General features: G+C 61.0%; 58 protein-coding genes and 1 pseudogene (1 of these 59 running past the window's edge). 27 read left to right on the plus strand and 32 right to left on the minus strand.

Features of this window, described 5'->3' with window-relative positions; all coding sequences use genetic code 11:
* Window positions 1-593 precede the first annotated feature (593 nt).
* From CXY70_RS04715 to CXY70_RS04720, 3 genes are all read left to right on the plus strand, one after another.
* Window positions 594-932: a hypothetical protein gene (locus CXY70_RS04715; protein WP_104191238.1), complete on the plus strand. Its 339-nt coding sequence runs from the start codon at window positions 594-596 to the stop codon at window positions 930-932.
* 201 nt (window positions 933-1,133) lie between these two features.
* Entirely contained in the window at window positions 1,134-1,556 is a 423-nt protein-coding gene (locus tag CXY70_RS17495) for a hypothetical protein (RefSeq protein WP_146066054.1), read from the plus strand.
* 258 nt (window positions 1,557-1,814) lie between these two features.
* Entirely contained in the window at window positions 1,815-2,024 is a 210-nt protein-coding gene (locus CXY70_RS04720; protein ID WP_104191239.1) for a hypothetical protein, read from the plus strand.
* Between the two features lie 152 nt (window positions 2,025-2,176).
* Here the strand turns inward: CXY70_RS04720 and CXY70_RS04725 are convergent, their stop codons facing one another.
* Window positions 2,177-2,893, minus strand: coding sequence for a hypothetical protein (locus CXY70_RS04725; protein ID WP_104191240.1), 717 nt, complete (start codon window positions 2,891-2,893; stop codon window positions 2,177-2,179).
* A gap of 624 nt (window positions 2,894-3,517) precedes the next feature.
* Between CXY70_RS04725 and CXY70_RS18615 the strand changes: the two genes are divergently transcribed.
* From CXY70_RS18615 to CXY70_RS04735, 3 genes are all read left to right on the plus strand, one after another.
* Window positions 3,518-4,009: an RNA polymerase sigma factor gene (locus CXY70_RS18615; RefSeq protein WP_104191241.1), complete on the plus strand. Its 492-nt coding sequence runs from the start codon at window positions 3,518-3,520 to the stop codon at window positions 4,007-4,009.
* A gap of 428 nt (window positions 4,010-4,437) precedes the next feature.
* Window positions 4,438-4,806: a hypothetical protein gene (locus tag CXY70_RS17500; protein ID WP_146066055.1), complete on the plus strand. Its 369-nt coding sequence runs from the start codon at window positions 4,438-4,440 to the stop codon at window positions 4,804-4,806.
* Window positions 4,807-5,173: 367 nt separating this feature from the next.
* Window positions 5,174-5,371 (plus strand): hypothetical protein, encoded by a 198-nt coding sequence (locus CXY70_RS04735; RefSeq protein WP_104191242.1) that lies wholly within the window; start codon window positions 5,174-5,176, stop codon window positions 5,369-5,371.
* Between the two features lie 339 nt (window positions 5,372-5,710).
* Here CXY70_RS04735 and CXY70_RS04740 read toward each other — a convergent pair whose 3' ends face one another.
* Both CXY70_RS04740 and CXY70_RS04745 read right to left on the minus strand, forming a co-directional pair.
* On the minus strand, window positions 5,711-6,115 hold the full coding sequence (locus tag CXY70_RS04740) for a PIN domain-containing protein (RefSeq protein WP_104191243.1): 405 nt from the start codon (window positions 6,113-6,115) through the stop codon (window positions 5,711-5,713).
* Complete coding sequence (locus CXY70_RS04745) at window positions 6,100-6,351, minus strand: type II toxin-antitoxin system Phd/YefM family antitoxin (RefSeq protein ID WP_035880177.1); 252 nt, start codon at window positions 6,349-6,351, stop codon at window positions 6,100-6,102. The genes CXY70_RS04740 and CXY70_RS04745 overlap by 16 nt, the downstream gene beginning before the upstream one ends.
* A 243-nt stretch (window positions 6,352-6,594) precedes the next feature.
* On the opposite strand from CXY70_RS04745, the gene CXY70_RS04750 reads away from it, so the two are divergent.
* The gene (locus tag CXY70_RS04750) at window positions 6,595-7,188 is read left to right on the plus strand and encodes an RNA polymerase sigma factor (RefSeq protein ID WP_104191244.1); all 594 of its coding nucleotides are present in this window, start codon (window positions 6,595-6,597) and stop codon (window positions 7,186-7,188) included.
* A 713-nt stretch (window positions 7,189-7,901) separates the two neighbouring features.
* Here the strand turns inward: CXY70_RS04750 and CXY70_RS04760 are convergent.
* The 4 genes from CXY70_RS04760 to CXY70_RS04775 form a co-directional block, all read right to left on the minus strand.
* Complete coding sequence (locus CXY70_RS04760) at window positions 7,902-10,112, minus strand: FtsX-like permease family protein (RefSeq protein WP_158250909.1); 2,211 nt, start codon at window positions 10,110-10,112, stop codon at window positions 7,902-7,904.
* Window positions 10,113-10,120: 8 nt separating this feature from the next.
* Complete coding sequence (locus CXY70_RS04765) at window positions 10,121-10,804, minus strand: ABC transporter ATP-binding protein (protein WP_104191247.1); 684 nt, start codon at window positions 10,802-10,804, stop codon at window positions 10,121-10,123.
* Entirely contained in the window at window positions 10,801-11,328 is a 528-nt protein-coding gene (locus tag CXY70_RS04770) for a PadR family transcriptional regulator (RefSeq protein ID WP_104191248.1), read from the minus strand. Before CXY70_RS04770 ends, CXY70_RS04765 begins: the two co-directional genes overlap by 4 nt.
* A gap of 295 nt (window positions 11,329-11,623) precedes the next feature.
* Entirely contained in the window at window positions 11,624-11,992 is a 369-nt protein-coding gene (locus tag CXY70_RS04775) for a hypothetical protein (RefSeq protein WP_104191249.1), read from the minus strand.
* Between the two features lie 303 nt (window positions 11,993-12,295).
* Between CXY70_RS04775 and CXY70_RS04780 the strand changes: the two genes are divergently transcribed.
* The 3 genes from CXY70_RS04780 (at window position 12,296) to CXY70_RS17750 (ending at window position 13,503) form a co-directional block, all read left to right on the plus strand.
* Window positions 12,296-12,883 carry a hypothetical protein gene (locus tag CXY70_RS04780; RefSeq protein ID WP_146066056.1) on the plus strand — a complete coding sequence of 196 codons (588 nt, stop codon included), beginning with the start codon at window positions 12,296-12,298 and terminating at the stop codon, window positions 12,881-12,883.
* Window positions 12,884-12,989: 106 nt separating this feature from the next.
* Window positions 12,990-13,142, plus strand: a complete 153-nt coding sequence (locus CXY70_RS17745; RefSeq protein ID WP_158250910.1) for a hypothetical protein — start codon at window positions 12,990-12,992, stop codon at window positions 13,140-13,142.
* A gap of 211 nt (window positions 13,143-13,353) precedes the next feature.
* The gene (locus CXY70_RS17750; protein WP_158250911.1) at window positions 13,354-13,503 is read left to right on the plus strand and encodes a hypothetical protein; all 150 of its coding nucleotides are present in this window, start codon (window positions 13,354-13,356) and stop codon (window positions 13,501-13,503) included.
* Window positions 13,504-13,563: 60 nt separating this feature from the next.
* Here CXY70_RS17750 and CXY70_RS04785 read toward each other — a convergent pair whose 3' ends face one another.
* Together CXY70_RS04785 and CXY70_RS04790 are read right to left on the minus strand one after the other, a co-directional pair.
* Window positions 13,564-13,959, minus strand: coding sequence for a hypothetical protein (locus tag CXY70_RS04785; RefSeq protein WP_104191251.1), 396 nt, complete (start codon window positions 13,957-13,959; stop codon window positions 13,564-13,566).
* 122 nt (window positions 13,960-14,081) lie between these two features.
* Window positions 14,082-14,276 (minus strand): hypothetical protein, encoded by a 195-nt coding sequence (locus CXY70_RS04790; RefSeq protein WP_104191252.1) that lies wholly within the window; start codon window positions 14,274-14,276, stop codon window positions 14,082-14,084.
* A 306-nt stretch (window positions 14,277-14,582) separates the two neighbouring features.
* Between CXY70_RS04790 and istA the strand changes: the two genes are divergently transcribed.
* Both istA and istB read left to right on the plus strand, forming a co-directional pair.
* Window positions 14,583-15,833, plus strand: a complete 1,251-nt coding sequence (gene istA, locus CXY70_RS04795; protein WP_146066057.1) for an IS21 family transposase — start codon at window positions 14,583-14,585, stop codon at window positions 15,831-15,833.
* Complete coding sequence (gene istB / locus CXY70_RS04800) at window positions 15,833-16,615, plus strand: IS21-like element helper ATPase IstB (protein ID WP_104191253.1); 783 nt, start codon at window positions 15,833-15,835, stop codon at window positions 16,613-16,615. Before istA ends, istB begins: the two co-directional genes overlap by 1 nt.
* A 179-nt stretch (window positions 16,616-16,794) precedes the next feature.
* Here the strand turns inward: istB and CXY70_RS04805 are convergent, their stop codons facing one another.
* Window positions 16,795-17,127, minus strand: a complete 333-nt coding sequence (locus tag CXY70_RS04805; protein ID WP_104191254.1) for a hypothetical protein — start codon at window positions 17,125-17,127, stop codon at window positions 16,795-16,797.
* A gap of 216 nt (window positions 17,128-17,343) precedes the next feature.
* Between CXY70_RS04805 and CXY70_RS04810 the strand changes: the two genes are divergently transcribed.
* Window positions 17,344-17,949: a hypothetical protein gene (locus CXY70_RS04810; protein ID WP_146066058.1), complete on the plus strand. Its 606-nt coding sequence runs from the start codon at window positions 17,344-17,346 to the stop codon at window positions 17,947-17,949.
* A 273-nt stretch (window positions 17,950-18,222) separates the two neighbouring features.
* Entirely contained in the window at window positions 18,223-19,095 is an 873-nt protein-coding gene (locus tag CXY70_RS04815) for a hypothetical protein (RefSeq protein ID WP_146066059.1), read from the plus strand.
* 45 nt (window positions 19,096-19,140) lie between these two features.
* Here CXY70_RS04815 and CXY70_RS04820 read toward each other — a convergent pair whose 3' ends face one another.
* The 6 genes from CXY70_RS04820 to CXY70_RS04845 all read right to left on the minus strand — a co-directional run bounded on the left by CXY70_RS04820 (window position 19,141) and on the right by CXY70_RS04845 (window position 24,709).
* Entirely contained in the window at window positions 19,141-19,530 is a 390-nt protein-coding gene (locus CXY70_RS04820) for a GntR family transcriptional regulator (protein WP_104191362.1), read from the minus strand.
* On the minus strand, window positions 19,527-20,444 hold the full coding sequence (locus tag CXY70_RS04825) for a hypothetical protein (RefSeq protein WP_104191257.1): 918 nt from the start codon (window positions 20,442-20,444) through the stop codon (window positions 19,527-19,529). Before CXY70_RS04825 ends, CXY70_RS04820 begins: the two co-directional genes overlap by 4 nt.
* Window positions 20,445-21,640: 1,196 nt before the next feature.
* Entirely contained in the window at window positions 21,641-22,159 is a 519-nt protein-coding gene (locus CXY70_RS04830; protein ID WP_104191258.1) for a hypothetical protein, read from the minus strand.
* Window positions 22,160-22,181: 22 nt separating this feature from the next.
* A complete protein-coding gene (locus CXY70_RS04835; RefSeq protein ID WP_104191259.1) occupies window positions 22,182-22,748 on the minus strand; it encodes a hypothetical protein in 567 nt (188 codons plus the stop codon).
* A 422-nt stretch (window positions 22,749-23,170) separates the two neighbouring features.
* A complete protein-coding gene (locus CXY70_RS17510) occupies window positions 23,171-23,701 on the minus strand; it encodes a hypothetical protein (RefSeq protein ID WP_146066060.1) in 531 nt (176 codons plus the stop codon).
* A gap of 105 nt (window positions 23,702-23,806) precedes the next feature.
* Window positions 23,807-24,709: an EamA family transporter gene (locus tag CXY70_RS04845; RefSeq protein WP_233205744.1), complete on the minus strand. Its 903-nt coding sequence runs from the start codon at window positions 24,707-24,709 to the stop codon at window positions 23,807-23,809.
* A 44-nt stretch (window positions 24,710-24,753) separates the two neighbouring features.
* On the opposite strand from CXY70_RS04845, the gene CXY70_RS04850 reads away from it, so the two are divergent.
* Window positions 24,754-25,242 (plus strand): MarR family winged helix-turn-helix transcriptional regulator, encoded by a 489-nt coding sequence (locus CXY70_RS04850; RefSeq protein ID WP_104191262.1) that lies wholly within the window; start codon window positions 24,754-24,756, stop codon window positions 25,240-25,242.
* Between the two features lie 265 nt (window positions 25,243-25,507).
* Window positions 25,508-25,759 (plus strand): hypothetical protein, encoded by a 252-nt coding sequence (locus CXY70_RS04855; RefSeq protein ID WP_104191263.1) that lies wholly within the window; start codon window positions 25,508-25,510, stop codon window positions 25,757-25,759.
* A gap of 22 nt (window positions 25,760-25,781) precedes the next feature.
* On the opposite strand, the gene CXY70_RS04860 is transcribed toward CXY70_RS04855, so the two are convergent.
* Window positions 25,782-25,961 carry a hypothetical protein gene (locus tag CXY70_RS04860; protein ID WP_104191264.1) on the minus strand — a complete coding sequence of 60 codons (180 nt, stop codon included), beginning with the start codon at window positions 25,959-25,961 and terminating at the stop codon, window positions 25,782-25,784.
* A 938-nt stretch (window positions 25,962-26,899) separates the two neighbouring features.
* Between CXY70_RS04860 and CXY70_RS04865 the strand changes: the two genes are divergently transcribed.
* The 3 genes from CXY70_RS04865 (at window position 26,900) to CXY70_RS04880 (ending at window position 29,609) form a co-directional block, all read left to right on the plus strand.
* On the plus strand, window positions 26,900-27,589 hold the full coding sequence (locus tag CXY70_RS04865) for a CFI-box-CTERM domain-containing protein (protein WP_104191265.1): 690 nt from the start codon (window positions 26,900-26,902) through the stop codon (window positions 27,587-27,589).
* Between the two features lie 927 nt (window positions 27,590-28,516).
* Window positions 28,517-29,041 carry a hypothetical protein gene (locus CXY70_RS04875; protein WP_104191267.1) on the plus strand — a complete coding sequence of 175 codons (525 nt, stop codon included), beginning with the start codon at window positions 28,517-28,519 and terminating at the stop codon, window positions 29,039-29,041.
* 100 nt (window positions 29,042-29,141) lie between these two features.
* On the plus strand, window positions 29,142-29,609 hold the full coding sequence (locus CXY70_RS04880; RefSeq protein ID WP_104191268.1) for an SRPBCC family protein: 468 nt from the start codon (window positions 29,142-29,144) through the stop codon (window positions 29,607-29,609).
* Between the two features lie 110 nt (window positions 29,610-29,719).
* Here the strand turns inward: CXY70_RS04880 and CXY70_RS04885 are convergent, their stop codons facing one another.
* The 3 genes from CXY70_RS04885 to CXY70_RS04895 all read right to left on the minus strand — a co-directional run bounded on the left by CXY70_RS04885 (window position 29,720) and on the right by CXY70_RS04895 (window position 35,391).
* A complete protein-coding gene (locus CXY70_RS04885) occupies window positions 29,720-31,645 on the minus strand; it encodes an ABC transporter ATP-binding protein (RefSeq protein WP_104191269.1) in 1,926 nt (641 codons plus the stop codon).
* 821 nt (window positions 31,646-32,466) lie between these two features.
* Entirely contained in the window at window positions 32,467-33,120 is a 654-nt protein-coding gene (locus CXY70_RS18620; RefSeq protein ID WP_104191270.1) for a DUF2249 domain-containing protein, read from the minus strand.
* A 282-nt stretch (window positions 33,121-33,402) separates the two neighbouring features.
* On the minus strand, window positions 33,403-35,391 hold the full coding sequence (locus tag CXY70_RS04895) for an aconitate hydratase (RefSeq protein WP_104191271.1): 1,989 nt from the start codon (window positions 35,389-35,391) through the stop codon (window positions 33,403-33,405).
* A gap of 729 nt (window positions 35,392-36,120) precedes the next feature.
* Between CXY70_RS04895 and CXY70_RS18625 the strand changes: the two genes are divergently transcribed.
* Both CXY70_RS18625 and CXY70_RS17990 read left to right on the plus strand, forming a co-directional pair.
* A complete protein-coding gene (locus CXY70_RS18625) occupies window positions 36,121-36,333 on the plus strand; it encodes an FCD domain-containing protein (RefSeq protein WP_104191273.1) in 213 nt (70 codons plus the stop codon).
* Between the two features lie 307 nt (window positions 36,334-36,640).
* Window positions 36,641-36,784 (plus strand): GPGG-motif small membrane protein, encoded by a 144-nt coding sequence (locus tag CXY70_RS17990; protein WP_166806505.1) that lies wholly within the window; start codon window positions 36,641-36,643, stop codon window positions 36,782-36,784.
* 629 nt (window positions 36,785-37,413) lie between these two features.
* Here the strand turns inward: CXY70_RS17990 and CXY70_RS04915 are convergent.
* The gene (locus tag CXY70_RS04915) at window positions 37,414-39,891 is read right to left on the minus strand and encodes a molybdopterin oxidoreductase family protein (protein ID WP_104191363.1); all 2,478 of its coding nucleotides are present in this window, start codon (window positions 39,889-39,891) and stop codon (window positions 37,414-37,416) included.
* A gap of 851 nt (window positions 39,892-40,742) precedes the next feature.
* On the opposite strand from CXY70_RS04915, the gene CXY70_RS17515 reads away from it, so the two are divergent.
* The gene (locus tag CXY70_RS17515; RefSeq protein WP_146066061.1) at window positions 40,743-40,946 is read left to right on the plus strand and encodes a hypothetical protein; all 204 of its coding nucleotides are present in this window, start codon (window positions 40,743-40,745) and stop codon (window positions 40,944-40,946) included.
* Window positions 40,943-42,085 carry a proton-conducting transporter membrane subunit gene (locus CXY70_RS04925; protein WP_233205746.1) on the plus strand — a complete coding sequence of 381 codons (1,143 nt, stop codon included), beginning with the start codon at window positions 40,943-40,945 and terminating at the stop codon, window positions 42,083-42,085. The genes CXY70_RS17515 and CXY70_RS04925 overlap by 4 nt, the downstream gene beginning before the upstream one ends.
* Window positions 42,086-42,581: 496 nt before the next feature.
* Here CXY70_RS04925 and CXY70_RS04930 read toward each other — a convergent pair whose 3' ends face one another.
* From CXY70_RS04930 to CXY70_RS04945, 4 genes are all read right to left on the minus strand, one after another.
* Entirely contained in the window at window positions 42,582-42,743 is a 162-nt protein-coding gene (locus CXY70_RS04930; RefSeq protein WP_104191276.1) for a methionine/alanine import family NSS transporter small subunit, read from the minus strand.
* On the minus strand, window positions 42,740-44,350 hold the full coding sequence (locus tag CXY70_RS04935) for a sodium-dependent transporter (RefSeq protein ID WP_104191277.1): 1,611 nt from the start codon (window positions 44,348-44,350) through the stop codon (window positions 42,740-42,742). Before CXY70_RS04935 ends, CXY70_RS04930 begins: the two co-directional genes overlap by 4 nt.
* Before the next feature lie 590 nt (window positions 44,351-44,940).
* Entirely contained in the window at window positions 44,941-46,488 is a 1,548-nt protein-coding gene (locus CXY70_RS04940; RefSeq protein ID WP_104191278.1) for a DASS family sodium-coupled anion symporter, read from the minus strand.
* Window positions 46,489-46,516: 28 nt separating this feature from the next.
* On the minus strand, window positions 46,517-47,515 hold the full coding sequence (locus tag CXY70_RS04945) for an alpha/beta fold hydrolase (RefSeq protein ID WP_199183368.1): 999 nt from the start codon (window positions 47,513-47,515) through the stop codon (window positions 46,517-46,519).
* An 84-nt stretch (window positions 47,516-47,599) separates the two neighbouring features.
* Between CXY70_RS04945 and CXY70_RS18280 the strand changes: the two genes are divergently transcribed.
* Window positions 47,600-48,001, plus strand: a complete 402-nt coding sequence (locus tag CXY70_RS18280) for a 2-hydroxycarboxylate transporter family protein (RefSeq protein ID WP_304481718.1) — start codon at window positions 47,600-47,602, stop codon at window positions 47,999-48,001.
* Between the two features lie 35 nt (window positions 48,002-48,036).
* Here the strand turns inward: CXY70_RS18280 and CXY70_RS04955 are convergent, their stop codons facing one another.
* Window positions 48,037-49,062, minus strand: a complete 1,026-nt coding sequence (locus CXY70_RS04955) for a LysR family transcriptional regulator (protein ID WP_233205747.1) — start codon at window positions 49,060-49,062, stop codon at window positions 48,037-48,039.
* A 54-nt stretch (window positions 49,063-49,116) separates the two neighbouring features.
* On the opposite strand from CXY70_RS04955, the gene CXY70_RS04960 reads away from it, so the two are divergent.
* Window positions 49,117-50,217 carry a tartrate dehydrogenase gene (locus tag CXY70_RS04960; RefSeq protein WP_104191282.1) on the plus strand — a complete coding sequence of 367 codons (1,101 nt, stop codon included), beginning with the start codon at window positions 49,117-49,119 and terminating at the stop codon, window positions 50,215-50,217.
* A 123-nt stretch (window positions 50,218-50,340) separates the two neighbouring features.
* Here the strand turns inward: CXY70_RS04960 and CXY70_RS18630 are convergent, their stop codons facing one another.
* Window positions 50,341-50,679 (minus strand): integrase core domain-containing protein, encoded by a 339-nt coding sequence (locus tag CXY70_RS18630; RefSeq protein WP_369851905.1) that lies wholly within the window; start codon window positions 50,677-50,679, stop codon window positions 50,341-50,343.
* Complete coding sequence (locus CXY70_RS04970) at window positions 50,567-50,977, minus strand: transposase (RefSeq protein WP_199183369.1); 411 nt, start codon at window positions 50,975-50,977, stop codon at window positions 50,567-50,569. Before CXY70_RS04970 ends, CXY70_RS18630 begins: the two co-directional genes overlap by 113 nt.
* A 170-nt stretch (window positions 50,978-51,147) precedes the next feature.
* Between CXY70_RS04970 and CXY70_RS04975 the strand changes: the two are divergent.
* Window positions 51,148-51,577, plus strand: a pseudogene (locus CXY70_RS04975) (IS30 family transposase); the annotation flags it as partial.
* Between the two features lie 155 nt (window positions 51,578-51,732).
* On the opposite strand, the gene CXY70_RS04980 reads toward CXY70_RS04975, so the two are convergent.
* Together CXY70_RS04980 and CXY70_RS04985 are read right to left on the minus strand one after the other, a co-directional pair.
* Window positions 51,733-52,032 (minus strand): hypothetical protein, encoded by a 300-nt coding sequence (locus tag CXY70_RS04980; protein WP_104191285.1) that lies wholly within the window; start codon window positions 52,030-52,032, stop codon window positions 51,733-51,735.
* Entirely contained in the window at window positions 52,029-53,459 is a 1,431-nt protein-coding gene (locus tag CXY70_RS04985) for an NAD(P)/FAD-dependent oxidoreductase (RefSeq protein WP_104191286.1), read from the minus strand. The genes CXY70_RS04980 and CXY70_RS04985 overlap by 4 nt, the downstream gene beginning before the upstream one ends.
* Window positions 53,460-53,544: 85 nt before the next feature.
* Here CXY70_RS04985 and CXY70_RS04990 point away from each other — a divergent pair, with 85 nt between their 5' ends.
* Window positions 53,545-54,183 carry a class I SAM-dependent methyltransferase gene (locus tag CXY70_RS04990; protein ID WP_104191287.1) on the plus strand — a complete coding sequence of 213 codons (639 nt, stop codon included), beginning with the start codon at window positions 53,545-53,547 and terminating at the stop codon, window positions 54,181-54,183.
* Window positions 54,184-55,324: 1,141 nt separating this feature from the next.
* Here the strand turns inward: CXY70_RS04990 and CXY70_RS04995 are convergent.
* The gene (locus CXY70_RS04995) at window positions 55,325-55,753 is read right to left on the minus strand and encodes a PRC-barrel domain-containing protein (protein ID WP_104191288.1); all 429 of its coding nucleotides are present in this window, start codon (window positions 55,751-55,753) and stop codon (window positions 55,325-55,327) included.
* Window positions 55,754-55,993: 240 nt separating this feature from the next.
* Window positions 55,994-56,393: the 3' portion of an FdhF/YdeP family oxidoreductase gene (locus tag CXY70_RS05000; protein ID WP_104191289.1), read on the minus strand. Its footprint extends 1,949 nt past the window's final position; only the last 400 of its 2,349 coding nucleotides appear in the window; its start codon lies off the right edge, out of view — the gene reads right to left on this strand; the stop codon is at window positions 55,994-55,996.

A 56,393-nucleotide genomic window follows, 5' to 3' on the forward strand; every position in this document is an offset into this window, starting at 1 on the left:
CCCCGAAAATCAAATCTGACCAGCACCATTACAACCAACATCGGCATAGCCCCAAGGTCGGCATAGGACATCACCTATCTGAGGATCTGGGAGGGATGGGTCTACTGGGTGCTGCGTTGAACGGGAGACGATAGAGTCCGGCGCGGCTCCCCGCCAAATGGATGCGCCGGCGTCCCAGGTCATCGGGGTGAGAGACATACCTGCGACGGAGTCGTACCGCCACGCATTCGCGCCCTGCATCGACGCCCGGAGGAACTGCTTCGCGGAGTGCGATGATCGCGACCGCCGATCCTCCAGGTCAAAGCCGCGGGGTTTCCTTGGGGACAAGCGGCTCGGGTCGGCATTGACAGACATGATGGGGTGATCTCGGGCTGCAGCCATACATATACCTTCGCTCGAACCATCAGGGTCGGTGTCCGGTAGCATCCCGCAAGCCGAACGTTCAGTGGGACGGTTACTTAGGCTGGCATCATGCGCAATGCAGAAGTGCGCGACGCATATAGCGCTTGTACCCAGAACACACAGTTCTTCGGCGACGGCCGCGACGCCGTGGTTGTCGTGCAACAGGAGTGCCTGATCGATAGTCTGGCGACATGCCCAACAAGACACGCGGCGCCACGCGCTCACCTGCAGTCGCAGCTTGGGTCGTTCTTCTCGGCTTGTTGGTGCTTTGGATGGCGCAGCCGGTCCTGCCCGGTTGGGCCTGTTCGGCCAGTCTTCCAGCGGTGTGCCCACCACAGTTGTTACCTTTTCGTGCGTCGCTGATTAGCGCAGGTATCCTCTTCGCGCTGCTCGCGACTGTCATCGTCGGGCTGCTGCTTCGGCCCAGAGCAAACCGGTGGCTGGGCGGTATGTCCCGAAGTACCGTATTCGCCGTGCCGGTAATCCTGGCCCTGACAGTCGTCGCGCACTTTCTGATCCCGCAGCCCTGATTCGAGCCTGCTTGGCTCGGATTGCCGACGCGGCCCTCGAAACGTCGTGCGTGTAAGCCGAACCATCTGCGGGGCGAGCCGGGAGGGAGCCAGGGGACGTGCCTGGAGCGCTGACTTGCAAAACTCGAAGCGCGGTCGAGCCCCCGTAACGATCGCCTACCGTCTCCGTGTGGGGTTAGTCTTCGCCCATAGAATCTGACCATGAGTCCGAATCGACCGGCGCTGATCACGATCGCGATTGCCGTAGCAGTCGGCATGTGTGGGTGCACGACTGAGCCGTCGAAAGTAACTCCGGCAGGCGCTGCAACAACCGCATATCCTGGCGCGCCGACACCTCTGCCGAGTGGTCTGGTCGACCCTTTTGCGGGCTACGCAACAGTCGTCGACGGGCGGCTGGCGATTGTCTTGTCCGGCAGCTCGAGTTGTCCGCCGCACGCGGACTCAGCGGATCTGGCGACGATGACCTTCGGATTCTCGGTCGATACGGCAGGCCCTTGCACGGCAGATTTGGCCCCCACGACGTTCGAGTTCGACGTGCCATCAACCGAGAATCTGCCAACGTTCATCACGATAAATTTCACCTCCGGCGACACCTCCAGCTCTCAGCTGCCGGTGCTGCAGTAAGCATCGCCCACCCGCGGCCGTGCCGGCAAGCAGCCAACGCTTTATCACGGGGTGACAGCATGAAATCGTCGCGACTTACGATGCTGCCCGCTATGGCTGCAAAAGGCCACCATTTGCCGCTGCGATTCACAGCGAACTCTATTGCAGTTCCTTCCCACCTACGCCTTGTTCGTGGATTCGTAAGGGTGGATTCGCAAGGGGAAGGAGCAATGCCTTAAGACAGACGATCGAGCAGACTTGATCTGACAGTATGAGGGAATGAACCATATCCTTCTGCCGGCCGCTATCGCTGTGCTCGTCGTTGGAGCGGTCGGGAGTTGCATTGGGTGGGTTCTATCCAACTACTTTGAGTCGGTGCCTCTAATTGTGGGCAGATGGGTCCTCTCGACAGGTTTGGGGCTGCTCGCCCTCGGTGTACTGCTCTACGCCTGGCCAGTGTTCTTAGGCTTCTTCGCCCAGCCGGCATAAGCGGAGCCCGTCTCAGTCGGTCCAACTGCGAAGTTCCCATAAGCCGAACCCTCCACGGGACGCCGTCCAGTGTATAAGTCAACACACTCTGGTGCGCGTGATTCGAGGTCCCACGGAGCGAACCGACCGCTGATCAAGTCATGTCGACTGGGCTAATTCATGGACCGCGTCCAGGGGCTCACGCTTTCCAGCTGGACGTTGACGACGCTGGGGCCAGCGAGGAGAGTGCCAACAGCGGTGAAGTCCTGCTGAGGAAGGATGCTGTCGGTCGGATCGATGCCGTTGAACTGTCGTACGTTTACCCGCCCCGAGTTTAAGGACGAGAAAACTTCCGGTTGCTCAGCGCCCGCGTACAAATAGGCGTCGTAGCCGCCAGAGTCTGGCAGTGCGGGCAGCGCCGAAATCGGCGACACGGTAATGGACCAGTCACGCGCACCGGGTCCGATGCTGATCAAGCCCGCCGGGCCAACGGTAGGGTCCAAACCGTAGGCCACGCTGGCGGAATCGCCTTGATAATCCGCCATACCAGCCTCGTGATACGTGCCGTCTTCACCATAAACCTGCGCGCCGGAATGCTCATTGGCCCAGTGACCGGGTGCCCACGTGATTGTATAGAAGCCAGATTTAGCGTCGTCGGGAAAGATAACTTCATCAGCACCGCTACCGGTCACAGTGAAGGCCTCAAAGGTCCCGAATGTCTCGTCCGCCCACGCCTGAGCAGATTCTTGCGCAGTGGGTTCATCCGTCTGGGCGGGTGTTGAAGTGGCTGACGACGACAAATCGGGTGCGACGGGTTGCTGCCCTTGGCAGCCGGACAAGATAACAGCCGTTGCAGTTGCTGCGGCCAATACGAATGTCACACGTTTCATAGAATCCCCCTTGTCTTTTTCGCCTTCTCCGCTTTGAGACGACGACGTCGGCCACACCTTAGCGGCCCACTGCTTAAGTTTGAGTTAAGCACTGCCTCAGCTCGTTGGACAATTCGACAGGTGCGATCGCTAGTGCGAGGTCTCTGCGTGGCCTTGGTTCTGCTGCAGGCTCTTCAACCTGCGCAATAACCTTGGGCTGCGTTTCGGATTGGCAGAAGAGCCCGCGAGAGGAGCGCTGGAGGGGCCGCCGTTCGCTGCATAAATGAACACCCTCGATAGCGCGTGATTCGCGGTCCGTTAGATCGAACCGGCCGCCGACCAAGGCGTGTCACCCTTGCTCCTTCGGCAATCGTGTCCACGGGGGCTGACGTTTTCCAGCTGAAGGTTCACGACACTGGGACCAGCGCGAAGAATGACCCCTTGCTGCAAGTGAGTTTTGCGTCACCGCATTGTCGCCCAAGGCTAAATGCGAATCCGGCTTGCTATTGGTCGACGGCACTTTCCACCCCTTTTCGGTGCCGGCGTTGCATTTATGGTCGTTCGTGACATGTCTAAGGTGAGGGCAGCACCAATCATCACCATGAAAGGCAGGCGACCATCGATTCTCACGAGAGGTTTGTCGCGATGTATGAAGAGAGCTATTCAGACCTACTTCGATATGTCCGGCGCCGAGGGCATCCCTCTGTCGTTGAGGATGTGGTCGCTGAGACTTTCGCGATCGCGTGGAAGAAACGCCGCACGCTGCCCTCGGAGCCACGAGGATGGCTATTTCTCACCGCATCGAATGTCCTCAAGAACGCCCATCGCGGGCAGGCCCGACAACTGGGCATAGCTATTCGTTCTTATAAGCCAGATGTTGGGCCTGATCTTGATAGTGATCTCGACCTCATCGCCGCCTGGCGTGCCCTATCTCGTATCGATCAAGAGGTGCTAGCCCTCCACCTCTGGGAGGGGCTCTCCGACCTCGAAGGCGCGAGAGTCCTTCGATGTTCCCGTAGTGCATATGCAATGCGTTTGACACGGGCCAAACACCGACTCGCGAACTCGGTACGGGATTTGGGACCTAGCGAGGCCGCGGCGACTGCGTGCTTACGACTCAAGGAAGTGGCGTCATGAACAATATCGATACGCTCAACCGCTTTGCTGCTCTCGACCCTGAGCCAGCAAGCAATTTCAGCGACCATGATCGCCGGGTGAAAGCACGGCTCCTTGAGAGTATTGTTTCTGCGCCGGAGGCTCCTCACAGGCACGCCCCCATCGGTCGAGGACGGCTAGTAATGGCGGGGGGCCTGTGCGGCTTACTGATCGTTGGCCTGGCGGCGAGTGTCTCCCTTGACTCACCAGTACCGTCAACAACGTTGGCGATTGGAACCCAACCACTCTCGGCTGCCGACTTGGCTGGGTGGACTGCGATACCCGTTCCGAGTTCACCGAATTCCGCAGTTGAACAAAACTGTTCGGAAACTCTGTTAAAAAATTCGCGATCACCCGGTGGGATTGAAATCCTGAACTCAGATCTGAGGGGAGTCGTCGGTTCCGTCGTTGTGGCCAAGGGCGACGACGTCGCCTGGTGCGTCGGTACCGACAACATACCCACGTACATGCTCGTGGATTCAGCCGGTTATGAACCCACACTGCCAGACGCAGACGATATAACATTCGGTCCAAGCGGAGCGCGTCTCCCTCCACACGGTTATGGGTTTGCCCTGGGCCGGGTAGGAGACAAGGTAGAAAGCGTGATCATGCACGAAGACGGACACGACATCACCGCAACGGTCAGTAACGGATGGTGGTCAGCATGGTGGCCGAGCGAAACTGACGCAACCGCCATCGATGGCTCCTTCACCATCACAACAAAGTCCGGAGACACCAACACCTCTCGCGCGGTAGACGTGCGCGACCCCTCCGATTGAAAGCCGACACAATGCTCACCAGCACAAACAGCCCGCACTTCGGCACCGCCCGCAACGGGAACCCCGTACGGGACGAGTTTCTGAATCTCGCGTCTCCCCTCTTTTCTCATTGGGAACTCGTAGGGCGATCAGTCCAGGCCCGCAGTGGATCGACAACCGTGCAGGTGCTTGTCGCTTCCTCCACGTCGGGTCATCTCGTCAAGCCACCCTTGAGCGCAGTCCTTTTTGCGATGGGAGATTCTCGGCCGTCGTGTAAGTGACGGGCGAAAGAGCACCCCTTTGTTGCGAGAGCGTCGATATCGAGTCCGGGAAAGTAGTACTCATCAGGCTTGAAATTTCGGAAGCCGTTATCAGCTAGCGTTGAATTATGTATTCATACAATTTCTACGGCGTCGCCGCAATGGCCGGAGTGGTCGCAGCGTATATCGTCGGCTTCGTGCTTTTGGTTTTGCTTGGGCGATTGATACTCGTTGCAACCCAAGCACTCCGCGCTTATACAATGGCCAAGAATCTGCAGATGGACCTGCTACTCGAGGACACGAATGACGAAGACCTAAAGAATTAGGCTCTCTAAAGAAGAATACCGCGGTGGCCACGTTCCGTCCCGTACAAGGCGCTGGCTTACGAAACAGAATACGTAACACGCCGAGGGTCGGCAAAGTTACCGCTGTATTCCGTCGACGGGGTGACGGGGTTTGTTCCAGGTGTAGTCACCAGTCGGGTTGATGTTCTCCCAACATCCCTTTCAGTTCATGGGGACTGGCCCACGAGTTGCGCCCGTGCCGTGAGCGGAACGCTCAGCGGGATACCCTGCCGATTCTGGTTGGGAACCCTCACCCGGCAAAAGATGTACCAGATGGGTCCACGATCGCCGATACGAACTGCGGCGTTCCTGGTCCTGCGGTCAACTCACCACGAGACATTCGACCCCGGGGAGGTCGTCGAAGCGTGCATTGCGGTCGGTAGTGAGGATGATGCGCTTGGTCGCCACTGCGGTTGCAGCAATGATGAGGTCATGAGCGCCGCGCTTCGTCCCGCGTGCGTGGACGTGGGCAAGAAGGCGCCCATGGGCTTCGGCGGTTGCCAGGTCATAGGGTTCGACGGGCAGCGTTTCGAGAACATTTACCAGAAACTCGGCGCGTGCGCCCCGATGCTGATCGCTGGCAAGCTCGATACCGGTACGCAACTCGGCGATCGTGACTGCGGCAATCACCAGGTCATCGTCCGCGAAAACAACGTCGGCGAGGGGTCTGGTGCCTCGTTCGGACGCGATGAGCACGCCTGTGTCGACGATTAGTCGGCGGGCCATGCTGGTCCCTCGAGAATGACGGCATCGCGTGCCGCGAGAACATCGGCTGCGAATTCTTCATCGGCTCCGTGTGACGACAGGAGGGCGAGGAACTCGGCGCCATTGCTGGCGTTGACGGGGCCGATAGTCGCGATTCGGCGGCCGCCCCGCGTGATTACGACGGTTTCGCCGCGTTCGGCCTCGTCGAGGAGCGAAGCGAACGAGCGACTTGCCTCGGTTGCGGTCACTGTGTGCATAGCATCAGATTATCTGATTTGGCAATTTGACTCAAGGTCACCAACGCGCCACCCGTCGACGTGCCCGGTGGTGATTCATCCGTCACAGGGCGAACCCTCTACGGGACGCACGGGAGTGCCGTCAACGCTTGCCGGCGTTCAGGCCGTTCTCCGTAGTGCAGGTCGCGATCTCCCGACGGATTATCGAACAAGGCACAGGCGCGAGACGTGTAACACTTCTTAGCCGGTCGGACATTATTAGTTATGACCTCCTTCGACGCAGACGCGAACGACGCACAGTTGTGGTCGCACGTACGCGCGGGGGACGGTCAATCGTTCGGATTGCTCTTCGACCGGCACCGCGACAGGGTTTTCAGATACAGTCTGCGGCTGGTTCGATCACACGTTGACGCCGAGGATGTGACCGCGATGGTATTCCTCGAAGCGTGGCGGCGACAATCACGAGTTCGACTCGTCAACGGCTCGATTCTTGCTTGGCTACTCGCAACGGCCACCAACGTTGCACGCAACCGCCTCCGGTCCGCAGTGCGATACCAACGAATGCTCAACAAAATTCCTCGACCGGAACCTGCCCCCGACCACAGCAATCGCGTTCTGGACGGGCTCGCGGCGGAGCCAGCACACAGGACAGTCCAAGAAGCCTTTCGCGGATTAAATCGCCGCGATCAAGAAATTCTCTCGCTCTGTGTCCTTGAAGAGCTCTCAGCGCCAGACGTTGGTGAGCTTCTCGGCATCGCTCCCGGTGCCGTCCGAGCACGCCTCATGCGCGCTAAACGGCGCCTCATACACACCCTCGACCTTGAATCTTTGAAAGAGCCCTTAGGAGAGACACGATGAATACCGACGACGAAAACCTTCCAGTTTTCGATGAGTCGCGGAGTGCCGCGTTTCGAGTAGTTCTCGTAGACGTTGCAGACATCGGAACAGAACAGAATCGTCAATTCCGAGTTGCGCAACGGGCATGGACCATCGTGCCGGCTTCCCTTTTGATACTCGGCCTAAGCGCTGGCACTTTTTTTGCGGTCCAGAACGTGACCGATAAGAACTCAGTGGCGTGCTTTGCTCGTGCCGAACTGGACTGGCGCGGGTCTTTCCCCGGAACGACCGCGGTGTCGCTCGTGGGCACGCTTGATGGTACGGATGGAGGGTCGGCACCCATTGCGGACGCTATTGGATTTTGTTCCGACCTCTGGGCACAGCACTCACTCGACGCAAGCTACCCGAACGGAACTCCACCCGGACCCGGATATAACGATCGCACCTTTTCCCACCCCGTACCCAGCCCCTTAACGGAGTGCGTGATGAAGAACGGAACAGCGGCCGTCATTCCAGGTGACTCGGACGTGTGCAGCGAACTAGGTCTCGCCTCAAAATCTCAATAGTTTGCTTGGCATCAGGGCATCCGTGACGGAATCTTGATTCTCGTGAATTTTCCTAGGATTCACAACCAGTCAATCTACGGCTCGTGGCCCAGCCCCACATGAGGAACCGCCTACGGGACGGCGTTGCAGTGTGCGCGGAAGCTCCGGCGCGCTGCCAGTGCGAGTCGTCTATTCGTAGCGGATCGCGGCCAAATCGGTGTTCTTTCCGAGCCGGCTGACGGCGGCAGCGACCGCGGTAAGGGCGAGCACTGCGCTGGCTGTGAGTGCTCCGATGTAGCGCGCGTCGGGCCAGCCGACCGAGCGGCCACCGCCGGTGAGCCCGACGAGAATGAGCTCGGCCACGAGAAAACCGAGTCCGATCGACAGTGCCATCACGGCCAGCAACGGGGCGGCCGCTTCCAGAGTGATGATGCGGCGGAGTCCTGCCAGGTTCATGCCGTGAAGCCGGAGCAGCGCAAGCATGCGTCGGCGGTCGATCATGGCCGATATGGTGGCGATGGCGAGCGAGAGGCCGGCAATGAGCGTGGCAACGCCGATACCCAGGTAGGCGAGGGTGGCGAAACTTGCAGCCATCGATTGCAACCGATCGTCGGCGTGATCCGTTCGGGTACCCGCAGGCAGCCATCCAGTACCGGCGATTGCACCCGTCTGCAAGGCGGTCCTCGCCCGTTCAATCGCGGCCGTTGATCCGTCGGTGCCGATCAGTACGATGCTCGGCGTTAGCGCGGCCACGTCGGTCGTCTCCGCAGAAGGAGTAAAGACTGCCGTAGCTCCGCTCAGGGCATCGCTGTTGATGGAGACGACAGCCGCAGGAGGAACAGGCCCGAGGCTGAGGTCGTTCGCGGAATCCGCCAACATCAGGAGCTGGCTCGTGTCGAAGCCGTTTCCTGAATCAATCGTGAAGATCGTGGTCACGTGAGTGACGCCCGAGATCGCGGCAAGGCGTGCGCGGACCTCTTCCGTGGGAGCAAAATCGACCGCGTCGAGCGTTGGATCCAGATATTGAATGAGGGTACTGATCGGAAGTCGCCCGGGCCCGTCGCCGGGTGCTGCGCCTACGTCGGCAGTGGTCGCGGCGGCCGCGAAGACGCTGACCATGAAAACGGCAACCACGAGGCCACTCACAGAGCGAAAGGTGGCCACGGGCGTGCGGCGGATGCGGTTGCCCGCGATGACTCCGGCCGCCGTCCTGCTGCGCCGAGCCATGATGCGGCCCGCGAACAGGGTGAGGTAGGGGCCAGCCATGAGCAGCCCGACGGTGGTGGTGGTGAAACCGATAATGATCAAAGTTCCCAGATGAGGAACGGGCAGTTCTGCGAGCGTCGCCACGGTAATGGCTGTAAGTATCCCTAGTCCGCCGGCAAGGGGCAGTAGACGAAGCGGCGAGGGCGTCTTCTCTTGCCGCTGCTTGGTTTGCCCGAGCGGTCCGATGTCCGCACGGCGGATGCGCCAGCCCGCGGTAACTGCAGATGTCGCGACGGTCAAAGCCACCACCACGGCCGCGGTGAACGGGGTCACGGCGAGGTCTGAGGGGAAGAACACTTCGTCGTCGACGGAGACGAGCGCGGCAACCGGCCTCAGCAACGCGGCCAGCACAACGCCGATCAGTGCCCCTACGAGACTCGTGGCCGCCGTCTCCAGCGTGGCGATGGCGGCAACCGTTCGTGGGGTGGCGCCGATTAGACGGAGGGTGGCGAAGCGCTCGCGCCGAGCTGAAGCGCCGAGCCCGGTCACGATGCTCACGAGCAGCAGCACCGGGAACAGCACCGCAATGGCACCGACGATTGCCACGGTTTGATAATTCGTGCTGGGGCGGTATGCGACGTCCGTGAAGCTGGTGACGATTTGTGCTGCGGATCGCTCGATGAGGGCGCTCGCATCCGCGCCGACAACGACCACGAGCGAGTCCGGGCTTGCCAGGACAGAGTCGCTTATGCTCCCCGCCAGGGTGCCGAAGCGGTCGCCGAGCTCGTCGGCGGGAAGCTGCGCAATGCGGTCGATGAGGGCGGGCGATGCGTAGTACTGCCCGGGCTGCGGCAGGTGGGCTATTCCCGGAATTGTGACGCTCGATGTTATCGGGGCGGCGAGATCCAGACGCACGATCCGGGCTCCATCGTGCCGGTCGGTCGTGGGGGCCAGCAGCACGCGGTCCTCACCCAGCGACGCCATGTCAGCCGTTACCGCGCCCGCACGAGTGTCGCCGCCGACCACGTACTCTCCGGAGGCGTTCATCCAGCTGGACCGTTCATCGCGGGCGTCCAAGCCTTGGTACGCGCCCCCAAGCAGCAGGGCCAACGTCACGCCAACGGCGACTCCGGCAGTGATGCCCAGCAGCCGCCCCCAGGCGCCACGGCTACCGATCACAGCCAAACGCACCACGCTGGCATTCATTGGATGCCGACCCGGTCAGCTGCAGCCAGCTGACCGTCACGCACAATGATCTCGCGGTCGGCGTAGGCCGCTGTGCGCGGGTCGTGGGTGATCATGACGAGCGTGGTTCCCGCTTCCCGTACAAGTTCGAGCATGGCCGTCAGTACGTTCTCGGCAGCGAGGGAATCCAGAGAGCCCGTGGGCTCATCCGCAAAGAGTACCGAGGGCTGTGTGACGAGCGCTCGGGCGATAGCTACACGTTGTGCCTCACCGCCGGAAAGCTCCCCTGGCAATTGATCGGCGGCGCCGGCCAGGCCGAGGCGACCAAGCGCCTCATGTGCTGCCGTCAACGCCTGCCGGCGTTTCATGCCTGCTAGCAGCAAGGGGATGGTGATGTTGTCGACCGCGGTGAGGTCGGGCAGCAACTGACCGAACTGAAAAACGAAGCCGAACTCCGTTAGGCGCAGGGCCGACCGGCGAGCCTCGGTCAGGGCTGTGACGAGGATGCCACCGACAGATACGGTGCCGCTGTCGGGAAGCACCACACCAGCAAGGCAATGCAGCAGGGTCGACTTGCCGGAACCCGAAGGTCCCATCACCGCGACGACTTCTCCACGCTGGATGTCCAAATCGATGCCGCGAAGGGCATCCGTCGCTCCGAACGACTTGCGCAGGCCCCGGGCCTGAATGAGGGCGGTCATGGCAGTTTGATCTCGTTTCGCAGTTGGGTAAGGCGGGCGGCGGTCAGATCGATCCAGCGCAGATCGGCCTCGATATGAAAGAGCGCGTGGTCACACAACAGCACGCGCATAAGGTCTGCCCCTTGCTTTTCGCGCGTCAGTTCCCGCATTCGAGCGAGATGCTCCGTGCGCTGCACGTCAAGCAGCCGGTCTGCGTTGTCGTCGACGAGCAGGGCGATGATGGTCTTGGCGAAGAGGTTGCTTTGCAGAGTGTCCGAGGGGATGTCGGGAGTGAACATCCATTGCGAGACACGGGTCCGGCCGACTTCTGTGACCTCGTACTTCTTGCGATCCGGGCCCCCACCGGCCTCGTCGGCCAGCGCAAGAATCTGCCCGTCACGGGTCATGCGTGCCAGGCTCGCATAGACCTGACCGAACGCGAGCGGCTTCCGCACGCCAAAGAAACGATCGTAGGTGTGCTTGAGATCGTAGCCATAGCTGGGCTCGACACTGAGCAGCCCAAGCAGAGTAAGAGAATTGTCCACAACCGCAACTATACACTCGGTGCATAGATGCTCGACACCCGGGCGAGATGACCGAACAGTGTCCTGACAAAGTATGAGGACCTCTGCCGCACCAAGCTCACGGCATAACAGCACAGGGCCTTCGTAATAGGGGTCAGCTCACCAAACGGAATAAGTACCACGCTAAAAGTTCCCCGGCCCGCGCATGGGGCGGAGTTTTCCGGCTTTGGGTTGGCGGGGGTTGTTTCAGGTGTAGTCGCCGGTGAGGTTAATGTGGTCCCAGCCGAGCGGTGAGAGGTGATCGAGCAGTGGATCGTCAGTGGGGTGAACGAGACGCCCACAGGTGTTCGGCCACCTTGATGTACTCCTCTAAATTGTCCGAATAGGTGTCTGCCATCATCATCGTTGGGGCGTCGCCGATCTTCCGATGGATCGGGAGAGTATGCGAGCACGTATCCGCGGCTTCCAGCTTGTCGAGAATGATCAGGCAAACGCCGCGCTTTTCCGACCGGGCAGCAAAGTAGCTGACGCCGGCGTCAACCCAGAGCAGTCGGGTGCTGGTTTGGTCGATGGTCGTGATGACGTTGGGTGACGCGCCGGTCGGCAATATATCGACCTCGGACTGTGGATCCGAAAAGACGGCGAGTGTGTTCGGATTCGCGCACGATGTGAGAGCGAATGCCACGACAGCGCATCCGATATAGGTAGCGATCCTTCGTTGGCGTAGCTTCATACTTCCGAGCGTAGCGCCACAACAGATAGGGCTGGCGAGGCAGTCATTGAGCGAACCTCTTGCGGTACGAAACAACTTCCGGTTCTCCTAGCGTGGCGGCTCCGGCGTGGGGCGGCGCGCAGGGGAAACCTCTCTCCAACAGATATCGTCATCGGGCTGACCTCGACTACTCGATAGGGTGCAGAGATGGTATTGCATCCGATCAGAACCGTCCCGCACGTCATTGCTGAGCTGCCATCTCTCCAAGGCGGATCGATGACCGTGGGTGAATACATGCCTCGTGGGCACGTTTCCTATGCGCGTGTCATGAACCCCATGCGCGACGACAACGGTCGCCCCCTTGCCTGGCGTACCTTTGCTGCGGAGCAGTCTGAGGTGGACGCAATGTCGAAGTGGGCCGACCTTCTCGACGACAAGCCGGACGTAGATGTCAGAGTCGGGACCATCGAACCCGCCGTGGCAGCAACGCTCGCCCGCCTTCTCCGCGACCACACCGCCACACCCACCGAGTGTTTCTTCCTTGTCTGGGAAGGATACGCCGACATGCGCGCGGACCTGCGAAAGGCAGCAAGCATCATGCTCATGCCAGAGCGTCGCATGCATGTTCTCGCCGGCGACCTCGCCGACGGCGCGGAACCCTTCGAGGAGACGACCGGCGGAAGAAGTGCCCAGTGGTGGATACCCGCGGATGGTGTCTGGGCCGTCGGGAACGACCTCTACGGCGCGAGCGTTTATGTCTCAGGCACCGAAGAGCTGATCAGCGCTATTCTCGCCGCCGACGACATCGAGGCATACCGTGCCTCGGCATCGATGCAGATCGTCGCCGAGGAGTGGGCCTCCTAAGTCTCCTGCGATCCCCTGGCTCTAGGTAGGTTCCCGGTAGGGAACGCTCTACATCGCGGCGGTACTGACTTCAGGCAGCGCCGGGGTGTGCTGGGCGCTGCTCGCGATGAACCTTGGCTATGCCGCACCGACCGGTCCGGCCTTCCTCGGTTCGCTGGCGCTTGCGCCGGTGTATGCCCTGCTCCCGTTGGTCGTTGTCGGCATCCACGCACGGCACCGATCGAGCATCGACCAAGACATAGTGGAGGACCTCACATAGACCGTCACTCCTGATGCGCGGGTCCCGCGACTTCGACCGTAAACCGGACGACCAACGCGACTTCTCAGCGCTGACGTTAGACAGGCGAGGACCGAAGTCATCTGTGTCGCAGGGGAACCCTCTACGGGCGGTGCACGGACCCAACCACGAAACTCTGGAAGAAGTCGCCGTCGTTATAGTCGCGATGAACTGCGTGGGCTAGATTGGCTCGATGGTGTCAAATTTGTCGATTCTGCCCTTTTTAATCTATGTGCCGTTGATTGCACTCCTAGTCATCGGCATCTGGGTGGGAATCCTCGGTATCCGCGCGCTAAACAAATACCTGCGCACATCGACCACGGAACCGGAACAGCCCCACTGATTGGTCACCACAATCAGTCCGGTAGGGAAACCCTTAACGGGACGGTTTGGGTCTAATTCTTCAGAGGGATTCGTGCCAGGTTCGTCGAGTGGCGAGCCGGGCGGTCAGAAAGAGAGCAACGCCCAGGACTCCGAGGATCGCGGCGATCGTGATTCCCCAGTCCCACACGCTGGTCTGGGTATGTACTAGGAGGAGTTCATGCTCGCTTGTGAAATAGGAGCATTGGACGCCAATGGGGAAGAACGACAATGCGCCGTCCGTAGTCCAGCCTGCTGAGGGCAGAGGCAGACTGCCTAGCTCGGGGTTCTGATCGCAGGATTCTCCGATACCCGCATGTGAGATGACCGCGAACTGAAGCCCCGCCAGGGCGATGAGGGCCATCGACGGAATGCCGAGGATCCAGGACCGCGCGGTCACGGCGAGGAGCACTGGAAAAGCCGGTCTTTGCAGTTGCATTTCGTGTACCCCCTCTTTCACAGAGTATGTGCTGCCAGACACCGGGGTAAGCGTTTGAAGAAATCATCAGCCTGACAGAGTCAGTGCCCGTAGCCGAACCGCAAACGCACCAGTAGGACTAGTTAGTCGGGCGATGCGAAGAAGCTTGATGCCCATAGGTAAACAAAGCCGATCAGGGTGAGAAAAGCTCCGCCTGCAAGAATCAGCCACTCAATATTTGTCGTGTAGTCCGTGCCATCAACGGAGTCAATAAAAAATGCGCGATCCATGATCTGGTAGAAAACCACCCCGACCACCAACACACCGGCCCCGGCCACACCCCATCCAGCGATGCTGTGGCCTGTTCGCCTCCGCGCCATCAGAGTCGACTACTCGGGTCAACGTGCACGCCGCCAGCGTTCGGGTTCCCGGGTGTTTCCGGGCGGTGGCTGGAGATAGATGGCAGCTTCACCCGAGGTATGACGGCCCTATTCCGCAACAGTGATCCTGACAGCCGGTCCGGATCGGCTGGCAAAGCATGAAGGGGTGGATTTTGCGGTGCCGGGCGGACGGGTGTCAGCGACGGTTGAAAGTTAGTCCAGAATCGACGGTTGAAAACTAGGCCACCCAAGCACGATAGATGGGTGATCACAGTGGAAGATTGGGCTTTGGTTCGTCGCCTTCACTTGAGCGAGGGCGTATCGCAACGCGAGATAGCGCGGCAGCTCGGCATAGCGCGCGACACGGTCGCCAGAGCGATCGTGTCCGATAAACCGCCGAAATATGACCGGCCCGACCGGCCCTCGGGGATGCGAGATCTGGAGCCGCGATTGCGGCACCTGCTCGCCGAGTATCCCAAGATGCCCGCGACAGTAATAGCGGAACGGTTGAAATGGACCGGGTCGATTACCTGGCTTCGCGAGACGGTTGCCCGACTGCGGCCGGAGTATGCGCCCGCCGATCCCGCCGACCGGCTGCAGTATCGCGCCGGGGACCAAACGCAGTGTGATCTGTGGTTCCCGCCGGTGAAGATTCCCCTCGGTGCTGACCAGTTCGGCTCCCCGCCGGTGCTGGTGATGGTGGCCGGGTTCTCCCGCACCATCTGCGCCGTGATGTTGCCTTCTCGGACAACACCGGATCTGTTAGCGGGAATGTGGCATCTGCTCCTCACCCAGCTACTCGCGGTCCCGCGACGGCTGATCTGGGACAACGAGGCAGGTATCGGCCGCGGTAACCATTTCGCTGCGGGAGTCAGCGCCTTCGTGGGAATGCTGGCCACCAAGATCGTGCAGCTGAAACCCTTCGATCCCGAATCGAAAGGCATCGTGGAGCGAGCCAATCAGTATCTGGAAACATCCTTCCTACCCGGACGCACCTTCGTCTCTTCGGCTGACTTCAACGAGCAATTGGCCCACTGGTTGTCGTCGAAGGCCAACCATCGAACCGTGCGCAGCCTCGGGTGCAAACCAGTTGATCTGATCACACAAGATCGCGCCGCGATGCTCCCGCTTCCGCCGGTGGCTCCGGTGGTGGGATTTTTCTCGAGGGTGAGGCTGCCGCGAGACTATTACGTCCGCGTCGCCGGCAACGACTACTCCGTCGATCCGACCGGCATCGGCCGGATGGTCGACGTGTCCGCCGACCTCGCCCAGGTCATCGTGAAGCTCGACGACAAGATCGTGGCCTGTCACCAGCGGGTCTGGTCCACCGCGCAGACCATCACCGACCCCGCTCATGTCACCCAAGCAGCGCGACTGCGGCACGCATTCCAACACCCTGCAGCTGCCACCACGACCGAGTCGGACATGCACCGCGATTTAGCTGACTACGACACCGCGTTCGGTGTCGACTTCGACACCACGATCCCGAACGTGAGCGACGAGGAGGTCGCGTGATGGGAAACCAGACCAGCAGCGAGATCGAATACTTGGCTCGCGCGTTAAAAGCACCACGCATTCGCGACTCGGCGATCCGACTGGCCGATCAAGCCAGAGAAGCGTCGTGGTCCCATGAAGAATATCTCGCCGCGGTTCTTTCCCGGGAGGTCTCGGCGCGGGAAGCGTCGGGGGCCGAGATCCGCATCCGTGCAGCCGGGTTTCCGGCCCGCAAGTCCCTCGAAGACTTCAGCTTCGATCACCAACCTTCACTGCGCCGTGACACGATTGCGCACCTGGCCACCGGAGCGTTCTTGGCCGAAGCGAAGAACGTGGTGCTGCTTGGACCGCCAGGAACAGGGAAAACGCATCTCGCGATCGGATTAGGCATCAAGGCCGCCCATGCCGGCCACCGGGTGTTATTTGCTACTGCCGTCGATTGGGTCGCCCGGCTGCAAACAGCCCACCAACAGGGCCGACTCGCCCTAGAACTCGTCAAGCTCCGCCGTTACGGCCTCATCGTCGTCGACGAGGTCGGCTACATTCCGTTCGAGCAGGACGCCGCGAACTTGTTTTTTCAACTCGTCTCCAGTCGCTACGAACACGCATCACTGATCCTGACCAGCAATCTCGCGTTCGCCCGCTGGGGTGACGTATTCGGAGACCAAATCGTGGCCGCAGCCATGATCGACCGCATCGTCCACCACGCCGACGTCCTCACCCTGAAAGGCGCCAGCTATCGACTCCAGAACACCGGAATCGAAACCCTGCCTTCAGTCCGAGCCCAGAACGCGGCACAATAATGAGACAGCAGTGGCCTAGTTTTGCACCGTCGTATTTGGCCTACTTCTTCACCGTCGCTGACAACGGGGTCTTCGGTAGGACAGCAATCATCGGGGACTAGCGCCATGAATAGATCGTATCAATGGTGGACGCGGGTGTCCCAGAAGCCGAACGCTGAGCGGGCCGGTTCAGATCGACGTCAGGGGTTGACCGTGCGGCTGCGCAATTGAGCTGACTGAAACATCACCAGGGAAGTCAGGACAAACAGCCCCAACAACACCATCAGGCCTCCGATGGCCAGTCCGGTGGTGAACCAACCGGGTGACACGATCAGCTCCGTGCCGTCTGCGCTTACATAGCGGCACTCAAGTCCGACAGGCCAGACAGAAAAGGTTCCTGTAGCACCGCGCTCGAGCACGGCCTCAGCCGGTACCTGTTGGGAAATAGCACACTGATATCCAGGAGCCCGTGCTTCATAGGCGGCAGCGGCAACGGGAACGCCACACAGCAAGGCAGCGAGAATGAAGATCACTGTCAGACCAGTCTGAAAACTTCGGCTCATATCTGATCGAACCACAGACCGGACGCACACGGTGCAACATAGTCCGAGGAGGCAGAGTGGCCGATTCGCGTTCGCGAGGAGGAACCCCTTACGGCAATTGACGGAGGCCTCGCAGCATATAAAGATTGGCGACCGATCTCGGGGCGATAATGTCAGTGGCACGGCAACTGAGCGAGGGGGACTTCAATGAGTGAAACGATGCTGGCGCGTGATCTCCTGCCGCCGCAGTACCGTACGCTGCCAATGTTGCGCCTGTTCCTCCCCTTCTTTGACGCAACTGGGCGTGCCCAGCGGTGGTCGTCATTTCTCGTCAATGAAAGCGAATTGACCGCCTCCGTCAGTTGGTTTGAGGTCTGGGATCGGTATGCGGATGAGCGGGGAGCGTCTGCCAGCCCGCCAGAACCGTCTCGAGGCTACATCGACCCGGTTACGGCGCAGGCAGTCAACGAAGCACTGCATCAGCTTGGTCCGACCACCGTGCTGCATTGCCTGCGCTGGGCGGGATATGCGCCCTATAACAGCTCAGGCCTGTTGATGAGACGACTCAACGAAGATTACGTTCCCTACGACCTCCCAGTCAGCAAGTTCGTTCAATTTAGTCGAGAAGATCGCGTACCTGAGTTTGCCAATGATGACGAGGGGCGGTTTGCGTGGGGCACATTCTTGTATCCCGATTCGGTGATCATTGCTGCGGATGTCGACGTCTACCGGCATCTGGTGAACGACGTACGCCTGGACACCGTGTCGATCGTGCACGCGCGCGATATCCTGCCCGTTAGTTCGGGCGATTAGCTGCGAAGATCCTTGTGTTTGTTGAGACTCAGACGTTCTCAAGCGCGGTGCTTCATTACCGCCGGGCGAACGTACCAATCCAGCAAATTCGGCCAGGTCGCGCCGGCCAGGACGGCTACCTATCAATGCGATTCACACTCACGCTCACACTGCCGCCGCACCTCCTGTCGCTGCTGTCCCGGAAGCTGAACGATCACCGGGACGCCTCATCGTTCCGAAAGCCGATCGCTAGGTGAAACGACGGGCGGTGAGCCCTTGGCTAGGATGAGCACCATGCGAACGTGGGACTTCTACCTGGCCGGCGAAGAGGTGGTGACGAATGCGTGGGGCGCCGAGGTTACGCAGCAGTCAGCTCTTGACATGCCACTCCTTGAAGGCTTACTCCACGGTCCCGACGATGATCGTGGTGACTTGGAGATCGCGGTGCCGCTTGCTCGTGTCGTGCACGACGAGTTCGATGCGTACGGCACTTCAGGATCGCCACTGAGCAACGAGGACTCCCGGCTTCTCATCCGCGCATTGAAAGCAGTTCTCGCACGATTGGGAATCGATTCGTTCGATCCGCCGTTTCGCGATTTCGAGACGTTCCGCAAGTACTGGCGAGCCAACGATGGCCACGGAAGTTGGCAGGCTCGGCGGGACATGGTCGACGGGCAGCTCGATGCGCTCCATGAGGTGCTCGACGCTCGTGAATCGGATGCCCTGTCAGGAGCGCTGGCCGATCCGATTTCTCCGAGGAAGGCGACAGGGTGGCGGCGGGTAGACGAGGAACTGAATGAAATGCGGCGGCACTTCCAAAACGCTCGCACGGAACAGGATTACTCGAACGTCGGTAACGACGCAGTGGCTGTACTCGAAGCACTTTCTTCGGCCGCATACGACCATTCTCGTCACTGTCAGGCTGGCGAGGATGAGCCACCCGTCTCGAACACGAAGGTTCGGCTCGGGACAGTGGCTGAGGCGGAGTTGGCCGGCGCAGAAAGTGCGGAACTGCGCAAGGTCGTGCGCGCAGCAATTGAGCTGGCTCAGGCTACGAAGCACCGCCGTAACGGAGATCGTCGCGCAGCCGGCATGACCGCTGATTCCGTCTTGCTAGTCGTGAACCTGATCCGTCGGGTACGCGAACCATCCGCGGAGTCTCGGTAGCCGAACAATCAACGAGGCATCTGAGATTGTACCGGAGCGGATCGATTAGCGTGCCTTCAACGCGTTCGGTGTTTCGGGTTGGTTCGACCGTTCCGGCCAGATTGCGCGGAGGATGCGAATGGTGTCGTCCATTCCGATTCCGGCCTGGATGCTGGTTGCCGCGAGTTGCCGGGCGGTTTCCAATACAGGGCGCGGTATTGTTGTAGCGTTTCGGCCGACACGGGTGCCTCCACCGGTACGGGCCGTGAGGTAGCCCTCGGCTTCGAGCGCCTTGTATGCCTTTGCCACGGTGCCGGGGGCGACGCCGAGGTCCTTCGCGAGCTGACGGACCGAGGGAAGGCGCTCGTCGGCTGCGAGTCGACCCGACGCGATCAGTCCGCGGATTTGATCGCGGATCTGTTCAGTGGGCGGGGCAGATCCTGACAGGGTGATCATCGTGTTGAGACCTTGGCCGGTGCCCACCGCCGCGACGGAATCGCTGCCAGGGCGACAGCGACGCACAGCGCGAACCCGAGCGCTGCGGCGACAGCGGACGCGCCGACGAAGATCGGCTGTAGCCCCGCAAACGTCGTCCAGAACGTCACGCTTCCCTCCGAGGTCCGGAACGAGGATCGTATCGATGCGGTCCCGGCAAGCGAGCCGAGAATAAACCCCAGGTGCGTGAGCAGGGCACTGGTTCCGATCGCGAGAACGTTGCGGGTGCGGAAAATTCGAATGCGAACGTCCTCCTCGCGGTCGTGGACCAGTGCGGGTCGAGCGATGAGCACCAGATTCACGATGGCGAAAATGAGCATGACTGCCATCAAAATCAGCGACGGTATGGAGTTGTACCACCCGTAGATACTCGCGCCCATTTGTCGTTCGCCCCCAAGGTCAACCAAGTACATCGTGTAGCGCCCTGTGCTGGGGTCAGGTTGGGAAGCGACACCAGCCGTGACGGTGACGGTGAGGATGAGCGCGAGAAGGAGGGCAGGGGCGACGAACCACCAGCCTCGCGCAAAACTTAGCGGTGTCCGTGGAATGAGATCTGCAGTACCCCGCCCGCTTCGACTTTGAACCGGGAAGGCGAGAAGCACCATCCCGAGGATCCCGAGCAGCAGGGGTGCCGTGAACCGGTACTCCTGATACCAGTACCAGTATTCTCTCGGCAGCTGAAACGGCAACAATGGACTACCAAAAAGCAGCACGAAAACTCCGCCGACGCCAAGGAGCAGCCCTGCCGCCATGGAGAATGCGCTTACCCCGCCGCCGCGTTGCTGCCTCTTGCGCCCCAAGAATGCCCACCACGCCAATGCGAGAATTATGCCCGCAACAACCGGACCCAGCACGATCAAGAACAACCAAACCATCCCAACACCCCTCAGTCTTGTATCACCCAATCATTACATTAATGTATCATCTGATTGCCACAAATTAGGCCGGTCTTCGTGCAGTCTTGCCCGAGCGTTCAACTCAGCCCGAAACACCGGGCGCATTGAAGCCGAGGGTCACGGCGCAACGTGAAAAGCCTCCGTGAGCGCCGCGGTGCCGCCTACAAATGTTTGTTACCGCCTGAACTTGGCAAGAACGCACGCGTAACGCGGATGCGCCACAGCACTCCGCCCCCAAGACGCCAGACGGACGAACTATCGTGGGGTGCCTGTTGTTCGGCCTTTTTGAATAGCACCTTCGAGAAGAAATTCGATAGAGACCTCTATTGCTGGGACCGGTCGAAACCTACTCGAAAGGGGAACGGTCAACGGGACGGTGCCGCAGCGGAGCCTCTTTGCGACCCGTGGGATCACAAAAGAGTATCGATGGGGGTGCTCGGGCTTGAGTAATGATTGGCTGTAGGCATGATTCACCGCCGGAGATCCGTTGTCGCCACAATGTTGCTAGGCACACTCGCCTGCTTGGGCATCTCCGTCTTCCTAGCGCCGATTGTCAGCGGAGGCTGGTGTGCAGACGCACCCGCTGGCGGCACGTCGATCTGCGGCTCGTATCAAAGGTCACTCGTTGGGATCGACACGAACCTATGGATATGGCTCGGCGCGATTGCGATAGTTGCGGTGATCACGCTGGTGACGGCACGCAGGGCAAATCGCTCGCGTCCGGGTGGGTCCTCTGCAAGTTAGAACGGCACCAAACAATCGCCGTAAGCCGAACCCCCTACGGGACGGTTCTCTCGCGGCTGACACTCGTTGGTTCTTACGAGGCCTGGCAACCTAAACGCAAGGGCGGAACCGCCCTGACGGGCGGCGGCAACAACCGGGCCTGCGCAGTCAACACGACCGTGGCCCTTTTTTCGATGGGCACAACTGCAATTCCCGCGCCACAGTCCTTGGATACCCGGCCAGCAACGCTCAACCTACCCCGAGGCCCGTGGCGAGTATTTCGTGGCATCAAGCCCAAATAGGCGCTACTGACTCAGGCTCCTAGAGCCGGCGCGGTGGTCACTCACGCCAGCATGATCGAGTTCTACGAAGATCCCCGGCTTAAAGGCGACGGACCCGACCTGATCCAAGCGGCTTAGGCGGCAGTGTTATCGCCCGAAGCCGGTTGGCAGCTAGAGCGGGGAAAATTCCGTCAATGTGGGAACCGATGACAACCTCGCACACGTTATTGCGTTCTCACCGACGATGAAGTGGGTGACGATCGCGACCCCATAGTCAAACTCTTGCGCAGGGACAGAACCGTGGCCGTCAACATCGACGTCAATGGTTGATTGCGGGACGTTCAAAGGAAGGGTTCGTAAGTCCAGGTCGGGCGTGTCCAGACGCGCGGCGTAGAACGCCGATAGGTGCTGCCTCGCCTTCTCTTCGTCCCGAAAGTTGGACCGGCGAGGCGAGTTGAGCCAGGTGACGATGGAGAACGGCGCAAGCCGTGGGCCGTCCTCGGTTAGCTTGCCGTAAGCGAGCTCAACGTGATCAGGCAACCCATCTTCCCTATTGAGGTGCACGCTGACAATCTTCACGTCATTGAGCTGGTTCGTAGACGGCCCGATAAGCAGGCCGCCCACGAACAGGACAGCTTCGGCAATGTCAGGCCCTTGCGACCCGTTGCTTCGATCCCGAATCTCCTGCATGCCTTGCGTCCCTTCTTGAGTGCTATCCCCAGATGTATGTGGATGCGGTCGGGCTCCCCGACGCACAAACGGATCCATCTACGAGCGTCGCGGAACTACCTGGGAGAACCCAAGCGGTTGCGTAGTCGTTCACACCCGTTCGCACCCGGTCGGCCGACCAATCAGTCCCCGTTGGACCGCCGTCCATGTTCCAGCCAGCACCCGGATTGAGCCCCACGTCCCACGAGTGCCCGATCGTCCACGCTCGCACGTGGTAACCAGTCTTTACGTAAGCTCCACCTGCGGAATTCTGCTGGAGGATGATGAATGAGTAACCGCAATCGCCGTACACTGTTTCCTGGGACATTGGTGTGATCAAGCCTTGCTTGACCGTATATTCCACGCCATTCTCGTCAACTCGAATGTCGTAACCATTTGCTTTGGCGACCGCATGATCAACGCCGATCCTGCTCATTGTCGCAGTCAGCGTCACGATTTCTTCATCGGCGGCGCTGGCCGCCGCCGTACCCGCAGTAACGCTGGCGGCAACGAACAGCATTACGACGCTGAGACGCGCCGCGATCCCCCTCGGACTTTTGAACTTGAACATATCAACCTTCCCTATAGCTCCATTTCGGAATCGGGTCCCCCGCTAGGCCGGTGTTTTCACGCTAAACCCTCATTATCTCTTTGGTCAATAGGACAGGCAGGACCCTTGACTGGCAGGGGGAAAAGGTCGAGCTGGTCCTCGTGCGCCCGGTCGCGTAGTTCGATCATGAGGCGTTGGCTCCGGGAGCCCCGGCCCCGCATTCGAGTCCTCCGGAAACGATGGGTTTCGACACACTGAGGTTTCGAGACACCTCTCACAGGAATGGACTGCAAGATCGTGTTGCCCTCCACTAAGCCGTACGTTCACCGGTCAAGGTCTGACGTGAAACCAAACGCAAAGGACGTCTCGGCTCAGGTGCCGCAAGGGGAACCCCATACGGCACGCTCATAGGGGTCTGGCGGTGTATAAACGCAGCGTAGCCGTCACGATTCTCGGCATAGGCGGCGCGCGTCCATGGCGATCTGAGACGGCTGCCACGCGCCGTAGGCGAACTCCGTCTTTTTACGCGAAGTGAATTGAACCACTGGACGAGCGCGAGTGATGAGCGCCTGATTTTGGACTCCGTCGAGGCTTATTTCGAAGTCCCAGGCGCACCGACCATAGCGGTCCAGTGTGAACGGAAGATTAGGTGCGTTCGCGTGGTCAGGGGCGTCGAAGAGGGAGTCGACGCCCCCGCCACCGTGCGATGCGGTGAAGCGAATATCCACGCCATTACCGCGATCAATCTGCCAGTAAGCGGCAATCATTTGGGTGGATTGGTTGCCGGTATTCACAACTTCGAGGCTGAAGCCAGCAATCCGCCGTCCTGGCACCGTGCTCCGTTCCCCAATCCACTGCTCACCGGATATCGAAACCCTGGGTCGATCCCAGCGCCAAGCGCGTAATGCTGTCCAGCCAGCCGTGAGCAGCGACACCACTAGCGCGGTACTGGCAAGGATGTCGGAGTAGCTCACGGCCCAAGTCTGCCAGTCATGAGTGGCCTAGACGACGCAGAACCGATCACGGCCAAACATCCTGCCGCCTCAGGCCGGCTGCATCTGCGGCCCGCAGGGGGACCGCTAACGGGCAGGCTCCTCGGTAAGCGTTTTTGAGGCGCGGGCAGTCTGTGCGGGTTTGGAAATGATGGCGACGGAGATTGAACTGAGGACGATGACGATTCCGGCTATCTGCATGGGGGTGAGGTCCTCGCTGGCGATTAGCCAGCCGAGGAGGATGGCTACGACGGGGCTGAGTAAGCCAAGGAAAGCCGTGGTGCTTGCGGCGAGCCGTGCGATTCCGCGGAACCACATGACGTAGGCGAACGCGGTGCCGATGACCGAGAGATAAGTGTATCCAATGATGTTCGTCGGTGTGAGCGGCGCGACGGGAAGGCCCTCGATCACGAGCATAAGGACCAGGAGGGAGAGGCCTCCTGCGATGAGCTGCCATGCAGTGGTCGCTAATGGGGGCGCGGGCTGCCCCCACTTTTTGGTCAGCACGATCCCGAATGCCATGGAGAGTGTTCCGCCGATAGCGGCTACGAGTCCGATGGCGTCGAGGCGGGCTTGGGCCTGGAGCACGATGAGGCACACGCCGAACAGGCCGGTAGCGCCAGCGATGACCACCCGGCCTGTCAATCGCTCGTGGAGCACGCGGCTGGCAAGAAGGGCGATGACGAGTGGCTGAATCCCGCCCATGATTGCGGCCACACCGCCAGGGAGCCGGTAGGCCGCGATGAAGAGCAACGCAAAGAACGCTCCGATGTTGAGAATGCCAAGAACCCAGGATTTCCACCACCATGCGCCATGTGGCAACGTTCGGCAGAGCATGAGTAGGAGGATTCCCGCAGGAAGTGCGCGCAACGTAGCCGCGAGCAGCGGCCGATCCTCCGGCAGCAGCATCGTGGTTGTCAGGTAGGTTGTGCCCCAGAGCGCAGGGGCTAAAGCTGTTGTCATCAACATGAAAGTTCGATTGCTAAGCACTTAGGTATTATACCTAAGTGCTTAGCAATTGCTACTGTGGTTACATGCCGGACCAAGTTGATCGAATCATCGAACAGTGGAATACAGAAAAGCCCAACCTTGATGTATCACCCATGGCCGTCATCGGACGATTAAGTCGCACCGCCCTCGTCGTGGAATCGCGACTGGCCAGTACGTTTGCCCAGCACAGTTTGGATGCCGCGTCCTTCGACGTACTCGCAACCCTCCTGCGAAGCGGTGCCCCCTATCGGATCGCCCCGCTGGACCTGGCACGTGAGGCCATGATTTCAACAAGCGCAGTGGCCCAGCGACTGAACAAACTGGAGAATCGCGGGCTTGTCACGCGCCAGGCAAATCCCAACGACGGCCGTGGCACACTCGTCGCGCTCACCGATGCTGGAAGAGATCTCATCGAATCGGCATTGCCAGATCACATCGAAACCGAGCGCGCCATCACCGCTACGCTCAGCCTCGAGGAACAGGCAGTGCTCGCAGACCTCCTTCAACGGCTCAGCACCGCAGCCAGTATTTGATGATTTCCCTGTCCGGAAAAGCATTCTTCGACCACTATGTCTTCGAGCCCCACTCACAGAAGATGCAACCACGGTCAGTCCCGCTGGACGAACCCCTTACGGGACGCCGTCGCTCCAGACGACAAACAGAGCCCGAAGTGACGAGTGGTGTGCCTCCTGACACCCCTCCGAGGCGCCGCGATCGACCGATCGGACAGTGTCGGGTGTGGCTTGCGTCTGCAACCGATCCGTGCAACCGTTGCGAACAAACGAGCTGGGGGAAGACATGAAGCGTTGGATAATAAGCGCGGCCATCACGCTCGGATTAGCAATTATCGCGCTCCTGGGAGTAATCGGCTACACGGCTGTTGGCCGGGCCCGCGGGGAAAGCTGGAGCAGCTTGAACGGTCCCGAGCCGGTTTGGCCAGCGGTCATAGGTTTCGGCGCAATGTACATCATCCCGACGGCTGCAGTCGTGTTGGTCGCCCTCATTGCCATTGCCGTCGTTCGTGCATACATCCCCAAATCCCGAGCTTGATACATCTGCATTCGGGGAACAGTCACTGACGATCGCGTAAGCCACGGCCACCAGCGATTGCCACTGGAACCGCCGCAGCGAAAGAAACCACTCCAACAATGCGAACGACAAGCTCTTCTGCAAACAGGATGAGAGCGCAGCCCATCAGCCACAGCACGACCGCCAGAGCAAGAAGAAGAATGCCTCGTTGGAATTTGCTCACAACGTTGACACTAACGACTTCTCGCGAGTTACAGCCGATGATCCAGAAACCGCCCGCAGGGGGAACCCCTTGCGGAACGGTCAGAGTCGGGACGCTCAGAGAATTCAGGATGCGATAGTGAGGGTGATGGGGTCGGTCTCGGCAGGTCCGCCACATTGTTCAGTGCCGCCCACGCGGACCCAGTTGAGTGTCACGTCCCTCTCGGCGAGGACTTCTTTGCTTGGTGAGAGTGCGCGAATAGTGACATTTTCTGGAGTCGCCATTACTGTCGAGATTTCCCACGAGTGTTCATCGATCCCGACGGACGCGTCTGGTGATAGCTGAGTTGGGGCAGGGCCTGAACATTCGCCGTCGACGCACAACTCAACGACGCTGACGTTAGATGTTATGCCTTCGAGCTCGACGGTGACAGTGTTGTCCCACCCGATCGTGGGGCACACGTCCGAGACTGAGCAGCCGGACACAACCGCACTCACCATGAGCGCGGCACTGAGAACGACCAATCGCCTTGTCGTATTGATCGATCGTGTGGAAGCCATGTCGTCCCCATTCATTGCTTGTGATCCGAGGATAGCTGAACCGTCTTAGCCATGGCTCAGATGAACAAAGCGTCACGTAAAGGGAATGTCATGGGGTCAACGCCTGAGAGTGAGGGGTCCGCAAGAGGGACCCTCACCGGGACGGCACACCCCACGGACACGTTCCGCGTCGCGCCAAATGCAGGCTGGGACCTTTATGCCCGTAGGCCCCGCCCGAGAAAATGCCCGGTGAAGGGAGGCTAACCGGGGCAAGAAGTAGTTGCATCGCCGCCGCCGGCCGCCCCCTTGTCGCCGCACGTTCTTTATCGCGAATATTGCGACTGGCCCCACCCGAGCGTCACGATCCGAGTTCGGAAATTCTCCGATACGGAGTGGCCAACGGCGGAACAATTTGCTGCAATGCGGCGCGGAGAAAGTGTTCCGAAAAGCGAAGTTCGCGTAATTGGTGGCGATGAGAACCTGCGCAATGCCGCCGCAGCGGCTGAGCAGCGCATTGCTGCGGAGTATGACGTCCGCCAGGAAATCATCGTCGGGCCGAACGGCGCGAAGTGGAGCGTGTATCTTCAAGAGCTTTCGGCGCGACCCAAGGAGTTTCTAGAAGCGGACGGGCACACACTGACCGCATCTGCTACCCAACGAGTCGAGCGTTTCATTCGAGGCGTCGTGATGGCTTCCCGGGAGTGGGTACCGACAAAAGGTGAGTCACGACACGGCGAGCTGGAGGTCAAGGTCCAACGGACTTCGCCCGTCACAGGTCCGAGTCTGCAGGAATCCCTCGCACCCAGCTCTCAGACATCCCAGCAGGCAACCAAGTCGGGCGGGTGCTATGTCGCCACGGCCGTGTATGGCTCGTACGACAGCCCCGAGGTCTGGGTGCTCCGGCGGTGGCGCGACGACACGCTACTGAAGTCAGCAGGTGGCCGCGCTTTCGTGCGTGGATACTATGCCCTCAGTCCCACGCTCGTTGCACGCTTCGGACACCGGGCCTGGTTCGCCAACGCGGCGCGGCCCATCACTGACGCCGTGGTTGCACGCCTTCGCCGCCGTGGTGTGCTCGACGCGTCGTACCAGGACCCCGCTGAACTGTGACCCCATGACGCGCTCCGAGGGGCCGTCCCCCAGACCTCATCGAAGACCTTGATATGAGCCTAGGCAGGGTTCAGCAAAGAGAATCACCAAGGCGGACCACCGCGCTGCAGATGCATCGAACGCTTGAAGATCCTCCCCACGTCGGCAAAGTCATCGCGATCGACGCCGCTCCGAGCGACTGTGTACGATTCCAGGATGAGTTGCCACGCCTCTTGCAGATCGAGGGCCCGGCTGTTTCGTCGGTGACGAAACGGTGCAGCCTGGCGCTCCTCCTGAGTATGAGCAACCTGCAGAAATTCACCATCCGACGGATGACCCCGACCCAGTGCGTCCGGTGTGGCGCGGCGCTGCCGCCGGCCGCCGGCACCGGACGACCACGCGTCTTTTGTGGACCCGGCTGCCGCAAAGCAGCATACGACGACAGACGGGCTCGTAAACCGGAGGCATTTCACGTCCGAATTGTCGACCGTACTGTCGTGGAGACGGTCGAGATGATTCGGACCATCGATGAAGGGCACGACATCACCGAGTGCGTCCGACAGGTCTGCGGATCACCCCGGGCGGTTGCGAATGTCCTCCTCGCTCTGAATGGGTTGGTCCGTTCGGACACACTGCTGTTGGACAACAAATGGGCTCCCGCCGTGCGTTTGATCGTCGACTTGAACCGCGCCATTCAGAATGCTGCTGAGCACGCAAGCCGGCCGCGCCGCTGACGCTGAGATCGTCGCGGTACCGGAGCACGGAAAGGATGAAACTCAGGCTTGCGACATCTTGCTAGATTCCGTCTAGAGAAAGCATGCAGGGGTGTGTTGTCGGATAGCGTCGCATTTATTTCGCGGTTCGCGGGCTTGTCCATCTGTGGAGGTGCACACGCGCAAGCACTTCCATGGCTACGGTTGTAACGAGCACAGTGATTGAGAGCGCGAGATGACGTACAGCGTAATTCGAGTTCGCACGACGCCTGGTGCCTCGCGCTCAGGGCACATGGGTAACGTGCTCGTGGTTGCTGGTATCGCGGTGGCCGCGTGGATCTCCTTCGGCCGCCACCTCTTCGGGATCGGTGGCGACCTCACCATCATCTACGCGGCGACGCTGGGTGTGATTTTTGCCGCCTTGCTGGTGTTCACGGGGCTCGCGGTACGACGCACGGCACGTCGAGGGTTCGAAACTCGCGCGATAACATACGCGTTTTTCCTTGCATCAGGCGTTATCGGACTCTTGTTGGGACTCACGCTTCCAGATTCAACACCTCGCGGTTTGCAGACAATCATCAGCGGACCCACACAGCCTGCGTTGGATATCGCTATTGGTATCGCGAACCCCCTGGGCGTTATCGGAATCGCGACCGCGATCATTGCGCTCGTGCTTTCGATTCGCGATTCGCGCGGGCGAATCACGCTTGTTGAGTCTTGGGGCGACGAGGATGACGGCGCCCTTGTCGACCCCGCGTAGCGGCAATACGTTGAATCGACGCCGCTCCTGAAAGACCCACGTGCAGCGCGTCAGGCCGGAAACACCGTCTAAGAGACAGCCTCCACCTAGGCTAAGCAGTATGACGGTCGAACAGGTTGAGCAAGGGCCTCGCCAAGTCGCGCGCACTGTTGAGGTGCCGGCTTCGGCCGAAGACGTCTTCGCGTTGGTGGCTGATCCGCACCGTCACGGTGAGCTGGACGGCTCGGGCACCGTCGGCGGTACGGTGTCGGGGCCGCAGCGGCTCACCCAGGGCGCAAAATTCTCGGTAGCGATGAAGCAGTTCGGCGTCCCGTATCGCATCACCAGCACGGTGACGCGCATCGAAGACGGTCGGCTTGTAGAGTGGCGTCACCCCGCGGGACACCGGTGGCGCTGGGAACTCACGCCGCTCACGCCCACGTCTACGCGCGTTACTGTGACGTTTGACTACAGCACCGTCCCAGCCGTTCAGGGAAAGGTCTACGAGCTGCTCGGCTTTCCTCGGCAGAACGCCGCCGGCATCGAAGCCACCCTTCGCCAACTCAGGTCGCGCTTCGCCCGCGCTTGACGTGAGGCCACCGGGCCGGAGTCGGTTACGCGGCCGTGATTACCAGCGCCACCGACTCGTCGGTCGTCCGGCTCAGGCGCCGGACCGCCCGGTGGCGAAGTGCTCAGTGACTAGATCCCGCTGAGCGCTTCCGCATCCGCATCCGCATCCGCATCCGCATCCGCCGCAACATTCTTCTGCACGGCGAACTGGGTCCGGTGCAATTCCTCGTACCGCCCACCCACGGCCAGCAGTTCCTCGTGCGTACCGCGCTCCACGATCGAGCCGTCCTCAACCACGAGGATCAGGTCCGCGCTGCGGATGGTAGAGAGGCGGTGTGCGATCACCATCGCTGTCCGTCCCTTGAGCGCCTCGCTGAGCGCCGCCTGCACGGCGGCCTCAGACGTCGAGTCCAGCGCCGCCGTCGCCTCGTCGAGGATGACGACGCGCGGCTGGGCGAGCAGGAGCCTCGCGATGGTCATCCGCTGGCGCTCACCCCCGGACAATCGGTAGCCACGCTCGCCCACCATGGTGTTCAGCTGGTCGGGCAGGGACCGGATGAGCGGCTCGAGCCGCGCACGGCGGACGGCGTCCCACACCTCATCGTCGGACGCTTCCGGCCTCGCGAGGCGCAGATTGGAGAGGATGGTCTCGTGGAACAGGTGGCCGTCTTGCGTCACCATGCCCAGGGTGTGCCGCATGGAGGCGAACGTGACATCGCGGACATCCGTCCCCGCGAGGCGCACGGCGCCGCTGTCGACGTCGTACAGGCGCGAGAGGAGCTGCGCAATCGTGGACTTGCCGGCACCGGACGAACCAACGAGGGCAACGGTCTGACCCGGCTCGATCCTGAAGGACACGCCGTGCAGCACCTCCTCGCCGCCGCGGGTGTCCAATGTGGAAACCTCCTCGAGAGAGGCGAGGGACACCTTGTCTGCGGACGGGTAGGCGAAGCGCACGTTGTCGAACTCGACGGCCACCGGGCCTTCGGGCACGGCGACGGCGTCGGGCTTCTCCTTGATGAGCGGGTCAAGGTCGAGCACCTCGAAGACGCGCTCGAAGCTGACCACCGCGCTCATGATCTCCACCCGTGCGTTTGCGAGGCCGGTGAGCGGCGCGTAGAGGCGGGTGAGGAGGAGCGCCAGGGTGACCACGTCGCCGGTATTCAGCTGGCCGGCTAGTGCGAGGGCGCCGCCGAGCCCGTACACGAGCGCGAGGGCGAGAGCGGAGACGAGCATCAGGGCGGTGTAGAAGACGAACTGCAGCATCGCGGCGCGGACACCGATATCGCGGACACGGGCAGCGCGGACGCGGAACTCCTCGGCCTCCTCGTCGGGCCGGCCGAACAGCTTGACGAGGGTGGCGCCGGGCGCTGAGAAGCGCTCGGTCATCTGCGTGCTCATGGCGGAATTGTGGTCGGCGGCCTCGCGGCGGAGCGCGGCGAGGCGGCTTCCCATGCGGCGGGCGGGTACCAGGAAGATGGGGAGCATGATCACGGCGAGAACCGTCACGAGCCAGGACGTGCTGAGCATGACGATCAGGGTGAGGATCAGCGCCACGACGTTCGTGACCACGCCGGACAGCGTGCCGCTGAAGGCCTGCTGAGCGCCGATCACATCGTTGTTGAGGCGGCTCACGAGGGCGCCCGTTCGTGTGCGGGTGAAGAACGCGATCGGCATCTTCTGCACGTGGTTGAAGACGGCGGTGCGGAGGTCGAGGATCACGCCTTCACCGATCCGCGCCGAGTACCAGCGCGTCACGAGTGACACGGCGGCGTCGGCCACGGCCACGAGCGCGATGACGACGGCGAGCCACACAATCGTGGTGACCGCGCCCTGGGCGACGATGACGTCGACCACCTGGCCGGCGAGTACCGGCGTCGCGACCGCGAGGAAAGCTCCCACGGTGGAGAGAGTGATGAAGATCAGCAGCTTAGACCGGTAGGGCACCGCGAACCTCATGATCCGCCTCACGGACTCACGGGAGAAGCCGTGTTTGCTGTCCCTAGCACGCGAGATCTTGTGCAGCGAGCTCCAGGCCGCGCCTTCCATGCTCATGGTGGTTCCTTTCGCTCGTACTAGGACAAGTTTAGATAACGAGTTGCCCGAGCTCGGTGTTCTCTCCAGTGGCGGCGAACCAGGGCTTCTTTCATGAAACGGCTCGGCCGGCAACGAGCGCGTCGGCGGGGTTTGCAACTCGGCTGCGGAGGCGATGCGCGGTGCGCCGGTCAGCGTCATGGACCGCGTCAGGGCCGCGGTCATTCCACGACTGTGCGCCCGCTAAAAGCGGTTCACAAGGTCATCATTTACCCATCACATTCATCACTAAATGACCCAAAACGATGACGTACCATTGGAGGCAGCGAACCGCCCGGTTCCCTGTAAACACAAGGGAATCCACGGTTTTTCGGGGACATTCGGCAATGACAGAATTAAGCCTAGAACCTCCAATGGGTCGCAGGTTCGAATCCTGTCAGCCCGACCAAAGGGGCCGTTCGCGAAACTGTTCACGAAACGGCCCGGTCGGAACAAAAAGAAATCGCTCCTGAGGATTCTCAGGAGCGATTTCTGGTTTATGCGGCGTGTTCGTAGGGTTGTATTGGCGATTCATTGACCGGACCGTGTCGCCGGTGGTTTTTTGTGTTTTGGGGCGCGGTCGATGGAACCGGTAAACAATGCTCCCCCGGCCAGAATCAATGCACCGAGCAAAGAGAATGCAATGAACGCGAGCCGCCCCGGGGCGAAACCTCGGTGCAATGACACACTGCGCGCTAGCGGGCTGGCTGTAACCAAGTCGATGTAGGCCGCTGAGGGACCCACCGGGCCACGAACTCGCCCGACAACAACAAGGGGCTGCCCGGCAGCCGTCCTACTGAGGGTTAGGCGCGGCGGAAGCGCACTCGCCAGAACTCCGGGCCTCGTTCGATGTAGCTCACGTCGAAAGTGTCGGGCTGGCTATGCTGAAGTTCCGCCAGCATCCGTTGGGGGTCGTGCGGTTCGATCACGTCCAGGGCGAACCCCGGTGTAACGGCGTCGAGCGCCCCAAAGACGGCCGCGTGCCGGATAGCGTGCGGAATAGTGCGGGCGTCGAGCACGATGTTTTCCGCCCCCGCGGCCGTCCCGTCAACGGCCCCATCTGCAATCGGCCAGCCGAGTGCAAACAGCTCAGGACGCCGCGCCGGAGCGATGAGCTTGGCTACGGTGAGCAGGATGACCGCGTCCTCGACAGCCTCCAGCGAGTTGCGGCCCGGCGGCATCGTGATCAGGTCCCCGCGCCATCCAGACCACGATGCGCCACCCGAGGTGAGAACGACTCTCCCCTCAAGGACCTGCACGGTCGCTTCAGCCAAATTGTCGTGTTCTCCGAGGCATTGCCCGGAACGGAGAGCGATCAGCGTTTGCCGGAGGACGTGCACGTGGCCGCCGTACACGGTCTCCGCACTGCGACCACTGGACGCGTCCCGTGCGTGCTTGAGATGGTGGCGCACGAGTGCGGTGAGCGACTTCTTTTGCATGTCGTTCTCAACTTTCATTTCCCTCATGCTCCGCTACCGCTGCGCGCGTGTCAACGGTGCTGTGATTGCCGCGCGTGGCTGGTCGGTGCCCCCGTTCTCGGCTCGGATTTGGCTACGCTGCCAGCGCCTGGAGTCTGCTCGATTTTCGAGCATCTCATACTGGTAGATCTCCGTTTTCCGCGCGGTCCGGGCGCCTAGTGCCGCGATTGAGTTGAAGGTCAATTAGCTCACCGTCACGTGTGCGCCGAGACGGTCACCGTCACAGAACGAAATTTCGCCGCAAAATGAAACGGCGTGAGCCTATTTGGTTTCCACAGGAATGGCGACTCCGCGCGCGCTCCGGTTGCGCAGCCACGGGATGAGGCCGCCGACGAGGAGCATTTCGATCTGCCGGGTCGAGAGTTCGTGGCGCACGGAGTAGACCTCATCTCGGGTTGTGTTGCGCACGAGGATCTCCGTTCCGTTCGAGAGAGCCTCCCGAATCCCGTCGAGCACGAGCACGTCATCCTGCGAGATGCGATCGTGATCAGCCGCATCCGCGAACTGGAGCGCCAGCGCGCCGAAGTTGGCCAGGTTCTGCCAGTGGATGCGTGCAAACGAGACCGCCAGCACCACCCGCAGTCCGAGGAAGCGCGGGGTGATCGCGGCGTGCTCTCTAGAGGAGCCCTGCCCATAATTGGTCCCGGCGACGATCATGTGGCCGGTCGTATCCCGGGTTAGGGCGGCGCGAGTCGGGTAGGTCGGGTCGACTTGGTCGAAGGTGAATTCGGCGAGCTCGGGGACGTTGCTGCGGAAAGGGAGCACGCGCGCACCCGCCGGCAGGATCTCATCCGTCGAAATGTCATCGCCCACGATTAGGGCGACGGGTGCCTCGATGTGCTCGGAGAGCGGTCCGAAGACCGGCAGCGAGGAGATATTTTCACCCTTAACCAGACGCACCCCGATGGATTCCTCCGGCGGTAAGGGCTTCTCGAGCATCGCGAGGTTCACGCTCGACACCGCCGGGAGTGTGATCTGGGGATATTCCAAGCCGAAGAGCCCGGGCAGGTCCCGCGGATCGGTGATCTGTCCCGTCAGCGCGGCGGCGGCCCCCGTCTCAGGCGAACACAGGTAGACCGAGTCTTCCTGTGTGCCCGAGCGACCAGGAAAGTTGCGCGGCATCGTGCGCAGGCTGATGCTGCCATTCGCCGGGGCCTGGCCCATGCCGATGCAGCCCATGCAGCCGGACTGATGCAGCCGGGCGCCCGCCCCGATCAGATCCAGGGTGGCCCCCATGATGGTCAGGTCCTGCAGAATCTGCCGGGAGGTGGGATTGACGTCGAGGGACAAGCCGGGGAATGACTGCCGCCCCTTCGTGATCGCGGCAACGATCGCGAAATCACGCAGGCCCGGATTCGCGGAGGACCCGATCACGACCTGTTCCACCGGGCGCCCCGCCACTTCGCGTACCGGCACGACGTTGCCGGGCGAGCTGGGAAGCGCGATCAACGGCACGATCGCAGCCAGGTCAATCTCCTCGGTCACGTCGTAGGTCGCATCCTCGTCCGCGAGCAGTTCGGTGAAATCCTGCTCGCGCCGTTCGGCGCGCAGGAAGGTTCGCACTTGATCATCGGCCGGGAAAACGGTGGTGGTCGCGCCCAGTTCGGCGCCCATATTGGCGATCACGTGCCGATCCATCGCGGTCAGGGCGGCGAGGCCGGGACCGTAGTACTCGACGATCCGATTGACGCCGCCCTTGACGCCGTGCCGGCGCAGCATTTCGAGGATGACGTCTTTGGCGCTGGTCCACGGCGGCAGTTGTCCAGTGAGCTTCACGCCCCAGATTTCGGGCATCCTGATGTATAAGGGCTCGCCGGCTATGGCCAGGGCTACCTCGGTGCCGCCGACGCCGATGGCCAGCATCCCGAGCGAGCCGGCAGCCGGGGTGTGGCTGTCGGAGCCGACCATCGTCTTGCCGGGGATGCCGAAGCGCTGCATGTGCGTGGGGTGTGACACCCCGTTGCCGGCCTTCGAAAACCACAGGCCGAACCGTTGGCAGGCGGAGCGGAGAAAGTCGTGGTCCTCCGCGTTCTTGCTGTCGGCCTGCAAGAGGTTGTGGTCGACGTACTGCACAGAAACCTCCGTGCGAGCGCGATCCAGTCCCAACGCCTCCAACTCCAGCATGACCAAGGTCCCGGTCGCGTCCTGGGTGAGGGTCTGGTCGATGTGCAGGCCGATTTCGGTCCCTGGCACCATCTCCCCGGAGACCAAGTGCGATGCGATGAGTTTCTGTGCGACGTTGTATGCCACGGTGAGCTTCCTTACTCGATCGCGGTGCCCGCCGACATTCGTCGGTATGAATTGGCCTCCAGGGCATGCCGCTGCCACCAAGGTAGGCCATTCGTGGCGCCGGGGCTAGCCTTCTCAGGGAGAATGGACGTCCGCTGTACCGGAAAGATGGACCGGGAAGACGGGGCTCTGGGACAGGCGCGCGACCGCGAGAAGAAGGGTGACCTTCCCCGCCCCCGATGTGCATGTCTCACGACCTCTCTGTGTCGTAACCTATGGATTCTGAGAAACCACACACTCGAGAAAGGGTGTACACGGCTGAGCGGTTTTACTTTGACCAGGTTGGCTCCCAGTGTGAGGCGCCTGGTCCGTTCAAGATTTGTTCGCGCGGATGGGTCTACCTGTCGGGGAACTGGGACCGAGTTTTGATATCAGCCCAGCGGAATTTGATGCTCCCATTGTTGTCGCCGTTAGTCGCCACGCAGTCGCACCTATCCTCGGGCTGGGCGCGATAAACACACAACTGATCAACCGGTTCCATAAGCGGCGCAGTGGTCAGTGAATCCGTTGAAACGCTGTCGCGAGAGCAGGGCTGGTTAAAAAATCTGGCGCCTGCAAATCTGGTCACTCTGCCGACCTGCAACACCGACGAATGATCACTGCCGAGGAGCTTAAGTATGGTCACGACCTCTTCGTGCACGAGCTCGTTGGGGCGCTAATTGTTCATAGAACGCCTTTGACCCCGCGCGAATGTGGCCAGGTGTTGCATTCAGTCATTCAGCGCCACGTCTTGCCGGATTTGAAAGCCCCCCCAGCGAGCTCAAGCTCACTCTCGACGAGCACGAGCAGGTTTTCGCTGCAATCGACGCGGCGAATCCCGATGCCGCTGAGGCCGCGGTGCGCTCGCACATCCTCGACACCTGGGAACGTCGACGACCACAGAATCATCGGCATCGTTCGTAGTCAGCGCGCCGCGGCAAATCGGCACGGCTTTTCAAACGCCAGCCTGTCTATGACGGTCTCCCTGGTTACAGGGCAAATCGAAGTTGGTCAGCGTTTCCGCTCAGCTGCAGCCGACACATCGGTACTGGTACGTACGGAGCTCCATGCCGGTCATCTTCGGTGAGATTGCGGCACAGAGAATCAACTCCACAACATTCTGGATAAAACACAGTGGTCAGAGACTGAGCAGGGCGTACGTTCGCTGTAACAGATCAAAAACCGCTGTGGGCGTACGGCCCGTCGGCGCTGAATGAAATGGAGCAGCACCATGGCAACAATTCTCTGGATCATTGCGGTAATCCTCGTAATTGCAGGCATTTTCGCGCTATTTCGACGCCAGATTCTCTGGGGCATCGTACTCATCGTCGTGGGACTGTTGGTTGGTCCAGGTGGCGTGAGCGTCTTCACTTGAAACTGCGGATCGAGTAACCGTTTCGGAGCGTGGCGAAGCTCCGGAACGGTTTCGGCGTGAAGGATCCACTGACGCTCTTCGTTGTCTGAGCGCTGCATGACGTCGAGGAGGTCATAGCTTTTCCTAACACTTGCGATCGTCTCGCGGAGCAGACCGGCAGACACGGGTCTAACCGAGCCTTCACCAATCCCGGGGCTCGACACAGCCACATGGACGAGCGGACGGGCGGGACTGCACTCGCGAGTGCGGTCCCTCCCGCCCGCTTAGCTCAGTCCCCCCTTGACGCGAACGCTGAAAACCGAGATGGCTCCCTCGAAAGGGAAATCGTGTAACCCGGTCGGCTCGCCTGACGGGCGATTTCGGGGTGTCAGTCGCTGGAAAAGGCCATTAGGTATGCCTCAGCCCGCGCGCAGCGGGCTGCTCCTGCGGGTGTATATTGCATGGTTCCACGCGGGTTATCAGCACCCCGCTCAGGGCTTCGCTATGATTCTCTCATTCTCCACTACGCGCGTTCTTGCCCTCGTAGATGACGGCGGGGCCCTAGCTAGAAAACGCCGTGACCTAGCGGAATGAGTTGGCACAGCGCCGCTCGAGCGTAGCCAGTATTCGGGGGCACGCAGGGAACAGCGTCAGTTTCCCAGCCCGGGTGCGATGGCGGGTAGTTCGATCGGAGATATTGATTCGGACGCTTCGGCATCCCCGCCGCCGACCGTGACCGGCACGCCGCCGGCATCTGCAGGCCGGGATGCTGCGGTCGTCGGAGCCGGTGACGGCCCGGTACCGTCCGCTACTTTCTCCACCCGCACAGCCGCGCTTTTGAACAGGGGCTGCTTGGATACCGGATCCCACTCCGTCATCGTCAGTTCGTTGGCCGCAGTGGGGTGACCGTCCGGACCGGACCGTTTCAAATCCCAATAGCCGTAATGAAACGGTGCGAATACCGTACCCACGCGCACATTACTGACGCGGGCGGGAACGACAAGCTCACCGCGACGAGAAGTGACTCGTACAGTGTCACCCTCCGAGATATCGAGACGGCCAGCATCCAACACCGAGATCTCCAACCACGCCGACGGTGCCGCGTTGTTTAGCTGCCGGGCACGACCGGTTCGAGTGCGCGTGTGGAACTGGTACGCCGTGCGACCGGTCGTGTAGCGCAACGGGAAGTCGGCATCCGGCTCTTCGAGTGGTGGTACATAGGCTGCAGCCTTGAAAACGGCGCGCCCATGAATCTCCAGCGCACGGAACGCCTGCTCACCGACCGGGGTACCGGTAAGCAGGTCATGGCCGAACGTTTCGCAATCGTCTGGATCGGTGGCGAAGATGCCGTCACCATAAAGTCGAACGGTTCCGTCCGGATGCTCGTCGTTGCACGGCCATGGAATACCGCTTCCTCCTCGAAGCCGCTCGTAGGTGATGCCGGTGTAGTCACACGGGCGGCCTCGGCTGCAGTCCTGCCAAGCGTGGAATCCATCCTCCGGCCCAGCCCAGTCGAGGAGTGGCGCGCCCGACTTCGTGCGTAAATTCATCCGCGCCGAGTAGTCAAGAAAAATATCTAGATCGCTCCTTGCCTCACCGGGCGGCTCGACGGCCTTGTCCGAGAGATGCACTGTACGATCTGCGTTGGTGAAAGTTCCTGTTTTCTCGCCCCAGCCCGCGGCCGGCAGCACGACATCGGCATACAGCGCTGTTTCGGTGAGATAGAGGTCCTGCACGACGAGGAAGACGCTCTCTTGGCCGAGGATGGCGCGGATACGTTCCAATTCCGGCATCGAGACCGCCGGGTTCGTCGCCGAGATCCAAAGAAACTCGATGCTGCCTTGCTCGACATATCGAAAGATTTGCATCGCATGGGTTGGTGGACCCTTGTGCGGAATGACCGAAATATCAACGTCCCACAGTGTCGCGAGCTCGCGGACGTGCTCCGAATTCTCCCAGTTGCGGAATCCGGGAAGGTCTCCATCCGCCCCGCACTCCCGGTTGTTCTGCGCGGTGGGCTGGCCGTTCATCTGCAGCACCCCGTTTCCTGGCGCGCCGAGTTTTCCTCGCAACAAGTGCATATTGTTCACCTGACAGGATGCCGCGGTTGCCTGCGCCGACTGGTAGAAGCCCTGCAAAACGGTGGAGAGCACCCGGGCACTCGTGCCGAAAATTTGTGCAGCTTCTCGCACATCGTCGACCGAGACACCGCAGGTCTCAGCTACTGCCTCTGGCGTCCATGGTTCCACGATGGCCCGCAATCTGTCGACTCCGATGGTGTGGGCCGCTATGTAGGCCTCATCAATCCATCCGTTCATGAACAGTTCCCGAATCAGACCATTCATCAGCGCCTGGTTCGTCCCTGGACGCACCGCAAGATGCACGTCCGCGACCCGCGCCACCTCAGTCTCACGCGGGTCGATACAGACAATACGTGGCCGGTCGGGCCCGGCGATCCGATCGAGCACCCTCGCCCACAGCACCGTCTGCGTCTCAGCCATGTTGTGCCCGTACAGGAACATTGCGTCACATTCGTCGATGTCGGCGTAGCTACCAGGCTGGCCATCCGCACCAAAGCTCTCCTTCATCGCCGCAGCCGCGGTCGCCGTGCACAATCGGGTGTTGCCATCCATGTGCGGGGTGCCGATACCGGCCTTACCGAGAATTGCCAGCGCGTAGTACTCCTCGAGAAACAATTGGCCGCTGGTATAGAACGCGTGGCTCAGCGGACCCTTGTCCGCGAAAAGCTGCCTACTTCGCTCGACGATCCGGGACATCGCCGTGTCCCAGTCGGTCTCGACCAATTCGCCACCGACCCGGATGAGCGGACGAGTCAGCCGGTCGCCGTTCGACATACTCTGCCAAGTGCCGAAGAGGCCCTTCGGCCCGAGTCGCCCATGATTGACAATGTCGATGGCGCGACCGCGCACTCCGACCATCCGCCCGTCTTTCACCGCGATGTCGCACGCGCAGCCATTGCTGCACAGCGTGCAAGCCGACTGCACCCAACGATCAACGTCGTCTTCACCGAGACCATCAGCCAACTTCTGATCAACACGCACCGGCCACTTCTCGCCTCGGGCAAAGGGCGTCCTGGTGCCCCAGATATCGCCGATCCTGTCCACCATAACAACGCCCTCTTCCGCTCTGACTTGTAGTCTGCGCCCGCGAGCAGTCCAGATCAACGTCGAGACGGGATTTATCCACAGTGCCCCGCCGTCGGTGAAGTCGATGCCAACCGTTCCGTTGGCCCACCGTATGAGAGTCCGCGCGTTCTTCGTGACCATCACTCCGAGCAGCACCTGACCAAGTTGGGACTGCAAAGCACCAACGATGTCGCTGATTCCAAGTTCTACAGGACGAGCATGCGCATCACGGATGATGCGAGCAGGCGGCACCGCTTGCACAGCAAGATTCGTCAAACTGCTCACCTCCAGTGGTCTACTGATAGCAGTCGAACGTCTATCTACTTGTCGGGCAATATGACTGATAATGGTGGATTACGACGAGTAATAATGTGCCTAGTGCAGAATCTAATGAGTAGGGCTCCCGCGATGTCCTCTCTCCTCAAAGTAAGACAGTCGCACTTTTGATACGTGCGCTGCTTGGCACCGGGGAAGGCTTTGATTGCGCCGCTTCTGCTTCATCTGGACCCCGCAGCGTGAACGCGTCAGAACCTCGCGCCCGGAGCTGAGCGATTCGGCAAGTTGGTGTCACGCCGTGGACAAAATCTAAGTCGGAGAGACTGACGCAAACGAGGCGACCGCCGACTCGAAGTGATCGAATACGACATGCCGTCGCGGCGCCTCTATGTTCATGACTTCAAAAGCAGAACCACGTTTTTCGATGTAACCGAGCACCTTCTCGGGTGACCTTTCGTGGCAGCGGCGATCACCCACACGCCATTCATGATCGGANTCCAACATACCCCCGCCCATGGCGGCATGCCGTTGGCAGCAAACCGTTCAGCGACGATTTCGTGCACGCGGCCCTTCTCGCTGAAAAGGAAATCGACTACATCGACGCCGCCGTCTCCGACGGAGTCTGGGGCCAGGAGAACGGTTTTGCGTGTTCGCTGCTGGTTCTCTCGGTTGTCATCGGGGTGTTCACGGGGTTCTACTTGACATCATCGAACCCGCAGCATCCGTCGTCGTCAACCTGGTCAGCCGTTAGTTGCCCGTGAACGTAGCACTGGACACTCTCGCCCTTTTGCCGGAAGGTTTCGTTCTCGGCGGGGCGATCGTCGCGCTCCTCGCCGGGTCGTTCCTCCCCCGGAACCGCCAAGTCGCGACCCGGTGGATCGCCATCTTGGCGCTGCTGGCGAGTGTGGTCGCGGCCACAGCCGGGATGACGCAGCCGTCGACGACGGTTTTCGAGGCGAGCTTCGCCGTGGACGTCGGCTCCGGTTTCGGTCGAATCATCATTGCCCTGGCAACGATCTCCGTCATCGTGCTTGGAATCGAGGAGCTCAGTGGTGCGCGTCGGGAAAGTGAGACATACGCCCTGCTGCTTCTCGCCGCCCTCGGCGCCATGCTCCTGTCCGGCGCGAGCGACCTCCTCATCCTCGTGACCGGGTACCTCCTCACCTCGATCCCGTTATATGCCCTCATCGGAATGAGTCGTTCCCCTAGTGCCGCCGTGGCCGCCGGGGTTGTCGGGGTGCTCGGCGGACTGATGTTCAAGGCTGGCGGCGTGCCGGGACACTTCTGGATTCCGGACGCGACACAAGCGTCCGGCACGGCTGTCGCAGCATTCCTCACCACCGTTCCGAAGATCGGTGCTCTCATTGCGGCCTACCGGCTGCTCGACATCATCCCGGCAAGCATCGACTGGCCACTGTTGGTCGGGCTTCTCGCCGCCGCAAGCATGACACTCGGAAACCTCGCCGCATTCTGGCAAGACGACGTTCGCCGACTGCTGAACACCCCCGACTATCGTGTTCATCGGCAAACTCACCACACTCGCCGCAGCCTGGGACGGAGGCCTCGCCTGGCTCGCAGTCATCGCCGTAATCAACAGCGTGGCGAGCTTGTTCTACTACCTGCACTGGCTAGCACCAATGTTCTCACGCGCTCATGCGCCCCCGTTTTCTCCGTCGTCCAGGTCACCAGTCGCCGCCGCAACACGTGTTCAACGCCGCTGGGCAGCCCGCACAGCCGTCACAGGAGCAGTCTCCGTCCTCGTTCTCGACACCGTCGCTGGCGGCATCCGGTCAATCGCCAGCTCTCCCCTCGTGCACTGAATAAACCGTCCTCACACACCGACGTCAGAAATTGTTTCTTGCCAACAAACATTTTTCGGCCAAGGTCCCACCTTGCGTAAGCGAACGCGACGCACATCTCCGCACACTCAATAACACGACGCCATCATTTCCTGGGAACGCGGCATTGAACTTACGACGATTGTCGTGAGTCCGGTTGCTCGAAGAACCGAGTCGTGATCGAGCGTGGGGACAACTGCTTTGAATCCCTCAAGCCCCGCGCAGTGCTCCTCGATAAACTTCCGCGACGACGCCCTCACCGAAGGAACCCGTCGCGGCGGAGGGACAAAGCACGCCGCAGTCGCACCGCACTCCCGGCCACCGAGCAACGCGGATTTGTGGCATTACGAACAGGTGGCTTCGGGATCCGGGTGCCAACTTTTAGTCGCTCTCAGAAAACTACTGCTCGCGGCCGTCGTCGCGCGAGCGCGCATCCTCAAGCCCATGCGAAGGTGGCCCGCTCCGGGCAGCAGGGCGTGCTTGACCTATCCTCGAAAAGCCGATCTGGCGAACCGACTCAGCCGCAGGCGAATCAACGCCACTTTGAGGGTCACGAACTTATCGTAATGGCGACACGGAAGCGCCGTCGTGCAAAACAGCGTCGGCTTCCTCGTCGTCGATGGCTTCCGGATGCCACTTGAGATTGAGCAGGGCCAACCCCAGACCTCCCCATACGGCCAACAGAGCGATGATCATCATGACGACCGCGGAGGTACTCATGGGTTCTTCCTTTCCCCGGCTACGGATCCTGATGCGGCGGTTTCGGGTAGGCCAGTTTCGCCACCCCTGGTCTTATCCATGGCCGATTCATTCGCATCGAGTTCGGCATCCAGGATCGGTTCATGGATATTTTTCTCATAAGCGGCGGATCGATAGCTCCACGGAATCTTCGAAAGCAGGTAGGCGATCAGTACCAAGGCAATCACCATGCCCCAGCCGAAGACGCCGACAAACCAGGTTGGCAAACCGCCGTAGCCCTCGCTGATCCTGGTGGTGAGGGTGTCGATCAGGATGTAACCCAGGACCACCGGAGTGACACCGCCGATGAAAATCTGCCAACTCCGGCCCAGCTTAACCGAGGACGTTGCATTGATGTGCTCGCGCAGCCGAGGAAGTGCGCTGAACCCAGCAGACATGGCCACCACGGCCACCAGTGCGACGGCTACAATTCCGAAGCTATTGACAAAGGCATCGGTCACATCGAGCAGGTTCAGGCCCGTCGTCGTTGGAAACAGCAGGATCGAGATCAGGGCAATAGGGATGCCGACGACCAGCGCTGCCTTTACCCGCCGCCAGCCCAACTTGTCCTGAACGGCGGCAATGATGACTTCGACGATACTGATCAGCGATGTTAGACCGGCGAACACAAGCGAACCGAAGAACAGCACTCCCAACAGAACGCCCGCCGGCGCCTGCGCAATGATGGTCGGGAACGCAATGAATGCCAGACCGATACCGCTGACAGCGACTTCGTCCACACCAACCCCGCTCGATGCCGCCATGAATCCCAAGGCAGCGAAGACCCCGATGCCGGCCAGCAGCTCGAAGCCGGAATTGGCGAAGCCGACGACGAACCCAGAACCGGTCAGATCAGTTTTCCGCCGCAGGTAGGAGGAATACGTGATCATGATCCCGAAGGCCACCGACAGCGAGAAGAAGATCTGCCCATAGGCAGCCACCCAGATAGAACTGTCACCGAGCCGGGTCCAGTCCGGCGTGAAGAACGCGTCCAGTCCGGTCCAGGCCCCCTCAAGGAACAGCGCTTGGACGACCAGAATGAGGAACATGATCAACAGCAACGGCATAAACACGATGGAGGCACGGGCAATCCCCTTGTGCACGCCCAAAGCCAGGATGGCGATAACCACGCCCCACACGAGAATCAGCGGAATAAGCACGGAGGGCACGAAGTCGAAACCCAGATTCACCTGATCGCTGACCTGAAGGAACTCGCCGGTAAAGAAACCCGCGGCGTCCTCGCCCCAAGCTGTGGTGAAAGAGAATATGAAGTACATGCCGGCCCAGGCAATGATCACCGCGTAGTACACAGCAATGACGAAACAGATTCCTACTTGCCACCAGCCAATGGCTTCGGCTTTGGGATGCAGTCTCCGCATTGCCAGCGGAGGCGATCCACGGAATCGGTGCCCGATGGCATAATCGAGGAAAAGTAGCGGTATTCCGGCAGTGAGTAAGGCGACCAGGTACGGGATAATAAACGCCCCGCCGCCGTTTTCGTAGGCAACGTAGGGGAAGCGCCAGATGTTGCCCAGTCCCACGGCGGACCCGATAGCGGCAAGAATGAACACTCTCCGCCCGGACCACATTTCACGTTGCGGCCGCGCGCTCACAATCGAGGGCGGTTGTTGTGTCTTTCCCGATGAACTCACAATTATAATCCTCGCAGCAGATGCTCTTGGTGGGTAACCGTCTTCACGGTATCCCCGCCCCAGAAATCATGTCAAGACGCTCGGCCAGATTGATTCGTAGAATCATTCGAAAGAGAACCTCATATAGGTTGACTATCTTACGGGTTGGATCACTGAAACGGTGATCGTGAATTCCGGCAATGCGTCCAGGGTTTCGCTATCAGGTCCATCGCGCACGCATCGAGAGTGGTTCCCACTAGGGGAAGAATCCGGTCGTCCTTCACCCGAAATGTGCCGGTGTGCGCCCGGCCCACACCAGCGGATTCGTCCGCCGCCCAACCAGGCTGCGCCACCCTCGATAACATCTTCACCAGCCCCTCCGGTGACGAGGCTGCCCCAAAAGGCTCGAACTGTTGACTCCGGTTAGGATCGCAAGGCGCCGCCGGGTAGTCGTCGAGTGGGTGGTAACTCTGCGGCCCGTGATCGATGACCTCGTGCCCACCGGCGCGCTGGGGTGAGGTGTCATCCCTGTAGCCGGCCCGGTCACATCAGTAGACGATTCCGAACACCCAGACCGCGAGGGTCATGGTCACCAGGGTGGTAAGCACGAGGGCGACCAGGTTCAACCAGACGCCAGCCTTGAGCATGTGCGCGATCTCGATGTAGCCCGAGGAGAACGCGATGGCGTTGGGCGGCGTGGCCACCGGCAACATGAACGCGCACGTGGCGGCGATCGCCACCGGGATCACGAGCAGCATCGGGTCCAGTTCCAGGCCGATGGCGATGCCGCCGATCAGCGGCAGGAACGCCGCCGCAGTGGCGGTGTTGCTGGTCAATTCCGTCAGCAGCAGCACGATACCGGCGATGGCGGCGATGATCACTACGACCGGCAACACACCGAGACCGACGACCTGCTCGCCGACCCAGATGCTCAGACCGGTGGCGCTGAACTGCGAGGACAGGGCGAGGCCGCCTCCAAAGAGAATGAGGATGTCCCACGGCAGCGCCTTCGCGCTGCCCCAGGTCAGCAGCGGCACACCGGTGCGAAAACTCACCGGTGTTACGAAGAGCACTAGGGCGACGGCCATCGCGATGACCGCGTCGGCGATGTTGGATTCAGGCCAGAGCAGCGGCACCGAGATCCAGGCGGCAGCGGCGAGCACGAACACGGTGAGCACGAGCTTCTCACCGGTGCTGGGCTTGCCGAGCTTGCGGTGCTCGGCCTGGATCATTTCGCGGCCGCCGGGAATCTCGGTGATCTCGGGCTTGAAGAAAACGAAGGTGAGCAGGAACCAGGCGATGGCCATGAAGACGATGGCCATGGGAACGCCCACGAGCATCCACTCGCCGAAGCCGATGTTGATGCCGTGGGTTTCGGCGAGGTAGCCGACCATAAGGGCGTTCGGCGGGGTGCCGATGATGGTGCCGAGCGACCCGATCGACGCGGAGTAGGCGATGCCGAGCATCAGGGCGATGCCGAAGTTCTTCGGGGCCTTGCCGTCGGTGCCGGACTTGGCCACGAGCACCAGCACCGAGATGCCGATGGGGAGCATCATGACTGCGGTGGCGGTGTTGGAGACCCACATGCTCAGGAAGCCGGTGGTGATCATGAAGCCACCGATGAGCTGCCGCGGCTTCGTGCCGATCAGCAGCACGGTGAGCAGCGCGATGCGGCGGTGCAGGTTCCAGCGCTGCAGCGCCAGGGCGAGCAGGAATCCGCCCATGAACAGGAAGATGATCGGGTTCGCATAGGGTGGCGCGACCGTTTCGATGGTGGCAACGTTCAGCGCGGGGAAGGCCACGAGGGGTACCAGCGCTGTTCCGGCCAGCGGCAGGGCCTCGGTCATCCACCAGACTGCCATCAGTGTGGCGACTCCGGCGGTGAAACGGGCATTCTGGTCGAGATCCGCGGGAAGGATCGAGTAGATCACCCCGCCTAACACGAGGCCGACCACGAGGCCGATGCGCTTGCGGGTGATGACGGTGCGGGGTTCCGCGCTTTCGCGCAGGCCCGGGGCGGTGTCGTCGTGGTGCTCGGCGAGGACGGACGGTAGGGCGGGTGCAGCGGGATCGCGCGGATTCTGGGCAGACGTCATCGTCTCTCTCCTCAGTTCTGATTCGGGTTTAGCCGGGGATCAGGCGGGTCGTGGTGTTAGGCAGTGCGGGGACGAAGGCGAGAATTTCGCGCAGGATCTCGTCGGGGACTTCCTCGGGCAGGTAGTGCCCCGAGTCAACCGGATGCCCGGTGACCGCCGAGGCCAGGGCTCCCCAGAGTGTGAGCGGGTCGAAGAGTGTCTCGATCACGCCGTGACGGCCCCAGAGCAGGTGGATCGGGGTCTCGATCACGAGGCCGGCCGCACGGTCGGCTCGGTCATGGTGCAGGTCGATCGTCGCCGAGGCGCGATAGTCCTCGCACATCGAGTGCACGGCACCGGGCCGACTGAGTGCCTCAACGTAGGCGTCGAGAATCTCGGTTGGGAACGGGGCCAGGCCGGCGTGGCGGCCACCGATAACGTTTTCCACGTAGCCGCGCGGGTTTGCTTCGATGAGCGCTTCGGGCAGCGGATACGGCTGAATCAGCAGGAACCAGTGAAAGTACGCCTCGGCGAATGCCCGGGTACTGCCGTCGTACATGTCGACGGTGGGGGCGATGTCCAACAGCAGGGCGCGCGTCACCGCGCCGGGGTGATCGACGAGCAGCCGGTGCGCCACCCGGGCTCCGCGGTCGTGCGCGGCAACAGCGAACGTCGTGAAGCCGCGTTCTGCACCGAAATGTTCCATTAGACGCACCTGGTCCAGGGCCATGGCGCGTTTGCTGTGGCCGGCGTGCGTCGTGTCACTGCCGGCGGCGAACACTGCGGCATGGGAGTCGCCATAGCCGCGTAGGTCGGGAATGATCACGGTGTAGTGCTCGGCCAGACGGTCGGCGATATGCCGCCAGATTAGGTGTGTTTCTGGATGCCCGTGCAACAGCAGCAGGGCCGGCCGGGCGGCGCCCGTGGTGCGGCGTGACACGCGTCCACTGATCTGTACGCCGGCCAGGCTGATCCGAAACATGTCGAAGAGCGCGAAAGCGGGCTCGGTGGCACGTGTTTGGGTGTCTATGGCACGAACTCGGGACATTTTTTAAATGTACAACAGTCCCCGACCGGATTCGAATTTGATTTTCGCGCATCGCCTGTGGTTGAGGATTGCTCCGGTCAGACGGTGTTCAATGTCTTCCCGGACCCGGTCGAAAAGTCGGTGCAGGGTGTCTACAAGGTCATCTCCGGCTACTTCAGCTACCCCACCATGATCGGTCTGGGCATGCTTTACGTGCCGCTAGACAGCGTCATGGGTGTCCTCTCGGTGGGCTACGTCACGGTCTGCGTCTCAGTGGTGGTCGCAATGGCGGCGACTGGGTTCTTCGTGGGAAGGCGAATTGGGATGTATCCGATCGACGCGTCCCTTGTGACTGTTTGGCACAGCGGACTCGGTGGCACCGGGGACGTCGCGATGCTTTCGGCCTTCAACCGCATGGTCTTGATGCCATTCGCGCAAAACTCAACTCGCCTCGGCAGAGTGACGGCTGCCGGCTCCGCGGCACGCCTCGCCCACCCCATAGCCTGACCGAGCGACCACGAAGGCTTCGGACGTCGGCAAGGTTAGGTCTTGTCGACGTTCGCCGCGTCCAGGCGCTCTGTCAGGCCGGTGCGAAGATCCTCCAGCAGGAGCGCTATGCGCTGGGGCTGGTGGGCGGCTGCCGAGTACACTGCGTGGATATCCGCCGGCGGGCGAGGAAAGTCTGCCAATACCTGCACGAGTTCCCCAGATGCGAGCATCGGGGTGACGTGCCAGCTGGAGCGCAGAATGAGCCCGTGGCCGGTTCGGCACCAGTTGACCACCACGTCTCCGTCATTGCTGCCCAGACTGCCGGTGACGCGGACGGTACGCTGATCATCGCCGAGCCCGAAACGCCAGAGGGCGTAGTCGTTGTCGTTCTCCTTCAAGATGAGGCAGTTGTGTTGCGCTAAATCCTCCGGGGTCTGCGGCACGCCGTGGCGCGCGAGATATCCCGGAGAGGCGCAGACGATGCGCGTGTTGGTGTACAGCCGACGCATCTTCAGCCGCGAATCTGGCGATTGCCCAACTCGGACCGCAACGTCGATGCCTGTTCCCATGATATTGAACGGCCTGTCCGAAATGGTGAGCTCGGTCTGCACGCCCGGATTCCTCCTGGCGAACTCGCCCAATAGAGGGGCGATGTGCGCACGACCAAGTCCCATAGTGGAGTGAACAACGATACGGCCGTGGATCTCGGAGTGGTCAGTAGACATCGAATCTTCGAGGTCAGCGCGCTGTTCCATGAGCTTCGTCGCCCCCTCCGCATATCGCCCTCCCGCCTCCGTGAGCGAAAGCCGACGGGTGCTGCGCTGCGCCAACTGCGTGCCGAGCCGCGCCTCCAACCTCGTGAGCCGTTTACTCACCGCCGAGAGTGAGACGCCCCACTCACGTGCTGCCGCGGTGAGACTCGGCGAGCGGGCGATCGTGACAAAGAACTCCAGGTCGTCGATTGCGGAAACTTCAGGCATTGCTTCAGCATATTGCGCCAGCGGAAAGAATGGCTTGCGTTCCAGCCGCTTTTTCCGCTGCTTCTTGCGCCGTATTGTCGTATTCAGAGGACGTCGCACTGGTCGTTCCGACAAGTCCGGGTTCATCTCGGGAAGAGCAACGGAGGCCGTCCCATGACACGTACTCACCGCATCGCCGTCATCCCCGGCGACGGCATCGGAGTAGAAACGGTTCCTGAGGGAATCAAGGCCCTCGACGCTGTGGCCGCCAACCACGACTTCGAATTGGAATACACCGAGTACGACTTCGCATCGGCGAACTACTGGCTCAAGCACGGCAAGATGCTCCCGGACAATTGGTTCGATGAGCTCAAAGGTTACGACGCGATCTTCTTTGGGGCCGTCGGCGCGCCCGATGTCGTCCCCGACCACGTCTCCCTTTGGGGCAGCTTGCTCAAGTTTCGCCGCGGTTTCGACCAGTACGCGAACGTGCGGCCTGTGCGGCTACTGCCTGGGATCAAGAGTCCTCTCGCCGGCCGTCTTCCCGGTGACATCGACTTCTACGTCGTGCGCGAGAACACCGAAGGCGAGTACTCCTCCGTCGGCGGCATAATGTTCCCTGAAACCGACCGTGAGATCGTCATGCAGGAAACCGTGATGACCCGCACCGGCGTCGACCGCATCCTGAAGTACGCGTTCGAACTGGCCGAGAGCCGCGAGCGCAAGCACCTCACTTCCGCCACGAAGAGCAATGGAATCTCGATCTCGATGCCCTACTGGGACGAGAGGGTCAAGGAGATGTCCGCGAAGTATCCGGACATCTCCGTAGACAAGTTCCACATCGACATCCTCACGGCGAATTTCGTGCTTCACCCCGACTGGTTCGACGTTGTCGTCGCCTCCAACCTCTTTGGCGATATTCTGTCCGATCTGGGCCCTGCCTGCACCGGCACCATCGGTGTTGCGCCCTCCGGCAACATCAATCCCGAGCGCATCTACCCCAGCCTGTTTGAGCCCGTACACGGCTCAGCTCCAGACATCGTCGGAAAAGGCATCGCCAACCCAGTCGGGCAGATCTGGTCCGCCTCGATGATGCTCAACCACCTCGGCGAGCACGCGGCCGGCGCTGCGATTCTCGAAGGCATTGAGAGAGTACTTACTCGCGGTGGAGACGCGCTCACCCCCGACCTCGGTGGCTCCGGAACTACAATCTCTCTCGGCGCCGAGATTGCAACCGAGATCTCGGTCGCAACGCGGCTCGTCGAAGCACGATGACAGGGCGCACATAGGCTCCCCCACGGATCGTCCTCGCGTCAGACAAGTTCAAGGGCTCCCTCGACGTCGCAGGGGTCTATTTGAGCCCGTCAAGTTATTGAGACAATCTGATGTGTTTTTCTTCTACGTCGTAGCTTTTTGGTAGCGGTCGCGGTGAGCGGCCAGCGTAGCCGCGGGTTGTAGCCCTCCGTTGTGGGAATGAGGTCGATGCCGGTTGTACCAAGATTCGATGTATTCCATCACTGCGGTTCTAGCGGCGAGGTGGTTGGCGAAGTGGTGCTGGTAGTGCACCTCGGTCTTCATGTGGGAGAAAAAACTCTCGGCAACAGCATTGATGCCCCTATAGTCGTCAACTGGCGATTTGAGCAGGTTTTTGGGCCGGGTTGACGAGGTGATAAACCTCGCGGATGACGTAGCGCTTGAGGCATCGGATAATATCTCGTTTGGATTTTCCTTCGGCAGTGCGGCGGGCGACGTAGTCGATGGTGGGCTGATGGAATCGCATTCTGACTATCACGGCACGATAGATCGCGGCGTTCAGTTGCCGGTGGCCGCCGTGGTTGATTCGGTGTCTGCCACTGGTCATTCCATACGAGGCCGGTATCGGGCTGATGCCGGCGAGCTTGGCAAGGGCGGCTTCGGATCTTACGCGTTCGGGGTTGTCACCGACGACGATGAGGATCTCGGCTGCGATGTCGACGCCAATGCCGAAGGGTTCGAGGAGCTGGGGTGCGGTGCGCATGACGAGGTCCTCGATCATGGTGTGTAGTTCTTTGGTCTCGGCGTCGAGATACTGAATCCGTCGCGATGGTCATTGACGCGAGGATCCCGCCAATACTGTCCATCACCGCAGCGACGTGCACATATTTGTGAGTGTCGACGCCGACTACGACGTGGCCCGATCGGGTGAATTGAAGAGGTGTGCTGCCGTCGGCTATCGCCACACTCGTGGAACGCACCACCGGGTTCCTCATGCTTGTGCATCTCGGCGGCAGGCACGATGCCGTCACCGTGCGCGAACGCATTGGCACGGCGATGGATGGCCACTCTTCCGGCGCACCTCCGCAAATCGCTGACTTGGGACCAAGGAGCAGAGATGGCCGAGTATTTTCAGTTCATGGAGGACACGACGATCCCCGTCTACTTCTGCGATCCACATTCGCCGTGGCAACGAGGCTCGAACGAGAACACAAACGGGCTCATTCGCCAGTACTTCCCCAAGGGCACCAACCGGAACCACCACAGCCCCGAACGCCTGGCTGAAGTCGCCGCCAAGATCAACGCTCGACCCCGCGAATCACGCAATTGGGAACCATCCCAAACGCACTTCGATAGGCTCAAGAAAACAGCCCACATTTGATCGAGTGTTGCGACGTTCGCTAGAAAACGCCGTCTTGATCTAGGTCACGGTGGTGGATAGGCGGATCGCGGCCCGGGTGGTTGCGGGCAAGCAGTTCACTGCGTCGAACCCCCAGTTGCATGCGTTCATGCCCCGATCAAACATCGTGGACGGTATCATGCCAGAAAATAGTTGCGCATCGCATCGGACTTTGCGGTGGTGCTTCGGCTCACAGCATCCACGATGATGGTCTTGTGAGCAATGGTGGAGAGACAGCCTTCGAGTTCGTGATGATCCCGGATTCCCTGGACGCGCGGTTGTTCGTGGAACTTTCCAGCTATGGGGTCGACCTCAGTGAGGCGCGTCATGCCCTCGAGCTTGCGAGCGAGGGCGGCGAGGACTCCCCACTTCGAGATGCGGCGGCGTATCTGATCGGCTTCGCGGCTCTCGCCTACTGCCGCACTTTCTTTTCTCACCGCAGGCGCGCACTCCGCAACCGTCGGAGGGTGCGCGTCGCCGCCAGAACGAGATCGGAGTTGAGCCGGCGGCGCACATCGGCCACGGCCACATTCCAGAGGCCATCGTTGTAGGTAGGGTATGCGTGCGTGGTTCCGGCGATATTGCTCGTGGTGAGCCGGTTCTTGACCGCCAGGGAGATCTCGCCGAGAGTTTCTCCGGCTCGGGGACCCACCACGGTGCCGCCGAGCACTCGGCCGCGTTTGTCCACGACCAGCTGCGTGTAGCCATCCGTTTTCGACTCCGTCACAGCCCGGTCGACGTGCTCGTGGTCGCAGGTGACGATGCGGTGGCCTCCGGTCACATCTTTGGTTTGCAGGCCGACGGCGCCTACCTCCGGGTGGGTGAACGTGACCCGGGGGACCACCGCGCTGTCGAACTTGCGGGTCAGGCCGAGGATTGCGTTGGTCGCGGCCACGCTGGCATTTACTCCGGCGGTGTGGGTGAACTGGGGCAACCCGGTCACGTCCCCTGCAGCCCAGATGCGAGGGTTGGAGGTGCGCAGCCGGGAATTGACAACGACGTTGCCATGAGAGTCGAGTCGCACTCCCACAAGCTGCAGATCGAGACCGGCGGTGTTCGGACGGCGGCCCAGTGCGGCAAGCACCCGGTCGAAAGACAGGGTGCTTTCGTCGCTGAGGGTGAACGTGCCTGAGCGGCGATCGGTCGAGGAGACCTTGGTCACGCTGGAGTTCGTGCGCACGTCCACGCCGTCCGCAATGAGCGCGGCGTGGATGATGGCGCTGGCCCGTTCGTCCTCCTTGTGCAAGATACGTGGCCCGCTTTCTACGAGCATCACGGCCGATCCGAGACGAGCCATCGCCTGGGCGATCTCACAACCGATCGCCCCGCCGCCAAGCACGACGAGCCGCTCGGGAAAAGTACGCAGGTCCCAGAACGTTTCGCTAGTCAGTAGATCGACCGAGTCGATCCTGGGGATAGCCGGCAATCCCGGCGAGGCGCCGGTGGCGATCAGGGCCTGCCGAAACCGCAGCTCGCGGCCGTCGACGTCGACGGTGTCGGGGCCGGTGAAACGTGCCCGGCCCCGCACCACCTCGACGTTGTCCCCCACGAGCGCCTCCTCGGAATCAACCGGAGCAATTTCGTACGTGGCGGCCTGCACGTGCTCCATCACCCGAGCGAAATCCACGACAACATCGTTCACCCTCACCCCGAGGCCCGCCGACGAACCGGCCGTCGTGGCGGCATCCGCTGCGGCGATTAGAGACTTCGAGGGCACGCAGCCGGTCCACAGGCAGTCCCCACCGAGGCGGTTGTCTTCGATTAAAACAGTCCTCGCCCCGAACCCGGCTGCGGTGCGGCTGGCCACGAGACCCGCCGTTCCTCCACCGATGACGACGAGGTCCCATACGTGCGTTTCAATCATGTCTGCGAGCGTAGACGGTCTGCGCTGCCTTCAGCGACAGCGAGGCTGGTTAGGCTGATGGGAACGAAAGGCCGGTCGAGCACTCATGGTAAATGTCTACGAGGCTGCGGGCCGCTTCTACGATGCGCTGTCCGGAGAACGTGTCGTTTACCGAGCCGGCCGACAAGCGGGTGTGGCGCTGCTGAATCTGCGTGCCGGCGACACAGTCCTGGACCTCGGCTGCGGCACCGGCCTGAACCTTGCCCTACTCGTCGACGCCGTCGGGCCGTCGGGCACCGTGGTCGGGCTGGACCGCAGCCCGAAAATGCTCGAGATGGCCCACCGCCGAGTGGAAGCCAACGGGTGGACATGCGTGTGCCTGGTCAAAGCGGATGCGACCACGTTCGATCCGAATGAGATCGCGAAGGAACTCCCGGCACCGTCGGGCGGGCTCGTCGATGCCGTGTTCTCCAGCTATGCGATGAGTGTCTTCGACGACTGGCACCCGGCCTGGGATCGGATGCGGGCGCTGCTCAAGCCCGGCGGTCACGCCGGCATCGTGGACATGCAGCTGCCCGTCGGCCGCGCCCGGATGTTTTCTCCACTCGTGCGGCTGGCCGCCTCGGTTGGTGGGGCCGATCTCCACGCTCGCCCGTGGACCGTCATCGAGCGTGAAGGTGTGGATGTTCGCTCCGAGTCGCTGCGCGGCGGCCACATCCAGGTAGCGGCGGCCACGATCCCCTAGCCGACGACTTGGGTCTTGTGTGTCTCAAATCACAGACCTCCGAGGAGGCAAGATCAATCGTTCGAAGACACAAATCTGGGAGATTCATCCTCTGAAACCGAGCCTGAACCATTCGCGGCTGGTCCCACGCGATGAACAGACCGGCGACCTGATACGCCTGGTGCTGAGCGCCAGGCAGAACTTGGACTGAGCGCTCCGACTTCATCTGGACCCAGCAGCGCCAACACGATAGCGTCACGCTCCGAAGCTGAATGAATGGGCAAGTTGGCGTCAACGCCGTGGATAAAATCTACGTCGGGACGTCTGACGTAAACGAAGCGACCGCCGACTCGAAATTATCGAACAGTGCATGTCGTCGCGGTGCCTCTATGTTCATGACTTCCAAAGCAGCACCACGTGTTCCGATGTAACCGAGGACCTTTTTTTTGGTGACCTTACGTGGCACCGGCGATCACCGACACGCCAGTCATGGTCGGACAGACTGCGGACCTCAATATCTCCTCGTGCGCATGGTTCGTGGCTCTGATTCGACATTGAATCTCCCTCGTGATGAGCGGTTGCGGCTGGCCAAGCCTTGACCGGGTCCAATACTGTTGCCAGCAAACGCACCACATGCCGATTGCCGCCATTGCACCGGTGCTGCGCAAAGTTCCAACTAGCTTCACGCAGATGGTGTTGCCGGTGTTCTGCGCCTACTTCAGCCAAGATCTTGATCCTTTCAGGTTCACGCTAGATCGGTGTCTACGCGTTCCAGTTCTTCGGACACAGCATCTTGTGGCACCGCAATTTGGCAGTCTCGTCTAAGGCCATCCAGACAAGGGGCCATTTCCGGGCACACCACGAGCATACGTTCGCACCCGATGAAACGCCGAAGTGATTACCGCAAGCTCGCGCGGTCGGGGCACTTCGATAAACGAGAGCAGCCGCACGCAGACCAGCCGCGCGCTCATAACGCCCACCCGGCCGGTGGGGTAGAGAGCTCCACCAACCATCGCGGAAATCCAAATGATCTAAACCCATGAGAAGCACAATAAATGAACGCACTTTTTACCAAGTCCATACCCGTGTCATCAAATCGTTTGGGACATTTCCTAGTGCAGCCTTCACATCAGAATCGCACGTAAGTGAATGCAGACAATACTTAGTACCGGCCGGGGTAGTACGGGTAGGGCGGATAGACATACCCCATTCCCCAATACGGCAAGAACCCGTAATAACCATAAGTGTCATAAAAGAAAACGCTGTCCTCAACGAGATCGGGATCATAAGGCGGAGATCCGGCCACAGTGTCGGTCAATAGGTTCAAATGGACGTCTTTATCGTCAATATGGGTAATCGCGTCGACAGGAATGAATGACTTATCTTTGCCAATTCCCAGAAAACCGCCCGTGGCGACTTCAAAAAATCGCACTTTCTCTTCCTGCTCGTCGATCAGGAGAGCGTCCACCTTCCCGAGGTTATTGCCGTCCTTGTCGAGAACTCGGTGCCCCCGGATGTCGGAATCTGTCGCAGCGATGGTCATATTGGTGTCCTGCAGCCGGACGAGCTTGCTGCGCTCTGCAGATGTCATGATTCAAGTCCTTTCAGTCGGTTATGAGAGTGAGAATTGCAAGGCAGCTTCTAAACGCGTCAGGAGTCTTGTCCCCGTCGCATCACCATCGGCTTTTTGGTCATTGCGCCAATCGCAGTGGCTGATGATGACGTAGCTCTACCTTCCCGGTGGTGCTGGACAAGTCCCCCGCTGGAACACTCGTAGCGAGCAGCCTTCGCTAGTTCGGCTCTGCACTCTGCCGCGGCTGGACCAACATCTCTACACTCCCGCCAATGTTCCTTCTGGCGCACGGCGACTGCCCGCACGGTACGTCTCGACCGGTTCCAGACGTACGACGACCGCTTTCGAAGCCGGTGTGTTGCTCCCGTCGGCCGTGGAACCCAGAGGAACGAGCGGGTTCCCTTCGGGAAAGTAGGTAGCTGCGCACCCGCGTGACGTCGGGAACGCGACAACCCTGAAGTTGCGCACCACCCGGTCGACGTTGTCGGTGAACTCACTGTGCACGTCGACGATCTGGCCATCTTCGACACCGAGCATGGACAAATCGTCTGGATGGACGAAGATCACCTTGCGGCTCTTCTTGATGCCACGGTAGCGGTCATCCAGGCTGTAGATCGTCGTGTTGAACTGGTCGTGCGCGCGCATCGATTGCAGCAAC

The organism is Cryobacterium sp. Y82 (genome assembly GCF_002929495.1).
Classification (GTDB): domain Bacteria; phylum Actinomycetota; class Actinomycetes; order Actinomycetales; family Microbacteriaceae; genus Cryobacterium; species Cryobacterium serini.

Bases quoted from the DNA above. Each gene is read 5' to 3' on its own strand.
- CXY70_RS04715 (WP_104191238.1), top strand. From the start codon at position 594: ATGCCCAACAAGACACGCGGCGCCACGCGCTCACCTGCAGTCGCAGCT.
- CXY70_RS17495 (WP_146066054.1), top strand. From the start codon at position 1,134: ATGAGTCCGAATCGACCGGCGCTGATCACGATCGCGATTGCCGTAGCA.
- CXY70_RS04720 (WP_104191239.1), top strand. From the start codon at position 1,815: ATGAACCATATCCTTCTGCCGGCCGCTATCGCTGTGCTCGTCGTTGGA.
- CXY70_RS04725 (WP_104191240.1), bottom strand. From the start codon at position 2,893: ATGAAACGTGTGACATTCGTATTGGCCGCAGCAACTGCAACGGCTGTT.
- CXY70_RS18615 (WP_104191241.1), top strand. From the start codon at position 3,518: ATGTATGAAGAGAGCTATTCAGACCTACTTCGATATGTCCGGCGCCGA.
- CXY70_RS04735 (WP_104191242.1), top strand. From the start codon at position 5,174: ATGTATTCATACAATTTCTACGGCGTCGCCGCAATGGCCGGAGTGGTC.
- CXY70_RS04740 (WP_104191243.1), bottom strand. From the start codon at position 6,115: ATGGCCCGCCGACTAATCGTCGACACAGGCGTGCTCATCGCGTCCGAA.
- CXY70_RS04745 (WP_035880177.1), bottom strand. From the start codon at position 6,351: ATGCACACAGTGACCGCAACCGAGGCAAGTCGCTCGTTCGCTTCGCTC.
- CXY70_RS04750 (WP_104191244.1), top strand. From the start codon at position 6,595: ATGACCTCCTTCGACGCAGACGCGAACGACGCACAGTTGTGGTCGCAC.
- CXY70_RS04765 (WP_104191247.1), bottom strand. From the start codon at position 10,804: ATGACCGCCCTCATTCAGGCCCGGGGCCTGCGCAAGTCGTTCGGAGCG.
- CXY70_RS04780 (WP_146066056.1), top strand. From the start codon at position 12,296: ATGACCGTGGGTGAATACATGCCTCGTGGGCACGTTTCCTATGCGCGT.
- CXY70_RS17745 (WP_158250910.1), top strand. From the start codon at position 12,990: ATGAACCTTGGCTATGCCGCACCGACCGGTCCGGCCTTCCTCGGTTCG.
- CXY70_RS17750 (WP_158250911.1), top strand. From the start codon at position 13,354: ATGGTGTCAAATTTGTCGATTCTGCCCTTTTTAATCTATGTGCCGTTG.
- CXY70_RS04785 (WP_104191251.1), bottom strand. From the start codon at position 13,959: ATGCAACTGCAAAGACCGGCTTTTCCAGTGCTCCTCGCCGTGACCGCG.
- istB (WP_104191253.1), top strand. From the start codon at position 15,833: ATGGGAAACCAGACCAGCAGCGAGATCGAATACTTGGCTCGCGCGTTA.
- CXY70_RS04810 (WP_146066058.1), top strand. From the start codon at position 17,344: ATGAGTGAAACGATGCTGGCGCGTGATCTCCTGCCGCCGCAGTACCGT.
- CXY70_RS04815 (WP_146066059.1), top strand. From the start codon at position 18,223: ATGCGAACGTGGGACTTCTACCTGGCCGGCGAAGAGGTGGTGACGAAT.
- CXY70_RS04820 (WP_104191362.1), bottom strand. From the start codon at position 19,530: ATGATCACCCTGTCAGGATCTGCCCCGCCCACTGAACAGATCCGCGAT.
- CXY70_RS04825 (WP_104191257.1), bottom strand. From the start codon at position 20,444: ATGGTTTGGTTGTTCTTGATCGTGCTGGGTCCGGTTGTTGCGGGCATA.
- CXY70_RS04830 (WP_104191258.1), bottom strand. From the start codon at position 22,159: ATGCAGGAGATTCGGGATCGAAGCAACGGGTCGCAAGGGCCTGACATT.
- CXY70_RS04835 (WP_104191259.1), bottom strand. From the start codon at position 22,748: ATGTTCAAGTTCAAAAGTCCGAGGGGGATCGCGGCGCGTCTCAGCGTC.
- CXY70_RS04850 (WP_104191262.1), top strand. From the start codon at position 24,754: ATGCCGGACCAAGTTGATCGAATCATCGAACAGTGGAATACAGAAAAG.
- CXY70_RS04855 (WP_104191263.1), top strand. From the start codon at position 25,508: ATGAAGCGTTGGATAATAAGCGCGGCCATCACGCTCGGATTAGCAATT.
- CXY70_RS04865 (WP_104191265.1), top strand. From the start codon at position 26,900: ATGCGGCGCGGAGAAAGTGTTCCGAAAAGCGAAGTTCGCGTAATTGGT.
- CXY70_RS04875 (WP_104191267.1), top strand. From the start codon at position 28,517: ATGACGTACAGCGTAATTCGAGTTCGCACGACGCCTGGTGCCTCGCGC.
- CXY70_RS04880 (WP_104191268.1), top strand. From the start codon at position 29,142: ATGACGGTCGAACAGGTTGAGCAAGGGCCTCGCCAAGTCGCGCGCACT.
- CXY70_RS04885 (WP_104191269.1), bottom strand. From the start codon at position 31,645: ATGAGCATGGAAGGCGCGGCCTGGAGCTCGCTGCACAAGATCTCGCGT.
- CXY70_RS18620 (WP_104191270.1), bottom strand. From the start codon at position 33,120: ATGAAAGTTGAGAACGACATGCAAAAGAAGTCGCTCACCGCACTCGTG.
- CXY70_RS18625 (WP_104191273.1), top strand. From the start codon at position 36,121: ATGTGGCCAGGTGTTGCATTCAGTCATTCAGCGCCACGTCTTGCCGGA.
- CXY70_RS17990 (WP_166806505.1), top strand. From the start codon at position 36,641: ATGGCAACAATTCTCTGGATCATTGCGGTAATCCTCGTAATTGCAGGC.
- CXY70_RS04915 (WP_104191363.1), bottom strand. From the start codon at position 39,891: ATGGTGGACAGGATCGGCGATATCTGGGGCACCAGGACGCCCTTTGCC.
- CXY70_RS04930 (WP_104191276.1), bottom strand. From the start codon at position 42,743: ATGAGTACCTCCGCGGTCGTCATGATGATCATCGCTCTGTTGGCCGTA.
- CXY70_RS04935 (WP_104191277.1), bottom strand. From the start codon at position 44,350: ATGTGGTCCGGGCGGAGAGTGTTCATTCTTGCCGCTATCGGGTCCGCC.
- CXY70_RS04940 (WP_104191278.1), bottom strand. From the start codon at position 46,488: ATGACGTCTGCCCAGAATCCGCGCGATCCCGCTGCACCCGCCCTACCG.
- CXY70_RS04945 (WP_199183368.1), bottom strand. From the start codon at position 47,515: ATGTCCCGAGTTCGTGCCATAGACACCCAAACACGTGCCACCGAGCCC.
- CXY70_RS04960 (WP_104191282.1), top strand. From the start codon at position 49,117: ATGACACGTACTCACCGCATCGCCGTCATCCCCGGCGACGGCATCGGA.
- CXY70_RS04970 (WP_199183369.1), bottom strand. From the start codon at position 50,977: ATGATCGAGGACCTCGTCATGCGCACCGCACCCCAGCTCCTCGAACCC.
- CXY70_RS04985 (WP_104191286.1), bottom strand. From the start codon at position 53,459: ATGATTGAAACGCACGTATGGGACCTCGTCGTCATCGGTGGAGGAACG.
- CXY70_RS04990 (WP_104191287.1), top strand. From the start codon at position 53,545: ATGGTAAATGTCTACGAGGCTGCGGGCCGCTTCTACGATGCGCTGTCC.
- CXY70_RS04995 (WP_104191288.1), bottom strand. From the start codon at position 55,753: ATGACATCTGCAGAGCGCAGCAAGCTCGTCCGGCTGCAGGACACCAAT.